This window comes from Sphingobacterium sp. UBA865, from assembly GCF_002295765.1.
In the GTDB taxonomy this organism is placed as follows: Bacteria; Bacteroidota; Bacteroidia; order Sphingobacteriales; family Sphingobacteriaceae; genus Sphingobacterium; species Sphingobacterium multivorum.
The window spans coordinates 1-57,671 of sequence record NZ_DBGB01000039.1; the positions used below are offsets into that span (position 1 = coordinate 1).

General features: G+C 42.4%; 53 protein-coding genes and 3 tRNA genes (1 of these 56 running past the window's edge). 33 read left to right on the forward strand and 23 right to left on the reverse strand.

Translation table 11 applies throughout. The features are described from left to right. Positions 1-48 precede the first annotated feature (48 nt). From B2O97_RS20950 to B2O97_RS20985, 8 genes are all read right to left on the reverse strand, one after another. The gene (locus B2O97_RS20950) at positions 49-639 is read right to left on the reverse strand and encodes a hypothetical protein (protein WP_112376352.1); all 591 of its coding nucleotides are present in this window, start codon (positions 637-639) and stop codon (positions 49-51) included. Positions 640-644: 5 nt separating this feature from the next. Next, positions 645-1,388: a hypothetical protein gene (locus tag B2O97_RS20955; RefSeq protein ID WP_115049607.1), complete on the reverse strand. Its 744-nt coding sequence runs from the start codon at positions 1,386-1,388 to the stop codon at positions 645-647. A gap of 350 nt (positions 1,389-1,738) precedes the next feature. After that, positions 1,739-2,002: a 50S ribosomal protein L27 gene (gene rpmA / locus B2O97_RS20960; protein WP_046672918.1), complete on the reverse strand. Its 264-nt coding sequence runs from the start codon at positions 2,000-2,002 to the stop codon at positions 1,739-1,741. Positions 2,003-2,046: 44 nt separating this feature from the next. Next, positions 2,047-2,358 (reverse strand): 50S ribosomal protein L21, encoded by a 312-nt coding sequence (gene rplU, locus B2O97_RS20965; protein ID WP_028068281.1) that lies wholly within the window; start codon positions 2,356-2,358, stop codon positions 2,047-2,049. Between the two features lie 159 nt (positions 2,359-2,517). Further along, positions 2,518-4,560, reverse strand: a complete 2,043-nt coding sequence (locus tag B2O97_RS20970) for a M13 family metallopeptidase (protein ID WP_159332955.1) — start codon at positions 4,558-4,560, stop codon at positions 2,518-2,520. 30 nt (positions 4,561-4,590) lie between these two features. Further along, positions 4,591-6,099 (reverse strand): bifunctional GNAT family N-acetyltransferase/carbon-nitrogen hydrolase family protein, encoded by a 1,509-nt coding sequence (locus B2O97_RS20975; protein WP_046672920.1) that lies wholly within the window; start codon positions 6,097-6,099, stop codon positions 4,591-4,593. 417 nt (positions 6,100-6,516) lie between these two features. Next, entirely contained in the window at positions 6,517-6,858 is a 342-nt protein-coding gene (locus tag B2O97_RS20980; protein ID WP_046672455.1) for a DUF3467 domain-containing protein, read from the reverse strand. Positions 6,859-6,894: 36 nt separating this feature from the next. Next, the gene (locus B2O97_RS20985; protein WP_070561144.1) at positions 6,895-8,013 is read right to left on the reverse strand and encodes a M42 family metallopeptidase; all 1,119 of its coding nucleotides are present in this window, start codon (positions 8,011-8,013) and stop codon (positions 6,895-6,897) included. Between the two features lie 272 nt (positions 8,014-8,285). Between B2O97_RS20985 and lgt the strand changes: the two genes are divergently transcribed. The 4 genes from lgt to B2O97_RS21005 all read left to right on the forward strand — a co-directional run bounded on the left by lgt (position 8,286) and on the right by B2O97_RS21005 (position 11,851). After that, complete coding sequence (gene lgt / locus B2O97_RS20990) at positions 8,286-9,101, forward strand: prolipoprotein diacylglyceryl transferase (RefSeq protein WP_159332956.1); 816 nt, start codon at positions 8,286-8,288, stop codon at positions 9,099-9,101. A gap of 152 nt (positions 9,102-9,253) precedes the next feature. Continuing rightward, positions 9,254-10,444, forward strand: a complete 1,191-nt coding sequence (gene trpB / locus B2O97_RS20995; protein WP_236560212.1) for a tryptophan synthase subunit beta — start codon at positions 9,254-9,256, stop codon at positions 10,442-10,444. Positions 10,445-10,538: 94 nt separating this feature from the next. Next, entirely contained in the window at positions 10,539-11,081 is a 543-nt protein-coding gene (locus B2O97_RS21000; RefSeq protein WP_070561146.1) for a L,D-transpeptidase family protein, read from the forward strand. A gap of 203 nt (positions 11,082-11,284) precedes the next feature. Continuing rightward, the gene (locus tag B2O97_RS21005; RefSeq protein ID WP_070561147.1) at positions 11,285-11,851 is read left to right on the forward strand and encodes an AraC family transcriptional regulator; all 567 of its coding nucleotides are present in this window, start codon (positions 11,285-11,287) and stop codon (positions 11,849-11,851) included. A 190-nt stretch (positions 11,852-12,041) separates the two neighbouring features. Here B2O97_RS21005 and B2O97_RS21010 read toward each other — a convergent pair whose 3' ends face one another. From B2O97_RS21010 to B2O97_RS21040, 7 genes are all read right to left on the reverse strand, one after another. Next, positions 12,042-14,222 carry a DUF4954 family protein gene (locus B2O97_RS21010; RefSeq protein ID WP_286768080.1) on the reverse strand — a complete coding sequence of 727 codons (2,181 nt, stop codon included), beginning with the start codon at positions 14,220-14,222 and terminating at the stop codon, positions 12,042-12,044. A gap of 8 nt (positions 14,223-14,230) precedes the next feature. Further along, positions 14,231-16,072, reverse strand: coding sequence for a glutamine--fructose-6-phosphate transaminase (isomerizing) (gene glmS / locus B2O97_RS21015; RefSeq protein ID WP_112376348.1), 1,842 nt, complete (start codon positions 16,070-16,072; stop codon positions 14,231-14,233). 150 nt (positions 16,073-16,222) lie between these two features. Next, positions 16,223-19,405, reverse strand: a complete 3,183-nt coding sequence (locus tag B2O97_RS21020; RefSeq protein WP_145326907.1) for an efflux RND transporter permease subunit — start codon at positions 19,403-19,405, stop codon at positions 16,223-16,225. Between the two features lie 64 nt (positions 19,406-19,469). Then, positions 19,470-20,525, reverse strand: a complete 1,056-nt coding sequence (locus B2O97_RS21025) for an efflux RND transporter periplasmic adaptor subunit (protein WP_070561150.1) — start codon at positions 20,523-20,525, stop codon at positions 19,470-19,472. Between the two features lie 14 nt (positions 20,526-20,539). Then, entirely contained in the window at positions 20,540-21,883 is a 1,344-nt protein-coding gene (locus B2O97_RS21030; protein ID WP_112376346.1) for a TolC family protein, read from the reverse strand. A 28-nt stretch (positions 21,884-21,911) separates the two neighbouring features. Next, on the reverse strand, positions 21,912-22,511 hold the full coding sequence (locus B2O97_RS21035; RefSeq protein ID WP_070561152.1) for a TetR/AcrR family transcriptional regulator: 600 nt from the start codon (positions 22,509-22,511) through the stop codon (positions 21,912-21,914). A gap of 254 nt (positions 22,512-22,765) precedes the next feature. Further along, entirely contained in the window at positions 22,766-23,437 is a 672-nt protein-coding gene (locus B2O97_RS21040; protein ID WP_075992906.1) for an NUDIX hydrolase, read from the reverse strand. Positions 23,438-23,622: 185 nt separating this feature from the next. On the opposite strand from B2O97_RS21040, the gene pfkA reads away from it, so the two are divergent. The 12 genes from pfkA (at position 23,623) to B2O97_RS21100 (ending at position 33,677) form a co-directional block, all read left to right on the forward strand. Further along, positions 23,623-24,600, forward strand: coding sequence for a 6-phosphofructokinase (gene pfkA, locus B2O97_RS21045; protein WP_075994837.1), 978 nt, complete (start codon positions 23,623-23,625; stop codon positions 24,598-24,600). Between the two features lie 17 nt (positions 24,601-24,617). After that, positions 24,618-25,469 (forward strand): hypothetical protein, encoded by an 852-nt coding sequence (locus B2O97_RS21050; protein WP_070561153.1) that lies wholly within the window; start codon positions 24,618-24,620, stop codon positions 25,467-25,469. A gap of 4 nt (positions 25,470-25,473) precedes the next feature. Further along, complete coding sequence (gene gap / locus B2O97_RS21055; RefSeq protein ID WP_070561154.1) at positions 25,474-26,472, forward strand: type I glyceraldehyde-3-phosphate dehydrogenase; 999 nt, start codon at positions 25,474-25,476, stop codon at positions 26,470-26,472. 175 nt (positions 26,473-26,647) lie between these two features. Then, positions 26,648-26,723: transfer RNA gene (locus B2O97_RS21060), tRNA-Phe, on the forward strand. Positions 26,724-26,773: 50 nt separating this feature from the next. Continuing rightward, a tRNA-Gly gene (locus B2O97_RS21065) sits at positions 26,774-26,846 on the forward strand. A gap of 5 nt (positions 26,847-26,851) precedes the next feature. Then, a tRNA-Leu gene (locus B2O97_RS21070) sits at positions 26,852-26,936 on the forward strand. Positions 26,937-27,126: 190 nt separating this feature from the next. Continuing rightward, positions 27,127-27,456 (forward strand): ArsR/SmtB family transcription factor, encoded by a 330-nt coding sequence (locus B2O97_RS21075; protein WP_112376344.1) that lies wholly within the window; start codon positions 27,127-27,129, stop codon positions 27,454-27,456. Between the two features lie 39 nt (positions 27,457-27,495). Further along, positions 27,496-28,065 (forward strand): DUF6428 family protein, encoded by a 570-nt coding sequence (locus B2O97_RS21080; protein ID WP_201639152.1) that lies wholly within the window; start codon positions 27,496-27,498, stop codon positions 28,063-28,065. Positions 28,066-28,080: 15 nt separating this feature from the next. After that, positions 28,081-28,500 (forward strand): arsenate reductase ArsC, encoded by a 420-nt coding sequence (locus B2O97_RS21085; protein ID WP_201639151.1) that lies wholly within the window; start codon positions 28,081-28,083, stop codon positions 28,498-28,500. 22 nt (positions 28,501-28,522) lie between these two features. Continuing rightward, on the forward strand, positions 28,523-29,596 hold the full coding sequence (arsB, locus tag B2O97_RS21090; RefSeq protein ID WP_204991108.1) for an ACR3 family arsenite efflux transporter: 1,074 nt from the start codon (positions 28,523-28,525) through the stop codon (positions 29,594-29,596). Between the two features lie 45 nt (positions 29,597-29,641). Beyond that, positions 29,642-30,550: an SMP-30/gluconolactonase/LRE family protein gene (locus tag B2O97_RS21095; RefSeq protein WP_204991107.1), complete on the forward strand. Its 909-nt coding sequence runs from the start codon at positions 29,642-29,644 to the stop codon at positions 30,548-30,550. Between the two features lie 601 nt (positions 30,551-31,151). Further along, positions 31,152-33,677: a GAF domain-containing protein gene (locus tag B2O97_RS21100; protein ID WP_204991106.1), complete on the forward strand. Its 2,526-nt coding sequence runs from the start codon at positions 31,152-31,154 to the stop codon at positions 33,675-33,677. Between the two features lie 40 nt (positions 33,678-33,717). Here B2O97_RS21100 and B2O97_RS21105 read toward each other — a convergent pair whose 3' ends face one another. The 7 genes from B2O97_RS21105 to B2O97_RS21135 all read right to left on the reverse strand — a co-directional run bounded on the left by B2O97_RS21105 (position 33,718) and on the right by B2O97_RS21135 (position 39,941). Next, the gene (locus B2O97_RS21105; protein WP_239468852.1) at positions 33,718-33,957 is read right to left on the reverse strand and encodes a hypothetical protein; all 240 of its coding nucleotides are present in this window, start codon (positions 33,955-33,957) and stop codon (positions 33,718-33,720) included. Positions 33,958-34,088: 131 nt separating this feature from the next. Further along, positions 34,089-34,292 carry a cyclic nucleotide-binding domain-containing protein gene (locus tag B2O97_RS21110; protein ID WP_236586045.1) on the reverse strand — a complete coding sequence of 68 codons (204 nt, stop codon included), beginning with the start codon at positions 34,290-34,292 and terminating at the stop codon, positions 34,089-34,091. A gap of 392 nt (positions 34,293-34,684) precedes the next feature. Next, positions 34,685-35,191, reverse strand: coding sequence for a helix-turn-helix domain-containing protein (locus B2O97_RS21115; RefSeq protein WP_112376341.1), 507 nt, complete (start codon positions 35,189-35,191; stop codon positions 34,685-34,687). Positions 35,192-35,612: 421 nt separating this feature from the next. Further along, a complete protein-coding gene (gene mdlD / locus B2O97_RS21120) occupies positions 35,613-36,932 on the reverse strand; it encodes an NAD(P)-dependent benzaldehyde dehydrogenase MdlD (protein ID WP_112376340.1) in 1,320 nt (439 codons plus the stop codon). Between the two features lie 507 nt (positions 36,933-37,439). Continuing rightward, positions 37,440-38,303, reverse strand: coding sequence for a helix-turn-helix domain-containing protein (locus B2O97_RS21125; RefSeq protein WP_286768081.1), 864 nt, complete (start codon positions 38,301-38,303; stop codon positions 37,440-37,442). 58 nt (positions 38,304-38,361) lie between these two features. Beyond that, the gene (locus B2O97_RS21130; protein ID WP_286768082.1) at positions 38,362-39,138 is read right to left on the reverse strand and encodes an SDR family NAD(P)-dependent oxidoreductase; all 777 of its coding nucleotides are present in this window, start codon (positions 39,136-39,138) and stop codon (positions 38,362-38,364) included. A gap of 152 nt (positions 39,139-39,290) precedes the next feature. Further along, positions 39,291-39,941 (reverse strand): transcriptional regulator, encoded by a 651-nt coding sequence (locus tag B2O97_RS21135; protein ID WP_201639145.1) that lies wholly within the window; start codon positions 39,939-39,941, stop codon positions 39,291-39,293. A 330-nt stretch (positions 39,942-40,271) separates the two neighbouring features. Here B2O97_RS21135 and B2O97_RS21140 point away from each other — a divergent pair, with 330 nt between their 5' ends. Together B2O97_RS21140 and B2O97_RS21145 are read left to right on the forward strand one after the other, a co-directional pair. Further along, on the forward strand, positions 40,272-41,267 hold the full coding sequence (locus B2O97_RS21140; RefSeq protein ID WP_286768083.1) for an aldo/keto reductase: 996 nt from the start codon (positions 40,272-40,274) through the stop codon (positions 41,265-41,267). A 78-nt stretch (positions 41,268-41,345) separates the two neighbouring features. Continuing rightward, positions 41,346-42,269, forward strand: coding sequence for a helix-turn-helix domain-containing protein (locus B2O97_RS21145; protein WP_201639143.1), 924 nt, complete (start codon positions 41,346-41,348; stop codon positions 42,267-42,269). A gap of 63 nt (positions 42,270-42,332) precedes the next feature. Here the strand turns inward: B2O97_RS21145 and B2O97_RS21150 are convergent, their stop codons facing one another. Continuing rightward, complete coding sequence (locus tag B2O97_RS21150; protein WP_112376336.1) at positions 42,333-42,593, reverse strand: hypothetical protein; 261 nt, start codon at positions 42,591-42,593, stop codon at positions 42,333-42,335. Between the two features lie 279 nt (positions 42,594-42,872). Here B2O97_RS21150 and B2O97_RS21155 point away from each other — a divergent pair, with 279 nt between their 5' ends. The 15 genes from B2O97_RS21155 to B2O97_RS21225 form a co-directional block, all read left to right on the forward strand. Beyond that, a complete protein-coding gene (locus B2O97_RS21155; RefSeq protein ID WP_286768084.1) occupies positions 42,873-43,676 on the forward strand; it encodes an SDR family oxidoreductase in 804 nt (267 codons plus the stop codon). A 64-nt stretch (positions 43,677-43,740) separates the two neighbouring features. Further along, positions 43,741-44,652 carry a helix-turn-helix domain-containing protein gene (locus B2O97_RS21160; protein WP_286768085.1) on the forward strand — a complete coding sequence of 304 codons (912 nt, stop codon included), beginning with the start codon at positions 43,741-43,743 and terminating at the stop codon, positions 44,650-44,652. Positions 44,653-44,961: 309 nt separating this feature from the next. Then, positions 44,962-46,023 (forward strand): fatty acid desaturase family protein, encoded by a 1,062-nt coding sequence (locus tag B2O97_RS21165; RefSeq protein ID WP_286768086.1) that lies wholly within the window; start codon positions 44,962-44,964, stop codon positions 46,021-46,023. Between the two features lie 373 nt (positions 46,024-46,396). Next, entirely contained in the window at positions 46,397-46,843 is a 447-nt protein-coding gene (locus B2O97_RS21170) for an Hsp20/alpha crystallin family protein (RefSeq protein ID WP_075992936.1), read from the forward strand. A gap of 77 nt (positions 46,844-46,920) precedes the next feature. Next, positions 46,921-47,211 carry a hypothetical protein gene (locus tag B2O97_RS21175; protein ID WP_120334036.1) on the forward strand — a complete coding sequence of 97 codons (291 nt, stop codon included), beginning with the start codon at positions 46,921-46,923 and terminating at the stop codon, positions 47,209-47,211. Between the two features lie 208 nt (positions 47,212-47,419). Continuing rightward, on the forward strand, positions 47,420-48,274 hold the full coding sequence (locus tag B2O97_RS21180; RefSeq protein WP_112376333.1) for an NEW3 domain-containing protein: 855 nt from the start codon (positions 47,420-47,422) through the stop codon (positions 48,272-48,274). Positions 48,275-48,295: 21 nt separating this feature from the next. Beyond that, a complete protein-coding gene (locus tag B2O97_RS21185; RefSeq protein ID WP_236560214.1) occupies positions 48,296-49,297 on the forward strand; it encodes an ABC transporter ATP-binding protein in 1,002 nt (333 codons plus the stop codon). After that, entirely contained in the window at positions 49,260-50,252 is a 993-nt protein-coding gene (locus B2O97_RS21190) for an ABC transporter permease (RefSeq protein ID WP_159332980.1), read from the forward strand. Before B2O97_RS21185 ends, B2O97_RS21190 begins: the two co-directional genes overlap by 38 nt. A gap of 285 nt (positions 50,253-50,537) precedes the next feature. Further along, positions 50,538-51,956 carry an SDR family oxidoreductase gene (locus tag B2O97_RS21195; RefSeq protein ID WP_112376331.1) on the forward strand — a complete coding sequence of 473 codons (1,419 nt, stop codon included), beginning with the start codon at positions 50,538-50,540 and terminating at the stop codon, positions 51,954-51,956. A 117-nt stretch (positions 51,957-52,073) separates the two neighbouring features. After that, positions 52,074-52,202, forward strand: a complete 129-nt coding sequence (locus B2O97_RS21200; RefSeq protein ID WP_256604660.1) for a hypothetical protein — start codon at positions 52,074-52,076, stop codon at positions 52,200-52,202. Between the two features lie 120 nt (positions 52,203-52,322). Further along, complete coding sequence (locus B2O97_RS21205) at positions 52,323-54,299, forward strand: PAS domain-containing sensor histidine kinase (RefSeq protein ID WP_204991104.1); 1,977 nt, start codon at positions 52,323-52,325, stop codon at positions 54,297-54,299. Positions 54,300-54,499: 200 nt separating this feature from the next. Further along, the gene (locus B2O97_RS21210) at positions 54,500-55,303 is read left to right on the forward strand and encodes an SDR family oxidoreductase (protein ID WP_286768087.1); all 804 of its coding nucleotides are present in this window, start codon (positions 54,500-54,502) and stop codon (positions 55,301-55,303) included. 64 nt (positions 55,304-55,367) lie between these two features. Further along, positions 55,368-56,279 carry a helix-turn-helix domain-containing protein gene (locus B2O97_RS21215; RefSeq protein ID WP_204991102.1) on the forward strand — a complete coding sequence of 304 codons (912 nt, stop codon included), beginning with the start codon at positions 55,368-55,370 and terminating at the stop codon, positions 56,277-56,279. A gap of 182 nt (positions 56,280-56,461) precedes the next feature. Then, complete coding sequence (locus B2O97_RS21220) at positions 56,462-57,523, forward strand: fatty acid desaturase family protein (protein WP_204991101.1); 1,062 nt, start codon at positions 56,462-56,464, stop codon at positions 57,521-57,523. A gap of 68 nt (positions 57,524-57,591) precedes the next feature. Then, positions 57,592-57,671 carry the 5' end (the start) of a DHA2 family efflux MFS transporter permease subunit gene (locus B2O97_RS21225; protein WP_204991100.1) on the forward strand. Its footprint extends 1,405 nt past the window's final position, so 80 of the gene's 1,485 nt are visible here — the first part of the coding sequence; it begins with the start codon at positions 57,592-57,594; its stop codon lies off the right edge, out of view.

The window sequence follows — 57,671 nt, forward strand, 5'->3', positions numbered from 1 at the left end:
AATAAATTTGAGACAGCTTCATAATATCTTATCACAGTATGCCCCTGTCTAAAGCAGAATCTTACGACTTACCGCTTTATCGATGGTAATATATCCCGGGTAGAATACCGACTGCCCTGCGATATTGATAGAAGGTTTCACTTTTAACGTAAATATTCCCTTTTTATTCTCATCGCTTGACATTAAAAAATCCTGCAGGTCCGAATTCTTTAATAAATCATAGATATTGGTCGCTATACGCACATTGGCCACAGTAGATTCTCCGGGCTCTATTTGTAATGATTGATTGACAATCCCTTCCACAAGCTGCTGTCCACCATAAAGAATGATATACTGAAACTTATTAATGGATGCCTTTTTGAGCGTCGGGTTGTCTATTTTAAGCCGGATAACTGCATTCAATGGAATATCTTTCCGCAAATAGGCCAACGCCAGGCTCGGCGCTGCTCCCAGGTCGATTTGATTATTCTTGATCAGTCGTTGCAATGATGTACCGGCCAACCGTATACTATCTACCGATTCCACATCGAACTTACATTTCGCCAAATTCTCGATCTGTGCCTTTTGTCGATTCACGCCGCAGCCGGAGATAAACAAACCCAGCAGAACCAAACATCCAAATAAAATTTTCTTGCTCATAATCCCTATTTTCCTCCAAATTTATATAAAACTCCCAGTGTAAACAATGGGTACCCTGCTTTTAAATAGGTATTACTTTTAAAACCAAATACCATACCGTTCGTATATTGCAGCTTCCATCCTTTCCCTAAGCCCATCCTTGTATAAAATACAGGTTCAATAAGCATATTGTCTTCTTTCTCTGCCGGAAGACCATCAATAGCGAAATTCTTCATCCGCATATTGCTCAACCGAATGATGGTACCGTAATCGATATCGTGCCGGTTGCCAAACAACTTTAGGGCATCCTTTTTCTCCGATGAAAAGTTTACCTGCACAAACACCTTTTCAAAATCCATATCCTTCGTTTCCACAATAGCTTGTCCCATCGTCGACGAACGCTTATCAACCACACTGGTATTGCCTAGCCCATACCCCCCGTAAACCTCAAACACACGATTGTTTTTCCGACCAAAACGTGTATAATAGCCAATCCCCGCTTCGCCCATCTTTTGCGCATAGTCTTTGATATTGGATTTATTATCCACATAGGAACCATTGGCGATGACAGCTACATGATCGGTTACGGCTACCCCCAGGTTGGCCGATACATTAGCCTTTGTATTGATATTACCGGAAACATATACCTCGCCAGCTTCTGTAAACATCGGCGCTGAAGGCACATTAGGCATGTAAATCGAACTACAGGAATAAAATGAACAGGCAAATAACCCCGCACACAAACCATATCCAAACTTGTTGTATTTCATATGTAAGTATTTATTCAATCGTGCTTGCATCCAATGGTATTCCGGAATGTTTCGCCTATTGTCTTAAAAACACCTATCCTTTATAAAAATTGTACCAAAGCTTTACATTTAACAGAAAATAACAATTTAAATAAAACCAAAACCTTAACGCACTCATTACCAACTCCGATAAATTGGCGGGGCAGCAACGCTGCGGGCCAACGATATTGCCAACAGTGGCTCTGTGCAACGAAAGTGCAGCAAGTAGCATCCGATTTCGTTCCTATTGCCCAAGGGTAGATCCATGGGAGAACAGACAAACAAAAAAAGGCATCAATTTCTTGATGCCTTTCCAATATTGTTGCAAAACCTTACGCTTGTTCTGTAGGAACTACAGATACATAAGATTTATTGTTAGCTTTTTTACGGAAAACTACTTTACCGTCTACTAAAGCGAACAATGTGTGGTCTTTACCAATACCAACGTTTGTGTCAGGATTGTGTTGTGTACCGCGTTGGCGTACGATGATGTTACCAGCGATTGCTTGTTGACCACCGAAGATTTTGATACCTAAACGCTTGCTATGTGACTCACGGCCGTTCTTAGAACTACCCGCACCTTTTTTGTGTGCCATTTCTTTATCTTAATTTAAGACTATTTGTCTGATTAAAAATTCAATTATAACGTAATACCAGTGATCTGGATTTTAGAAAATTGTTGACGGTGACCGTTTTTCTTTTTGTAGCCTTTACGACGTTTTTTCTTGAAAACGATAACTTTATCGCCTTTTAAATGAGACAAAATTTTAGCCGAAACTTTTGCACCAGCAACGCTAGGTGTACCAATGGTAAATTTACCACCGTCTTCTGCTAACAATACATTGTCAAATTCAATACTAGCGCCTTCATCTCCTTGTAAACGGTGTACAAAAAGGAACTGGTCTTTTGCAACCTTAAATTGCTGTCCTGCTATATTTACTATTGCGTACATTGTTAATTAATTAAATGTGTTATTAAATGAAGGGCAAAAGTAATCAGTTTTTATCATAATTCAAAGACAAATTTACTTTTTCGTTTCCATTTAAACGTTATCAGTTGAACAACATGACCTTAATCCGTATTAGGCAATGCTGTTCACGCCTGTTTCCGCTTACCAAACCAAAATTCTTTTCTCCGGTGCCACATACATTTTTGCTGTAGGCTGTACATTAAATGCTTTATAGAAAGCCTCCATATTGTATACGGGACCATTTACCCGAAATTGTTCGGGGCTATGTGGATCAACTTTTAAACGTAGCCGCATGCGCTCATCGCTGCTCTTTACGCGCCACACTTGCGCAAAACTCAGGAAGAAACGTTGATCTGGAGTAAAACCATCAATCTTGTCCTGCCCCTGCCCTTGTTTGGTTAATTTAAAGGCATCATAGGCAATATTTAAACCGCCGATATCCGCCAGGTTTTCACCTAAAGTAAGCTCACCGTTTACATGTTGATTGTCCAACAGTGTAAAACCACCATATAACTTCGCTACCTGATTAGCGCGTTCCGTAAACTGTTTCGCATCCACGGCAGTCCACCAATCGTTCAAGTTGCCGTCTTTATCATATTGGCGCCCCTGATCATCAAAACCATGAGTCATCTCGTGTCCGATAACGGCACCGATAGCGCCATAATTGATTGCATCGTCCGCGTTGGCATCAAAGAAGGGGAACTGCAAGATGCCGGCCGGAAATACAATCTCATTATACGGTGGATTGTAATAGGCATTCACCGTAGGTGTTGTCATCAGCCATTCTGCCTTGTCAACCGGTTTACCGATTTTACCCACCATTTCTTTATAAGCATGCTTTGCAGCAGACTGCAAGTTGGCATAGTAGGTATCTTTGGCTACCTCCACGTCACTATAATCTTTCCACTTCTCCGGGTAGCCGATTTTTTTGGTGAAGGCTTCCAATTTTTCAATCGCTTTCTTTTTGGTTTCAGGCGTCATCCAGTCCAATTTCTCAATGCGGTTCTTGTAGACTTTCTGCAAATTGTCGACCAATTCGAGCATTCGTTTTTTTGCTTCGGGCTTGAAGTATTCATCCACATACAACTTACCCACAATCTCGCCAAGATTCTCGTCCGCCGAACTCACCATCAGCTTCCACCGCTCTTTCTCCTGCTTCTGACCATTCAGGGTTTTCCCGAATAATTCAAACTTGGCCTCCCGGAAACCTTTGCTCAGTGCCGCCGCAGAAGCATTCGCTAAATCTGCTTTTAGCTTTGTTTTCCAGCTATCTAAGGACTGCGACTTCAACAAATTATTTAAAGCAAGGTAAAATTTTGGCTGCTGTACCAAAATCGTGTCGGTCTTCACATCCAAGCGTCGCAGAATATCTTTCCAGTTGAGGTTTGGCGTTTGCTTCTGAAATTCCTGTACCGCAAATTTGTGGTAGTTTTTAATGGGATCCCGCAATTCTACAGGTGTGGCATGCGATTTGGCAATTTCTGTTTCCAGGCTTAGCACTTCCTCAGCCGACTTTTGGGCATTTGCCCCTTCACCGATCAGTCCGAATAACTTGACCAGATACGCGACATAGGCCTCCCGGATCTTCTTCGCTTTCTCATCCTGATCTAAATAATAACTTGCTTCAGGCAGGTTGAGTCCCCCCTGAAAAAATTGCAATGCATTCTTAGTGCTGATCCGGTCATCCGCGGCGACATAAAAGGTAAAAAGATCACCATCGCCCTCCTTAAATCCATCTGCAGCATACGCAATCAATTCATCAATACTTTTCAATCCATTGATTTTTTGAATGGCCCCTTCGATCGGTTTCGCACCCAATTTATCGATCGTCACCGTATCCATACCACTCGCATAGAAATCGCCAGCCTTTTGCTGATCTGAACCTTTTTTGTTGTCGGACTTTGCGGCCCCTTCCAAAATAGATTTCAGGTTTGCCAGATTTTCGTCGGCGAGCACATAAAAGGAGCCCCATCCTGTTTCCGATGCCGGGATCTGCGTATTTTTCATCCAGCTTCCATTCGCATATTGGAAGAAATTATCTCCTGGATTCACCGTCGTATCCATACCTGAGACATCAAAAAAATTTGTGCGGACCTCCTGAGCAGTATCGCTTTTCTTATTTGACTGACATGACATCATCATTAAGACCATGGATAGCGTCCCCCATTTGACTTTTTGTATCATATTTTAAGAGATTAAAAGCGTATTTAAATTTTACTTCAAAAGTTTCACTTCGTACAGATCCTTCCGCCTATCCTTCTTCACTTTAACAGTACCATACTCATGTAGGTCGCGCAGCGCATACAGATCAACGTCGGCAATAAGCACCATCTCCGCATTCGGTGTCGCCTCGGCTTTGATGGCATTATTGGGAAAAGCAAAGTCTGAAGGAGTAAAAACGGCGGACTGCGAATATTGTATATCCATATTATTCACACGCGGCAAATTACCCACAGAGCCAGCAATAGCCACATAACATTCATTTTCTATCGCCCTGGCCTGCGCGCAGGTACGCACCCGGATGTACCCGTTTTGGGTATCCGTCATAAAGGGCACAAATAGAATCTGCATGCCCTGATCGGCCAAAATACGGCTCAGTTCAGGAAACTCGACATCGTAACAGATCAACAGCCCTACTTTACCACAATCGGTGTCAAATACTTTCACTTCACTACCACCCACCATACCATAGTATTTAAATTCATTTGGCGTGATATGAATTTTTTTAAACTCATCCAGCTTACCGTTGCGATGACAGAGGTAGGAAACATTGTAGAGTTTTTTGTTTTCCATCAATGGCATGGAACCCGCAATGATATTAACGTTGTAGGATACAGCAAACTGTTGAATGCGGTCGATAATCTCGGAGGTATGCTGCGCAAGCCTTTCCATCGCCAGGCGCTCGGGAAGATCGTTATAAGGGCTCATGAGCGGCGTATTGAAAAATTCCGGAAACATGATAAAATCTGTTCCATAATCACTCACGGTATCCACAAAAAACTCGATCTGATCATAAAATGCCTCCAGATTATCAAACAAGCGCATCTGCCATTGCACCAGCCCCAAACGGATCGTCTGCTTGGTGGTCGAAATGGACCGTGTCTCTGACTCATAATAAATATTATTCCATTCCAACAGGGTAGCAAACTCCATCGATTCAGCATCTTCAGGCAGATAATGCTTGAGTATTTTTTTGACATGAAAATCATTTGAAAGCTGAAAGGTCAGCGTCGGATCATAGATCTCCTTGCGTTTGACTTTCTCGATGTAAACCCGCGGACTCATTTTATCCGCATAGTTATGGTAATTGGGAATACGGCCCCCGGCAACAATACATTTGAGGTTCATCTGTTCACACAGCTCCTTACGCGCATCATAGAGACGCCGGCCGAGACGTAACGCCCGATGTGCCGGATGAACAAACACTTCTATCCCGTAAAGGGTGTCTCCATCATCACTATGCTTGGTAAACTTACCGTCATCGATAATCTCATAATAGCTATCGTAAATATTATTCTTTTTTGAATTCAGGATAATGGACAAGGCACAGGCAACGACATGTCCATCAATCTCCACACATAATTGCCCTTCGGGAAATATATCAATCAAATCCTGAATATTTTCCTTTGACCAGGTCTCACCTGCACCATCATAAGCCTGTTCCATCGATCGTTTCAAATCAACATAATCCTTCTTTGTCAAGTTCCGCACTTGAATATCCATATAAATCTCCTTTTTGAATTAGTTATCTAAATTTAGTAAAAGTAAATGCCAAGTCCAAAACTAACAATAGCCCACAGGCGAATATCAGATGGCATCCAACTTTATATTTTAGACAGTGCTTACTCAGTGATTGTTCAGTGCTCGTTCAGTGCTTGCTCAGTGTAGACTGAATATGCACTGACTTATTACTGTCTAAACATTGATTAAGAAATATTAATAGGCACTACCTGATATGCAGATGTTTCAATTTTAATTAGATCTTGATGATCTTATCCCTTAACAGGTAGTTAGGGCAATCGTTTTTTTCGTACATGAACCCAATTGGAGCATCGGAAAGACTTTGCTGAAATCAAGGACATAAAAAAAGCGCCAATGTTCAATTGGCGCTTTTGATATCTCAATGATAGCTGCAATCAACTATGCTTGACCTTGTGGCGTTCCAAAAGGGAATGCAACTGTAGGATCACCACCTTGTTGAGGTTGTTCAGCAACACCTAAGTCCATTTTAATTGGGCCATTTAATGCTTCGAAACGGTTCACGTTATCAACCAATGCACCTAACAAGCGTTTTGCATGCTCTGGAGTCAAAACGATTCTTGATTTCACTTTTGCTTTTGGCACTCCTGGCATCACACGGATAAAGTCAACCACAAATTCAGTATTAGAGTGAGTGATAATCGCAAGATTTGAGTAGGTTCCTTCTGCTACTTCTTCTGTCAACTCGATGCTCAATTCGTTTTGATTTTGGTTATTTTCCATAATAATTCTAATGATAAGTTAATATATTCTTAAATTCTACTTTGTAAATGTTCTAAAATCTTGTCCGTTCTCAATATTCAATAATGTTTCGTAGATCAACCGGATCACGTTATCCACATCTTCCTTGTGCACCATCTCCACTGTTGTGTGCATATAACGGAGTGGTAAAGAAATCAACGCAGACGGTACACCACCATTGCTATAGGCAAATGCATCCGTATCAGTTCCTGTAAAACGAGAAGAAGCCTGACGCTGGAAAGGAATATTATTCTTCTCAGCAACTTTAACCAACAGTTTATTCAGATTAATCTGAACCGCTGGAGCGTAGGACAATACCGGACCTTTCCCTGAAAATAGATCGCCCTGCGTGATCTTATTGATCATCGGAGTTTGCGTATCATGTGTCACATCAGTTACGATGGCGACATTCGGTTTGATACGATCTGCAATCATTTCGGCACCGCGTAAACCAATCTCTTCTTGCACCGAATTTACGATATATAATCCAAATGGCAATTTCTTTTTATTCTCTTTTAGCAAACGAGCAACCTCAGCGATCATAAAACCACCGGCACGATTGTCCATAGCCCGCCCAACATAATAACGGTCGTTAAGGATAGAGAATGTATCTTCGTATGTAATGACACAACCGACATGTATTCCCAAGGCTTCAACCTCTTCTTTGGTACTACAGCCACAGTCCAAAAAGATATTTTTCAGCGAAGGATTTTCTTCTTTCTCTCCCGAACGCGTATGAATTGCCGGCCAGCCGAATACAGCTTTGACAATGCCCTTTTCCGTATGAATATTCACGCGCTTAGACGGCGCAATCTGGTGATCTGAACCACCGTTACGTATTACATAGATCAGTCCGTCTTTGGTAATGTAATTGACAAACCAAGAAATCTCATCCGCATGAGCCTCTATAACGACCTTATACTCCGCTTTTGGATTGATTACCCCTACAGCTGTACCGTAGTTGTCAACGAATGTATCATCAACATAAGGCTTCAAATAATCCAACCACAGGCGCTGTCCTTCCCACTCAAATCCTGTAGGAGAAGCATTATTGATATATTTCTCAAAAAATGAAAGCGAATCTTTCGTCACAACCGCGTCGTGCTTCGGCTCTTTTTTCTTGTTTTTTTCTGCCATCTTTTCCTTTTCTATTTACTTTCGTCAAAATATGAAAATTTCAATGAAATGCAAAAGTAAAAATGTTTTTTGAAATATTGTTTGCGCAATTTATTTTAGGTTATACGCTCCTCTTTAAGTAAAAAGGATCCGCAAAAGACAATATTTTGTTCACGATGAATGAATTAGATCCGCAGCCCAATGATATTCTGCTTAAAAACAAATTGTAGGAATAAAAAAATGAGATTAAAGCTTATCTTTACTTCAAAGTAATTTAAAAAGCTATAAAATTTATGAATTCAATATTAAGTGCAATACATTGGAATATTGACCCCGAAATGTTCAACTTTGGCGCTTTTGCCCTTCGCTATTATGCCTTATGCTGGTTGTTAGCGTTTTTTGTTTCATACGTAATGATGTTACGTATATTCAAAAAGGAAGGCCGCACACAAGAACAGTTGGATCAGCTTTCAATTTATATTTTTCTGGGCACTTTGATCGGAGCACGATTAGGACACTGCCTATTTTACGATTTTGACTATTACAAAGATCATATACTTGAAATCTTTCTGCCATTCAAATGGGATAAAACAGGATTTCATATCACTGGTTTTGCAGGTTTGGCTTCTCACGGTGGCGCCATTGGAATTATCCTCGCACTCTATTTATTCTGCAGAAAAACAAAAACTGATTTTCTGTGGTTAGCGGACCGATTGGTCGTTGTAGTCCCTATTGCCGGTGCACTTATCCGTATCGGAAATTTCTTCAATTCCGAAATTATTGGCACACCTACAGATCTACCCTGGGCTATCGTGTTCGAACGTGTAGACAATGTACCACGCCACCCAGGGCAGCTTTATGAAGCAATCGCCTATATTTTGATCTTCATTATCATTGGCTCCCTATTCAAATCAAATCCCAATCGCCAAAAAGGCCAATTATTTGGCATATTCATGGTCCTATTATTTGGTGCACGCATGGTCTTGGAACATTTTAAAATTGACCAAGAACCTTTCGAGCAAAGTATGGCTTTAAATATGGGCCAATTACTGAGTATACCTTTTATTCTGGTAGGCTTCTACTTTATCTTCCGGAAAACCAAAGCTTAAAACAGGAGACATTGTTTTTGTTTGCTAATACAAGATTTTACAGGCATCTTTTCTACAAAAGATGCCTTGTTTTTTTTCTATACCTGCAAAGATTACTATATTAGGCTTCAATAAACAATATATCTTTTTACAACAAGAAACTTAAGCCTAAAATGAGTCTAACACAAGCTGCATCTGTCGAAGCAAATGAGAAGATGCTTCAATACAATGGTCAATATGGAGAATTTGGCGGATCTTACATCCCACCAGTATTGGAAGAGCAATTGAATAAACTGGCTGCTTTTTTCGATAGTCATGTCCAAAAAGAAGAATTCCAGAAAGAGTTTATTGCGATCTTAAAACATTATGTCGGTCGCCCCTCACCTTTATATTACGCGAAGAATTTAAGCGAACACGTAGGTTCCAAAATCTATTTGAAGCGGGAAGATTTAAACCATACAGGTTCCCACAAGATAAACAACTGTATCGGTCAAATTCTTTTGGCTAAACAAATGGGAGCTACAGAGATCATTGCCGAAACTGGCGCCGGTCAACATGGTGTTGCAACAGCAACAGCAGCAGCATTGTTAAACATCCCCTGTAAAGTATTTATGGGCGAAATCGATGCTGCGCGGCAGGCCCTGAACGTCAAACGCATGGAATTGTTGGGTGCCGAGGTTGTAACGACCAACTTAGGTAGCCGTACATTGAAGGATGCCGTAGACGCGGCCTTGATGTATTACGTCGAAAATCCCACATCCTATTATCTGCTGGGATCGCATGTTGGCCCACATCCCTATCCAAAAATGGTCGGCTATTTTCAAAGCGTTATCGGTAAAGAAGCACGCCAGCAGATCCTTGATCAGGAAGGGCGCCTTCCCGACAGCATCTTTGCCTGTGTGGGTGGCGGGTCAAATGCGATTGGCTTATTTTCGGGTTTTCTCGATGATCATGCCGTCGAAATTCATGGTGGTGAAGGTGGTGGCACCGGGACTTATCCAAAAACAGCAGCGACACTTTCTTTTGGTAAACCAACTGTATTCCAGGGGACATTTTCATACTGTCTGGTCGATGATGAAGGTAATCCGATCCCCTCAACCTCGGTATCTGCAGGCCTTGATTACCCGGGGATATCGCCGCAACATGCCCAGCTAAAAGATAGCAATCGTGCAAACTATCATCCCGTGACTGACACCGAGGCGATTGATGCCTACAAGTTGCTTTCCCGACTGGAAGGTATTATTCCGGCCATTGAATCGTCTCATGCTGTTGCCCTTGCGGTGAAATTGCTCAAAGACAAAAACCAAGTCGCTATTGTGAACCTTTCGGGACGTGGCGACAAGGATGTTGACCGCGAATTCTAGACGGTAACATCAAAATACATGAGTAGACCGAGTGCCGAGCCCTAGGTTATGCACTCGGTCTAAACATTTTATCCATTAGCTAACGATCGCCAAGATGAAACGACCTAGAAAACGTCGAATAGTTTTAAAAACAGTCATCAGCCTCCTCGTCTTACTTTGCCTGGGCCTGATAGGTTATAATCTTTATCCCGAACCAACGTTGGATCGGCATGCGAAAGTGGACAAACTGATTGTCTATAAATCTAAAAGGACACTATTGGCCTATAGCAAGGGAAAGCTCCTAAAATCATACCGTATTTCACTAGGCGGTCAACCTGTGGGCGACAAAGAATTTGAAGGTGATTTAAAAACACCCGAGGGTCTTTATACGATCAACGATAAAAATCCATATAGCGACTATCACAAAAACCTAGGTGTCTCCTATCCGAATGAACAAGATATCGCCCATGCCAAAAGTTTAGGAAAAGATGCCGGTGGCGACATCAAGATCCACGGACTCCGAAACGGACTAGGCTTTATTGGTAAACTGCAACGCCACATGGACTGGACTTTCGGTTGTATGGCACTTACAAACTCGGAGATTGACGAGCTTTTTGACGCTGTTCCAATAGGCACAACTATTGAAATAAAGCCCTAGCGGAAATAAAGCCTTGACTGAAATAAACGCTTAGCATCCGTTCCTTGACACTCATCTGTAGGCGATCTAACCCTTCCGTCCTATTTTTTCCCACAGCCTATTTTCAAAATACTACAAGATAAACCCTAAATATTACAACCCCATGTCTAATAAATTAGCGATTTTTGAGTTTACATGAGTAACTTGTATTTAAAATAATTCTTATGAAACTTGCAATAAAGAATATGGTATGCAATAGGTGCATAATGGTTGTTGAAAATGAACTGGCGAAGCTCAATCTCCATGTTAAGCATATTTCTTTGGGCCAGGTGGAAATTGAAGAAGAACTGACCAAAGCGGAGAGCAAGCAACTTGCTGAAAATTTTTCGGAACTTGGGTTTGAACTTATTGACGATAAAAGAACCGTCATCATCGAACAGGTAAAACATGTGGTGTTGGATCTCATCCGTAATCAACATAACGACACCAGCCTTAATCTTTCCGAAATCATCAGCAAGAAAGTGCACCATGATTACAACTACATCTCCAATCTATTTTCGGATGTTGAAGGGATCACCATCGAAAAATACTTCATCGGCCAGAAAATTGAATATGTCAAAGAGCTATTGGTTTACGATGAACTGACATTAAGTGAGATTGCCTATAAACTCAATTACTCCAGTGTTGCCTATTTAAGTAATCAATTCAAAAAAGTAACCGGATTGACGCCAAGCCACTTTAAACAGATCAAAGACAATAAACGTAAGCCGCTCGATAAAATCAACGAGTAAAGGCGTGGAACGACAAAAGCAAGCTTCATAGCAGCCTCGGCCGCCAGGATTAGAAAACAGACAAAAAACAGAAGCAACTGGTCAAAGAAAAGAAGCAGCAGGCCAAAGAAGAGCAGGTCAAAAAAGCAACTGGTCAACAAAAAGAACAGCAGGTCAAAAAAGAAAAGGCTTCCGAGCGGAAGCCTTTCTTTTAAAATTGCCCTTTCAAATTAGCAACCCTTATCTTGAATATCTCTAATTCTTTTTGTTGTTGATTGATAAAAGAATTGTCCTCCAGTTTTCCGACCACAATATCACGTTCTTCATCATTGGCATAGACCATGTTTTTGAACTGATTTTTGTAGTCTTTGGCCCGGGATTTATAAATCTGTTCACCAATCCAGATCCGGTGCCCAAGCGCCTGATCCAACAAAGATACAATTTTATCTGTTGATAAAACCATACCTTCCAAATTTAAGACTTCGATTAAAGACAAGAGTGCATGTTCACGTTTATCTAGGGGGTAATCTTTACTTTTATCATGATAGAATTCATGAATATCATCCCACGAATCTATCTTTTTTGATTTGATATCATCTAAGAAAGTGTGCAGGGCATTGCTTTCGATCAGCTGTCCACCGATATTCTCCCAGTTCGTACGCGATCGGCCCGTTAAGGAGGCCATAATACCCTGCAGTGACATACCTTCCTCGAGGGCATCCATCAGGTGCAGTACACCATAATACTTAATAAACGAACGATATAAGTGATAAGCCTCGCCAACCTTCTGAATAACAGTCGGTCTGCGTGAATTTTCGGCCCCTTGCAACACGATGGTCTTATCTTTTAGGTCCATGTTGTTGGCAAGCAGTGCCCGACCGGCAACAATACGTTCGCGCTCATCCTTCCCTGCTGCAGTGTGAAGGCTGTCTGCAACGGCCAAGGCCAGCATATCCATCCCTTCAAACATTTCATTCACCGTATCCGGTGCCAACATATCGTATTCAAAATATTGATTTTTGAAATGTCGATTGTCCCGCGCCGCATACTTATTCGCATTTCGTACCAATGCGTACATATTGTACATAAACCAATACCCCGGAATCAGGACCAGTTGATCATGTTGTACGTCATTGCTTACTAAGGTGAAAGGTAGCTTAATATCCAGTTCATGCAGAAAATCCCCTTTTACAATCAGGCAATACGATGCAAATCTGGAGTTGTGTTTTAGACTGACACAGAGTCCGGGCCAAAAACCACGTCCCGCGATAATTTCACCATCCGCAGCTCTGGAGTTGTGATTCGATCCTACAGTTGCTCCAGCAGCCATATTGCTTTGGCCCATCACCAATGCCGCACATAAAAACGAGTTGTTATGGTGCTGTTCATGGGCTGGAAAAATCAGGGAATTTAATACTTCACAACAGGAAATTGTCGAGTTGTCACCCAAATAAGAGTTGATCAAGCGCGCACCATATTTCAATTGCGAATAGGAAGCCAAGATAAAACGTACGGCTTTAACGCCATAAAATATACGACAGCCATAGCCAATAATTCCATTAACAAGCTCACAGCCTTCACCGATCTGCGTATACGATTCCTGCGAGGAATTGACGGTTACATTTTTCAGCTTGCTGACCCCTTTGATATAAACATCAGTCCCGATCTTGACATTCTTGATCGTTAACGTATTTTTGATGACACAACGGTCGCCAATTTGGCTGTAATAGCCGCGTTGACTTCCAAATTTTTGATCCGTCAGTTCTCCAAATCGCTGCTGTAAAGCATGATCATGCCGATTGCGGGTCCAAAGGTATACATCTGCAGCCTGCATGCCATCAAATGGGTAAACCGAGCGGGCACCATTTTCGTTGCAGAGCTCCAGCTCGATCCGTTTCTCCGACTCTTCACCGTCACGGAGGATGCCATTACCAAACTTGGCTGTACTACCGGTCTCCATTTCCTTGATCTGGCTCAACAGCACTTCATTGCCAACAATAAAGTAGGACAAGTAGCCCACATAATGAACAGCAACATCGTCACCAAAGTCCGAGCTGATGATCGTCGAATGGTACAGGCCAATGGGCAGCTGCAAATTGCGGTAATCCAGGTAACTCGGACTCAAATTGCCGATACGGACCAGACCATAGAACTTACAGTGCTGCACCTGATTCGGATCGAAGACTGCCGATACTTTGACCTTGGTCCAGTCGCTTGACCAGTTACCGTTATGAATCAACTGTTGAATCTCCGTTTCCGTCAGATCGCGGTAGTCATTACGCGGGTTTTGCTGAAAGCGCAGGGTATATTCATCTTGTCCTGCTGGAATAAATTCATCTGTGATAAATCCATAGCCCAGCTGTTCCAAAGGTTTTTTCTTCAATACACTCATAGGCCTCCTTACTCTACAGTTACCGACTTCGCCAGGTTACGTGGTTTGTCCACATCCAATCCGAGTTCTACACCAATATAATACGATAGCAGTTGCAATGGTACAACCGAAATCAATGGCGCAATAATCTCATCTGCCTCCGGAATTTCCATAAAATCATCCGATAGATTTTCAGAAACGGTATCGCCCTTGGTAACCACCGATATGATCTTTCCCTTACGTGCTTTGATCTCCTGAATATTTGAAACAATCTTCTCGTGATAAGCATCTTTTGTAGCGATAAAAACAACAGGCAAGTTCTCATCAACCAATGCGATCGGTCCATGTTTCATCTCTGCTGCAGGGTAACCTTCGGCATGGATATAGGAAATTTCCTTGAGTTTAAGCGCACCTTCCAGGGCAACCGGGAAATTATATCCCCTACCCAAGAAAAGAAAGTCGCGGGCATCTTTGTACTTTTTGGCAATGGTTTTAATTTTATCAACCTGCGTATCCAAAATCCACTCCACCTTTTCAGGCACTTCATTTAATTCCTTTGCGAGTTTTTGATAACGCTCTTCACTGATGGAGCCTCTTAAAGAAGCAATCTTTAAGGCAATCAGGTTCAATACAGTCAACTGTGCTGTAAATGCTTTCGTACTTGCTACGCCGATTTCTGGTCCAGCATGGGTATAGGCACCTGCATCCGAAAGTCGGGCGATAGAAGATCCAACAACATTGACCACACCCAATATAATAGCACCCTGTTTTTTTGCATTTTCCAACGCAACTAATGTATCAGCCGTTTCACCACTTTGGGAAATCGCCAGGATCACATCTCCCGGATGAATAACCGGATTACGGTAGCGGAATTCCGACGCATATTCAACTTCTACATTTATGCGGCACAATTCCTCAATAACATATTCTGCAATAAGCCCGGCATGCCAGCTGGTACCGCAGGCAACAATTACAATGCGATTGGTGTTGCTGATCTCACTGGCAAATTTTTCAATGCCGCTCAGTGTAATCTGATGGGATTGCAGATCCAAACGTCCACGCATCGAGTCAAAGATCGTTTGCGGTTGCTCAAAGATCTCTTTCAACATAAAGTGATCAAAGCCCCCTTTTTCAATAGCTGACAGTTCCAGATCCAATTTTTGGACATAAGGTGTGATGCGCTCATTACCCAGATTTTTAAGGATCAGCTCCTCTGGTGTGATAATGGCCAGTTCATAGTCATTGATGTAAACAACTTCTTTGGTATACGCTAACATCGGGGAAGCATCTGAACCCAAAAAATGCTCATTTTTACCGATACCAATTACCAAAGGACTTCCCTTACGTGCTGCAATAATACGATCCGGATGACCTGCTTCCAATACGAGGATTACATAGGCCCCGACGACCCGTTTCAAAGCAATACGGATCGCTTCTTCTAACGAGCATTCATTCTGCGATTGGATTTCTTCGATAAAGTTGACCAGAACCTCTGTATCAGTATCACTTTTAAACGTATAACCTTTATTTATTAATTCTGATTTTAAGGAAGCATAGTTTTCAATGATGCCATTATGAATCATCGCGATGCGTCCGCTATTGGAATAATGCGGATGTGCATTCCGATCAGAAGGTTCACCATGGGTAGCCCAACGGGTGTGGCCTATCCCTGTGGTCGACTGTAGATCTTTTCCGTACACAAACTCTTCCAAGTTTGCGACTTTACCTGTTTTTTTGTAAACATCGATCTGCTCACCTTTATGCAATGCCACTCCAGCACTGTCATAACCACGGTATTCTAACTTTTGTAATCCGTCAATGACGATACCATACGCCTGACGATAACCTGTGTATCCTACAATTCCACACATGTATGTCTCAATTTTAAGTGTATATTTTGTTAATGCGCCGCAATGTAATAAAAAATATTTACGCAATCGATTGATTAACCTAAAATTAACACAAAAAAGGCGGCTAATGTTTTATTAGCCGCCTTTTTCTATTGTAAAATGTATTATTTTTTAATGTTCTGCCACGTCGACATGGTCATAATCTTCCTTCATCAAGGCTTCATAATTTGTCTTTTCTTTCTTTCCAAAACGACGTTGAAGACTGTCAAATATGGAGTACACCACCGGTACAACAACCAAGGTTAAAAATAAAGAAGATAACAAACCACCAATGATAACGATCGCCAGACCTCTATTCATATCGGCACCGTCTCCAGTAGCGATTGCGATAGGAATCATACCAAATACCATGGCAATTGTCGTCATCAAAATCGGACGAAGACGCGCGTGATTGGCTGCCACCAACGCATCGTGTGTATTATCGCCAGCTTCCTTACGATGGTTGGCAAAGTCAACCAGCATGATCGCATTTTTGGCCACCAGACCAATTAACATGATGATACCCAAAATCGTAAATATATTCAAGGTCTGATTTCCCAGCGCCAAGAACAATAGGGCTCCGATAAACGACAATGGAATCGAGAACAAGACCACAAATGGTGTGATAAAACTATCGTATAAAGCAACCATTACCAAGTATACTAGGATAATAGATGCCAATAAGGCAATACCCAAAGTACCAAAACCTTCGGTTTGGTTTTCCATATTACCACCCCAGATAAAGACGATACCCGGTTTACGCGGCAGTTTTTCAAACTGTGCCTGCCACTCTTGTGCTACGGTACCCATTGGTCTACCGATTGCCTGTCCCTGAATGGATACTGCCGGCGACTTGTCGCGACGTTCCAACAACGTAGGTCCCGAACCAAAAGTTACATTGGCAAATTGATCCAAAGAAATAGAGGCACCCTGATTATTGATAAATTTCAGATCACGTACGTTGTCGATATTGGCACGACCATTTTCCGCATAGCGGATATTGATATCGTACTCGTTATCACCCGCTCTGTATTTGTTATCCGTATTTCCTGAAAATGCCGTCTGCATTGTCATCCCCACAGTAGAGACATTCAGTCCCAAAGAGGTCATTTTATCACGGTCGATCTTCACATTGATCTCAGGGTTACCCGCTTCAGAAGTCAATTTGACACCCGCAGCCCCAGGAATCTTACGTAATTGATCTGCCGCCTTCTCTGCAAATTCCTGTGCATCTTCGACAGAAGCACCGATAATGGTCAGCTTCAATGGTGCCTGCTCCGCTCCCATGATACCCACGTTGACGGTTTTGATTTTTGCACCGATCAGTTTATTTTCCAGTTCACGCTTCAGCGTCGCTGAATACACCTGTGAGTTACCCTCAAAATTTTCCTTGTCGAGGATCACGTGGATCTCCGATTTATAACGCGAACCCGTTGTTGAAGCCATACCGTCCGAAGACTGCCCCACTGTCGTAATAATTTCTTTGACATCAGGTTTCGATTTAATGTAAGCCTCCGCTTTTTGCGTCAACAAGTTGGTCTTCTCCAGGGAAGCATCTTTATCGAGTTCCAACTGGATGAAAAACTCCTTACGGTCGATACTCGGGAAGAAGTCCGAACCAATATACCCCATACCGACCAAAAAAAACGATGCAACAAGTAAACCGATTGCCAAAAACAACGTAGCCAATTTCGTACCGACGTTCTTTAAAGCCCAGGTCAACAATCCCGCAACCCAATGTGTAAAGCTGTTCAAACCGCTTTCAAAACCATGAATAATACGACCAAAGAAAGAAGTTTTGCTCAAGTGCTCCAATTTACCGAAACGCGAGTATAACCAAGGCACTACCGTAAATGACACCAATAAGGATAATAAAGTCGAGATGATTACCGTCACACAGAATTGTGCCAGGATATTGGCCACCAAACCCGTAGACATCGCGATCGGCAGGAACACTACCACGATAACCAAGGTGATCGCCGTTACGGTAAATCCGATTTCCGAAGCACCATCATAGGCCGCACGCACCTTGTTTTTACCCATCTCCATGTGGCGGTGAATATTCTCGATAACAACGATCGCGTCATCCACAAGAATACCTACTACCAGGGATAAACCGAGTAAAGACATCAAGTTTAAGGTATAGCCCATCAAAAGCAAGCCAATAAAGGTAGCGATCAAAGATAATGGAATCGCCACCATGGTAATCGCCGCATTACGTAAACTTTGTAAGAAGAACAACATGATAAAGCCCACCAATGCAATGGCAATCATTAAGTCATGGATCACGTTATCGGCTGCATTCAAGGTAAATTCTGAAGAGTCATTGGCAACCAGAATTTTAATATTCTGTGCAGCATAATCCTTCTCTACACCAGAAATTACTTTTCCGTCTTTATCGTGTACCGCAATGGTTTTCTTGACAGCTTCGGACACCGCTACCGCATTTGCATCAGACTGTTTAAAGACCTGCAATAAGATTGTATTCTGACGGTCCAGGCGGGCTACTTTTTCAATCTCTTTAATACCATCCCGCACATCGGCGATATCGCGCAGATAAATCTGCACCCCTGCCGGCGTTGTGATCGGGAGGTTACGCAGCTCCTCGATTGAAGTTACTTTACCCGAAAGACGGATGGTTGTCCGGTTATCACGAGTACTGACGTTACCTGTCGGGAAATCGAGATTGGATGATGCTACAATTTGCTGTACCTGCGAAATTGTCAGTCCATAACCTTCAATTTTCTTCGGGTCTACAGAGATCTGGATTTCACGTTCCTCACCTCCGATCAGGTCCACTTTGGCAACACCATTGATCCGCGCAAAGACCGGCTGGATTTTATTGTCCAAAAGATCGTAGAGTTCTTTTTCCGATAAATTGGACGTGACGGCCAAACTCATGATGGCCACATCATCCAGGGAGAATTTGGAGAGTGAAGGTGTCTTTACATCATCCGGCAGATCGTTGATCACGGCATTGATTTTCCGTTGAGCATCCGTAAGCAGGAAGTTGACATCCGCACCGTTGTTGAGGGTAATCATGACAATCGATACCCCTTCAAGGGAAGTCGACTCCACCTTTTTGATACTTTCCAAGGATGAAATGGCATCCTCTATTTTTTTGGTCACCGAACTCTCCACCTCTGCAGGTGAAGCTCCCGGATAGACCGTCTGTACCGTAATGACGTTAATTTCAAATTTAGGGACCAATTCATAGCCCAATCGCGTATAAGAAAACAACCCGCCTAATGTCAGTATTATAAATAATACGATAATTATACTGGGGCGTTTTATCGATATTTCGGTAATTTTCATTCGAATAATTTATTTTTAATAGCTATGCAACCGAGGTTCCATCTGCTACCGATTACAGTATGCTCTATTTAATAATCTCTACAGGGCTTTGGTCAAATAGATTGATCTGACCCGAAACAATCACTTGATCCCCATTTTGCAAACCACCTAAGATCTCGATGTAATCACCAAAGTTTCTACCTGATTTGACGTTTGTTTCGATGGCTTTACCGTTTTTCAGCACAAAGATCTTGTTGTCGCTCACACTACCCACAAAGGCATTACGAGGTACGATCAACGTATTGCTAGCAACACCTTCACCGAAGATGGCTGTACCGTACATACCAGCACGCAATTGGTTCGATGCATTATTTACCTCGATTTCCACCGGGAAGTTTAAGCTACCATCCGATTTAGGCGCAATAAAAGTTACTTTACCTATAAAGCGTTGGTCTGCATATACACTCGCTGTCACATCAACAGATTGACCGATCCTTAAGGTAGCCACATTCTTTTCGTCTACATTGACACGCAATTTCAAGGTGGCGACATTGACAATATCGAAGGCTGCAGCGCCCACATTTAGGTAAGTGCCCGGTTCGATTTTACGTGCATTGACGATACCCGATACCGAAGTTTTGATGGTCACATCGCCAGCATTCAATTTAGACGCTTTTAAGTTATTTTTCGCATTCTCAAATTGCAATTTCACCTGGTCTAACTGTTGTTTGGTTACACCACCTGTAGAGAAGGCACTTTCAAAGCGATGCAGATCGGCCTGCGCATTGGTAAATGCAGCCTGCGCATTCGCTACGTTCACATTCAGTTTATCGCCCTCGATGATCGCCAAAGTCTGTCCGGCGCTCACATGAGAACCTTCATCAACCAATACTTTCACCACTCTACCTGCAGTCTCAGCTGAAACAGTTACTTCTTGTTTCGGAGAAAATGTTCCGTTAGCCGTATAACGTAAGTCCATGGAAGATACTTTTGCCGTATCGATACGCACTGCAATAGCCACATTTTTCTTTGCTACCTCTGCAGTTTCGGCCTCATTTTTCTTTTTATTTTTATTTAACACAAAAAATATTCCTGCTAGACCAGCAGCAATAATAAGTAAGGTAATAATTCCGCGTTTCATATTGTATTAGTCAATTATTCTTTAATTAGTGATTTAAGATTTCCATTCGCTTTGATCAGCTGCACTTCAGCAATTTTATAATCGAGCAAAGAGGTATTTAAATTATTCTGGGCATCTGCATAGGCATTTTCCGCATCCAAAAGATCGGTCAATGTTGCCAGACCATTTTTGTAATTGTTGTTAGTATCTTCCAGCACTGATTTTGCCAAATCCACGTTCTTACGGTTTGACTCAATTGTTAACAAAGAATTTTTAATCTGAACCTTGGAGTTTTCTGCTGCCAGATTCAGTGCCAATTTTGTATCCGCGATATCAACCTGCAACTTATCGATATCGATCTGTGCCTGACGAACTTTAGAACGTGTGAGGAAACCATTGAAAATAGGAACCGTCAAATTAAGACCAATTCCTGAAAATCCCGACCAATTTACACCTTCAGCTTTCGAAAAGATTGGGAAAACAGGTCCCAAACCCTGACGACCGTAATTCGCAGTCAAAGATAAAGTGGGGTAGTATTTGGATGCTTCAGCTTTTTTGTTCAACTCTAGTAATTCATTTTGTTTAGTGAGCACCTGGATCTCCGTTCTACTGGACACATCAAGCGGGTCATATATGGCATCCAGAGCAACTGTTTCAAACGTTGACGCCGGCATAACAATCTGCTCCGACATCTGCATACCAATGACAAATTTTAGTGCATTCTCTTTTAATTCAACGGCATTAATCAGCTGCTGGCGAGAAGCTTTCAAATTTGTAACGGCTACATTTGTACGGTCAAGGTCAATTTTCTTCGCTAACCCATTCTTAAAAAGTCCTTCGATGACATCCCTAGTTTTGGTGGTACTTTCCAAGTTATTGTCAACCGTTTTTAACTGCAATTTGGATTGATAAACATCATAATAACTATTGGCCACCTTTTCGATCAATTGCTCATCGGTCAATGTTTTGTTGATCACATAAAATTCGCGTGTCGTCTTGGCAGCTTTCAGTCCAGTAAATACAGTTTGATTAAATAGCTGTTGGTTTAAGCTTATCGAATTTGTCGATTGCCATTTTTGTCCAAAAGCAGCCATTACTGTGGTTCCCGGTTGGCCCACAAGCTCTCCTGGTAAAGCGACCTTTTGAATCATTGGATTGTAAGTGATACCACCGTTAAAATTGACCTGTGGTAATGCACCCGATTTAACTTCCGCAATTTTATGTTCGGCATTTACGACATCGAGACCTGCCTTTTTCGCATCAGCCTTGTTCTGCAAAGCAAATTTAATCGCATCACTTAAGCTCAATTGTTGCTGTGCATGACTCTGGAAAACCATCGTACCTAATAAAAGGCTGGCTAGTATTCTGATTGTTTTCATTCCTAATTTATTTATCCTAATTTTATATCTACTTTTTATTTATACCATTAAAAAAAAGCTTGGTAGCCAGCTTTTGCTTTTGCAGCACTTCATCAAAACGATCCTGATTTGGAATTCCTGAAATGATATCGGAGATATTGCACATCAGGGATAAACTCTTCATCAATTCCACATAGATTTCGGCCGTTTCATAGAGATGCTCCCCATCGATTTCACCTTTTTCGGCACCGATCTCAAGGATCTCAAACAAGGCTTTCACATCACGGTCGTGTAGGCACTGGAAAAAATCCTGCATGGAAAGTCCCTTGATCCATTCCAGATTTTCATTCATGTGCAACATATAGTATTTCCGGACAAATGCATCGCGCAGTTCCAAAATTTTAATGATCAGCTCGTAGGTGGTGCCCACATGCACAGCCACCATCTTCTCCTCCTCTTCCCTATATTCATCCGTCAAACGCACAATCACATCCCTTATAAGTGCATTCTTTTCCGAATAATAGTAATACAAATTCGCTTTGGTAATTTTTATATCCTCCGCAATTTCATTCATCGTAGTCTTACTAAAACCGTAATGCATAAAGCGTCTTATCGCCGCATGAATGATTTGATCTTTTCTATCTTCCATTCTTCAAAAAACTCCTTTCTACTTTCTGACTTTTATCAAAAATTGTTCAAAAATATAAAAAGTAACATGTTGGACAAAATAAATTTTGAAATTGTAATAATTTTGATATTAACCTGACAACAAAACCTTCATGACTTCGCAGACACCAGCAGCAATGAAAGCAAACTGAAGGTTCTTTCTGGCCAATAAGATCAGACACTTTCAAAAAAAAAGGCAAACTCGAAAGTTTGCCTTTTATTATACGAACAGATCTATTAGAATGCGACCGTGTTCTGAAAATGTTTTAAAAACTTTCGTTTATCCAATTTATAGAGCCTTGCTGCACGATAGGCTACTCCAGTCTGCACTTCGTCGAGCTCTTTTAGAAAGCCATAATTCTGCATTTTCTTTCTAAAATTGCGTTTATCGAGTGGTTTATTCAAAATTCCCTCATACACCAGCTGTAGCTGGGTGAGTGTAAATTTTTCAGGCAGCAGCTCGAAAGCAATCGGCTTATAGGCGAGGCGGCGCTGCAACCGCTCCAGACAGAGGTCCAAAATCTGCTTATGGTCAAAGGCCAGTTCAGGTACATTCCGAACGGGGAACCATTTTGCCTGCTTCATATAGTTTGTAACAGGTTTGGTTTTCAATTTGGTATTATCCAGCTGCACGAGGGCGTAATACGCCACCGTCAGAATACGTCCCTTTGGATGCCGTTTTAATCCGGCAAAGGAATGCAGCTGATCCATAAATACATCTTTCAAACCTGTATTCTCATACAAAATTCGTTTTACGGCATCTTCCATCTCTTCGTCATTATCCACGAAAAAACCTGGCAATGCCCACCAATCCTTAAAAGGATATTCATTTCTTTCGGCCAAAAGAACTTTTAATTCTCCTTCGTGAAAGCCTAATATGACACAGTCAACGGTAAAATTACTATACAAAACTTCTAAATTTATTTATGTGCAATATACTGAGCTAAATTTAGCGGTTACTAATCATCGGGTTATCTGTAACAATTATACGCTTCCTAAACGTGATGCGCAAAAAAATATTGAAAAATTTATTCAAAGTGTAGAATATACACTATAAAAATCTTATATTCGTAAAACCTAAAATATAGCGTGTGATAAAAGAAATTAAAAAAATAGGTGTATTGACGTCGGGAGGTGATGCTCCTGGCATGAATGCCTGTATTCGTGCTGTCGTTCGAACAGCATTACATAAAGGATTGCAAGTAACGGGTATTTATCAAGGATACCAAGGTTTGATCGACGCAAATTTCATTGAAATGGATACGCGTTCGGTCAGCAATATTATACAACGTGGTGGTACAATATTAAAAACCGCGCGTTGCATGGAGTTTAAGACGCCTGAAGGCCGTCGAAAAGGCTATGACAATCTGATCGCTGCCGGTGTAGATGCCTTGGTGGTCATTGGTGGTGACGGTACCTTTACAGGTGCTAACTTCTTCTCCAAAGAATTTGAAATACCTATTATAGGTATTCCGGGTACGATAGACAACGACCTTTACGGTTCTGATTATACTATCGGCTACGATACAGCCAACAATACTGTCATCGAAGCGATTGATAAAATCAGAGATACTGCGGCGTCACATGAACGTCTTTTCTTTGTTGAAGTGATGGGCCGTGATTCAGGCTGTATCGCCTTAAATGCCGGTATTGCTGGCGGAGCCGAAGCCATTTTACTTCCAGAGAAAGAAACGGCCATTGACGATCTAATCCGTCATTTAGAAGACGGTGCCATTAAGAAGAAATCGTCATCTATAGTTATTGTTGCAGAGGGCGACCAAAATGGTGGTGCTTATTATGTCGCAAAAAAAGTAAAAGAAAAGTTTGATCATTACGACACGAAAGTTAGTATATTAGGGCATTTGCAACGGGGTGGTTCTCCGACGAGTTTCGACCGCGTGCTTGCGAGTAGATTGGGCTTTGCTGCGGTCAATGAATTATTGGCCGGAAACACACGAGTTACTGTTGGGCTTCGTGGTAATGAAATCAAGACAACTCCAATTGAAGAAGCAATCAGCAATAAGGAAATTAAACTTAGCCCTGATTTATTGGAAATGGCTGAGATTTTATAATCGTAATTTGAACAGACATGATAGCAGTAGTATATAGTGGATCTCGATTTTCAGACTGGCGGTTGGCCGACAAGGGGCGGATCACTACGGGGTTCCGCATGAACGGGATCAATCCTTATCTTCAGGATGAGCGCTCCATACTACAGCATTTGCATAAAAACACCAATTTGATCAACAATGCCGAAAAAATCAGACGGATCTATTTTTTCGGAGCGGGATCTTCCTCGAAGGAACGTAAAGATAAAATAAAAAACGTCCTCGAACGTTTTTTCGTCAATGCGCGCGTACGGGTTGATCATGATGTCATTGCTTCGGCAATTTCCACTTTCGGCGACGAAAGAGGAATTATTGGCATCATTGGCAGTGGATCAAATGCAGCTTACTATACAGGGAAAAAAATCATTGACAACAATTATGGTCTAGGTTATATTCTGGCCGATGAGGGGGCGACAAACTGGAATAGCCAGCAGCTGCTCAAACATTACATGACGGATACCTTACCTGTTGATCTGCGGGACAAACTGGAAAGAGAATTTAACATCGATAAGAAAACCATTTTGGAAAGGGTGTATATTTCCCCACAACCGACAAATTTTCTGAATTCATTTACAGACTTTGTCCTCGAAAATAAAGATCATCTATTCATTAGTCAATTGGTTAAAAATGGGCTTCGTACGTTTATAAAAACCTACATCAAGCCCTTAATGAAAGAATATCCGGACAGTGACGTAAACTTTACGGGTTCAGTAGCGTTTAATTATGAGCACTTGCTTCGGGAAGTTGCCACAGACGAATTTAATATCAGTATTGGTAATGTTGTAAAAGAACCGATACATAATTTAATTAAATATTATATCAATAAAAATTAAGAATATGAAAATTGGAATTAACGGATTTGGACGTATTGGTCGTTTAGCATTTAGAGCGGCTATCAATCGTCCAGAAATTGAAATTGTTGGTATCAATGACTTAGTTGAACCAGATTATATGGCTTATATGTTGAAATATGATTCAACACATGGCAAATTTGACGGTTCTGTAGAAGTAAAAGACGGTAACTTGGTTGTTAACGGAAAAACTATCCGTGTTACAGCTGAGAAAGATCCGGCAAACTTAAAATGGAATGAAGTAGGTGCTGAAGTAATCATCGAATCTACAGGTTTCTTCTTGACGCAAGAGTTGGCTCAAAAACACATCGATGCAGGTGCTAAAAAAGTGGTGATGTCTGCTCCAGCGAAAGACGACACCCCTACTTTCGTCATGGGTGTAAACCACAAAGAATTGAAAGCCGATCAACACATCGTTTCAAACGCTTCATGTACAACAAACTGTTTAGCGCCTATCGCTAAAGTATTAAACGATAAATTTGGTATCGTTGAAGGTTTGATGACAACAGTACACGCGGTTACAGCAACACAAAAAACTGTAGACGGTCCTTCAGTAAAAGACTGGAGAGGTGGTCGTGGTGCATACCAAAACATCATCCCTTCATCTACAGGTGCTGCTAAAGCAGTAGGTTTGGTTCTTCCAGAATTGAAAGGTAAATTGACCGGTATGTCATTACGCGTTCCTACAGCAGACGTTTCAGTTGTTGACTTAACAGTACGTTTGAACAAAGGTGCTTCATACGAAGAAATCAAAACTGCAATGAAAGAAGCTTCTGAAGGCGAATTGAAAGGTATCTTAGGTTATACTGAAGACGAAGTTGTTTCTTCAGATTTCTTAGGTGATGCACGTACATCAATCTTCGATGCAAAAGCAGGAATTTCATTGAATGATAACTTCGTTAAAGTTGTCTCTTGGTATGACAACGAATGGGGATATTCAAACAAAATCGTTGACTTGGTATTAGAAGTTGGTAAATTGTCTTAATCAACTCGACCAATATCCTATAGAGGGGCTATTCTACACGAATAGCCCCTTATTTTTTTTCCTTAAAAATCAGCAGGTTGGCGTTTAAACGCAAAAAAAAGCGCTTTTAGCTTTCGTAATTCAAATAATCCGTCTATATTTGCATCATCAATAAGGCAGACAGCTCAATTGAAAAGGTGCCATAGCTCAGTTGGTAGAGCAAAGGACTGAAAATCCTTGTGTCGCTGGTTCGAATCCAGCTGGCACCACCAAAAGGGAAGAACGCAAGGTTCTGACAGATTGAAAGAATAATAATTCCAATGCGAAAATAGCTCAGCTGGTAGAGCACAACCTTGCCAAGGTTGGGGTCGCGAGTTCGAATCTCGTTTTTCGCTCACCTGCCTAGGTGGTGGAACTGGTAGACACGCAGGACTTAAAATCCTGTTCCCGTTAAGGGAGTGCGGGTTCGATTCCCGCCCTAGGTACAAAAAGAGACGCCGAGTATCGGTTGTCTCTTTTTTTTTACACCAATATAACCCTTTGCTCCAAAAGTTGATATTAGGCCATTTCGAGTTCGATTTGAGCGCAATACTTCGATTAATATCATCGTAGCATAATTTTTATGTTTACAATTTGGGATTTTAGAAAAATTAATCGTAATATTGCAATAATATTATGGGACTTACTAAGACAGAAATATTCACAGAAGAGCAGAATCAGCTCGCCACAATGCTCAAAGCGTTGGGCCATCCTGCCCGTATTGCGATCCTTCAATCCATCATCCATGCAAATTCGTGTATCTGTGGTGATCTGGTTGAGGAACTAGGATTGGCACAGCCAACAATTTCCCAGCACCTTAAAGAATTGAAGAATGCGGGTATTATCCAGGGCACCATTGAGGGTGTACGGGTATGCTATTGCATTGAACCGAAAGCCTGGAAATTATTGAAAACAAACCTGGCAGCTTTCTTTGACTCTTATAAAGAGAACACAAACTGTTGCTAAAAAAATTTACATCAATTAATCGTTAAATTGCAATATAGCATGAACAACTCCGAATTTATCAACTGGGAAACGTTTAAAACGCAGCTCCAGCAAAACCCGAATCAAATTTTACAATTTGAATATGCAGCAGGTAAATGGGTAGATCCCTCCTACCATATCACAGAAATCAAACAGGCTCCGATCATATCCGTCGATTGTGGTGGCGTAATGAACTCCTGGACTGAAATCATTGTCCAACTATGGGAACCAAGGGAAACAGAAGAAGGCCGTGCAATGCAAGCAAGTAAAGCGATGTCTATCGTGGATATCGTTGAAAAGAAATTACCGCTTAATCCCAATGCTATTGTAAAAATTGAATTTGGCAACTCGCAGTTCGATACACGCCAAATGTATCCGGGTAATTTTACCGTATCCGGACAAGATTTAATCGTTAACCTTACTCCAGATTATACCCAGTGCAAAGCCATTAACCGCGGGGGAAGCTGTGGCACCACTTCAGATGGAGAAGAATGCTGCGCACCCGTTGCTAAAGCCGAACCTGTAAAGCTGGAAATGGTTAATCTGGCTGCTGATGGCCCCGTTTGTAAACCTGGTGGCGGCTGCTGCTAATCAAGACATTAAAAAATGGAAAAAATATTGGTACTCTGCACCGGCAACAGTTGCCGCAGCCAAATTGCAGAAGGATTTTTAAGACATTTCGCAGGTAGCCGAGCCGAGGTTTATAGCGCCGGCATAGAAACGCATGGCGTTAACCCTAAAGCCATTCAGGTTATGGCTGAAGCCGACATTGATATCTCATCCCACACCTCTAATCATGTCAATGAGTATGCGGCAATAGACTTTGACCATGTAATTACGGTCTGTGATAATGCCAAAGAGAGTTGTCCATATTTTCCTTCAAGGGCTAAAAAGCTACATTACAATTTCCCAGACCCGGCAAAAGCCACCGGAACGGAGGAAGAAGTTATGAATGAATTCAGAAGGGTACGTGATCTTATCAAAACATACAGTGCTGAATTTGTAGCGGAAAATCTCGATAAATAAACATACCCACTAACAAAAAAATATGTCAGCCAACAACTGCGCCCCAGCACATGAAAGGAAAAAATTGAGTTTCCTCGACCGATACCTTACCTTATGGATTTTCCTGGCGATGGCAGTCGGAGTATCTATTGGATTCCTTTTCCCGTCTTCGTCTGATTTTATCAATTCTTTCTCAAGCGGTATCACCAATATTCCACTTGCCATTGGCCTGATCCTGATGATGTATCCACCACTTGCCAAAGTGAAATATGAAAATATGGGCAACGTATTTAAGGACACAAAGATACTGGGGGCTTCCCTGCTCCTGAACTGGATCATAGGGCCTATTTTAATGTTTATCCTGGCTATTGTATTTCTTCGGGACTACCCCGAATATATGATCGGCCTTATTCTTATCGGGCTAGCTCGCTGCATTGCAATGGTCGTTGTATGGAATGAGCTGGCAGAAGGAAACCGCGAATACGCTGCTGGACTTATCGCCCTCAATAGCATTTTTCAGGTTGTATTGTACAGCGTCTACGCTTATATCTTTATCACTGTTCTGCCTCCAGTATTTGGCATGAAAGGTCTTGATGTTAATATTTCGATCGGTCAGATTGCGGAAAGTGTCGGAATTTATTTGGGTATTCCCTTTGCAATGGGCATAATCAGCCGTTATAGCCTGATTAAGTTAAAAGGAGAAGAATGGTTCCAAAGCAAATTTGTACCCATGATCTCTCCCATCACCTTAATCGCGTTATTATTTACAATTGTAGTCATGTTCAGCCTGAAAGGTGAACTGATCGTTCAGATTCCTATGGACGTTGTCAGAATTGGGGGTCCTTTGGTGATCTATTTTGCCATTATGTTCCTGGTGAGCTTTTTTATCGGTAAACGAATGGGCGCAGATTATTCCAAAAATGCAGCCATTTCCTTTACAGCTTCTGGTAATAATTTTGAGTTGGCTATTGCTGTTGCTATTGGCGTCTTCGGCATCAACAGTGGCCAGGCATTTGCCGGTGTTATCGGTCCACTCGTGGAAGTGCCCGCATTGATTGCCTTGGTCAATGTAGCTTTTTGGTTAAGAAAGAAATATTATAAAGGCCAGGTGATATAGCCCAAGAAAATTATTTATTGCCGGAAAATTGATAAATTAGTTGATATGTTCCATTCAGCTCATTCTCGCAGGCACTGGCCTACACTCTTGCTGTCCGTACTCTTCTCCTTAAATGGCTTAGATCTCAGCGCACAGTTGTTTCATCAGGACAGCCTAAAATTAATAGCCCGACAGTTTGCCTTTACCGAAGGGCCGGCAGTGGACAAGACCGGAGACATCTATTTTACCGACCAGCCCAATAACAAAATCTGGAAATATAGCACCAAAGGGCAACTTGCGCTTTTTAAAGATTCTGCAGGCCGCGCAAATGGACTTTACTTTAACCATCAGGGTCAGCTCCTTGCCTGTGCCGACGAAAAGAACGAAATCTGGTCAATCAGCAAAGATGGTCAGGTTACCGTCCTGCTGACCGCTATCGATGGAAAGAAACTGAATGGTCCAAATGATCTTTGGGCAGACAAGAAAGGTGGCATCTACTTTACAGACCCCTTTTATCTGCGCGATTATTGGCCCCGGAAAAAGCCAGAAATAGCGGGGCAGAAAGTCTACTACCTTCCGCCAGGAAAAGCGAAAAAACCCATCGTAGTAGCTGATGATGTCAGCAAACCGAACGGCATTGTCGGCTCGCCCGATGGAAGATACCTCTATGTCGCAGATATCGAACGGAATAAAACGTACAGGTATACCATTAAATCTGACGGCAAGCTCAGCGGACAGACAGCGCTTATCGATCAGGGATCTGACGGGATGACATTGGACCATTACGGAAATATTTATCTGACAGGCAAAGGCGTTTTTATTTATAGTCCGACGGGCCTGCTGATTGGCCATATTGAAGTAAATGAACCATGGACATCCAATGTCTGTTTTGGAGGTAAAGATCGTACGGATCTATTTATCACTGCTTCAACAGCCATCTATAGGATCGCCATGTATACCCGGGGAGTGGATTAATACCAACGAAAGAAAAAAACATTTTCTTGTCTCGTGTTCCGACCGTATTGAACAAGCTGGAATTTTTGAGCTGATGCTGATAGAAATTGAAAGTGTGTCGACAGCTGTCTTTATCACCTGATAAGTAACAGTCCAGTTTTAAAGGTAGATGATGAAACTATAAGCAATTTTATTTATCTTTATATTGAAATAAAGATTCGCTTAGCTATTCTGGCAAAAGCGATTAAAAATGACCATTTCATCTTTAAATCTAAAATCACTCCGACATGTATAAAACCGTATTAACGAGGCAATTTTACTTAAGCGTAATCGCCATCATAATCCTACCATTTACCACCTTGGGCCAAAGCCTTCCATTACAACTATTACCCCCGGTCATATTGTAGTAGAAGCTGAAATCGAAGGAAAGAAAGGAAACTTTATCTTCGATACAGGCGGGGGGATTAATCTTTTTTTTGAAGATTTTGCCAAAGACCTGAAAAAAAATGAAAGCTATAATTTTCTCACGGCATTTCGCGCAACAGGTGAAAAAATGACAATCCCTATTTACAGATCCTCTACCATTAAATTCAATGGTAAGTAATACGCATTACAAAAATATTTGAAACCGCATCGGTTCGTTCATGTTCTTACACTGCAGTTTTCGAAGCATACAACATTATTTGGAAACACAGTTCAATGGCGTCAATGTCATTGCAGTGTTTTTATCCAGCCGCTTTGGGTTTTCTTTTCGCCGATTATTTTATATTTTTGTACATCTTCCAGCAATAATCTAATTTATTCGGGAACAACCATTATGCAGTTTAACTTCGCCTTTGATTCCAGTCCGTTTAAAACCCTGATCGCTTTTCATAAGATTATACCATCCTTTGAAGCAGCGGCCCTATCGCCGGTTGGCTTTCAGGCCAGCTATGCCCGATCGCTGCTGGAAGAAATCAGCAAATACCCCGAACTTATCGATGGGGTCGAAAAAGCAGAAGACCTGCTGCGCTATGAGCCTATTATCAAGGTGCTGCTGGCCGACCTGTTCCCGAGCTCACTGACACATAATGAGATCAAGGCCATTACCATTCCCTTCCATCTCTATACGTTCAACCATACCGCAAGACTGGAAAAAATATTAGCGGATGCCGGCGATCACTATGAATTTAGCCTTCGTGATATCTCGCCCGATACCTATTACATTCTCAATTGCTGCGTTATCATCAGCCAGTATTATGGCTTTAAGGTGGATGCCATGGATGCCCCCCTCTTTTTGGATATTCCAGACAAGGACAATATCATCCATCATTACCGCGTCCTATTCAATGCCGATTTTATCGATGTCCTTCCGACAGAACGGGTACTCGATCTTACGGCTGAAGATATTACCGAACTGGTCGACAACTTTTCGGATATTGCCCTATGGAAGTCCAAATTCCCCGAGCAGAGCTGGATCCTGAAAGGCTTTTCCATTATGACACTTTTTGATGCGACCATTGAAAATGCGGTATCCAGCTTCAAGAGCAATCTGCTGCGCGAAAAAAGCGCTGTCCAGCTGGCAGAAATAGAAAGCATTTTCCGGTCGATTTATAAAATAAATGATCTGCGCATCGGATTGACCTCCTTTGAAAAGGTCAGGAACGAGTACAACTTACGGATTGTCGAAAAACAGCTGTACAGTCATCTGCTTTACGACTCGACGATCGAGGAATGTGAAAACATGCTCTGCAGCGAGACCTTGGAAAACCTGCTCACCAAGGACGAATATTTTGTTGTACCGGATATTGACAAGCTGCCGCTGGGTGATCCAAAGCAGGCCTATTTTATCAACAAGCTCAAGCAGCAACAGGTGAAGAGCTTTATTTTTGTTCCCCTCGTCGAAGGCGACAAAGTGCTGGGCTTACTGGAAATGTCCTCATCCAAAGTGCGGGAGCTCAATTCGGTCAATGCCAACAAGCTCAACTTCATTTTACCCTTTATCAAAGATAAAGTCTCGAAAGCATTTGCCGAAACTGAAAATCAGGTCGAAGCGGTGATCCAAAAGGAATATACCGCCATACACCCTAGTGTCAAATGGCGGTTTCAGGAGGAAGCCATCCATTTCCTCAACGACCGCGCCTTTGGAAAAGACTATGCCCTGCAGGAAATCGTCTTTGACCATGTTTATCCGCTCTATGGGCAGATCGACGTACAGGGCTCCTCAGAATCCCGCAATCAGGCCATCCGTCAGGACCTCATCAATCAGAGCAAGGAACTGATCGCATTGTTCACGGCGATCAACCAAACGCAGCGATTACCGCTCTTTGAGCAAAAGGTCTTCGATCTGGAAAGAAACCTGACTACGCTGCAGCAAGCGCTGCTGACCGATACGGAACAGCTTATGCTCGATTATTTTAACCAGGATATTCACCCTATTCTAGAAAATTTCAGGAAAAACAACAAAAATAGCGTCGCCACCGAAGCCATCGACCGCTATTTTGAGCGAATCAACCTCTCTATCGGCGGTTTTTATGAGGCCCGACAGGATTATGACAACTCCATCACGCTGATCAATAAAAAGCTGGTGGCCATCCTCGACGAAAAGCAGGTGGAAGCCCAAGAATACTTTCCACATTACTACGAGCGCTACAAGACAGACGGTATCGAGCACAACATGTATATCGGGGCCTCCATCGCTCCCGGTCGGAATTTTGAGCTCTACTACCTACGCAATTTACGGCTGTGGCAGCTGCAGGTGATGTGCGCGATGGAACGCGAGTTTAGGCAGCTCCAGCCCGCCCTTCCGCATCAGCTGGAAGTGACCTCATTGGTACTGGTCTTTGCCACCCCCATTTCCATCCGCTTTCGCATGGACGAGAAGCAGTTTGATATCGATGGATCCTATAATGTACGCTACGAGATTGCCAAGAAACGCATTGATAAAGCCAAGATCAAGGGCTCGACGGAGCGCATCACACAAAAAGGCAAACTGGTTGTTGTCTACTCCAATGTACATGAAGAAACAGAATATATGGGATACATCAACCTACTACAGCACAAAGGATTACTCGACGAAAATATCGAGCAGTTTGAGGTGGAAGATCTGCAGGGACTGGTTGGCCTGAAAGCGATCCGTGTGGGATTCTATTTTCAAGATTTGCACTAAAGTAATTCCTGGTGTTCCATCAGGTAGGCCAAGAAGAGTATCATCTAATGATCTGTTTGCGGATACAGCTCAAACTTTTGGGGTTCATGCCGAGGAACGATGCGATATATTGCATGGGTACGTTGTGCAGCAGATCTGGCTGTTCGGCCATGAGCTTGAGGTAGCGTTTTTCGGCCGTAAGCGTGGCTAGCTCTTTCGATCTCTTCTCATTATAACTCAAGGCTTGCTGAAACACATACACACTAAAGTCTTTAAATGCAGGCGATGGTGCAGTTAGCATATCGAGGTTTGCTTTAGTGATACGCAGCAGTTCGCAGTCGGTGATGCTTTCCAGGTTTTCTTCGGAACGCGTCTGATTGCTAAAATTCTGGTAAGAGCATATAAATCCCGGGGGACAGTTGATATGTGTCGTCAGTTCGTCGCCTTTATCGTTATAATGAAAAGACGTACAAAGCCCGATACAACGAAATAGAGGTAAGCCGGTACTTTTCCCTCCTCTTCGATGATCTGATGTTTGGCATAGCGCACTGGCTCCATATAGTTCTTACACAGATCAATTTCTGCCTCCGATAACTGGCAGTGTTGTTTGATAAGCTGAATAAACTTTGCGTGCATTGTATCTATTTTATTCGTGCCCCTCACCCTTGCGCTATGTACATTCCTCATGCTTTGAGCGTGATATTGCATCCGGGGAAACGTTTCGTTGACTAAACAAATATACTAAAAGCGATTGACATACTAATAAAATTAGTAAACAAATATCAATTTATTGAAATAAATACTTGATTTGAATCAGGATTTGAAAAAGCAAAGTCACGCTTTGCGAGAGCCTTTTATGAAGCAGTGGATATTGCTTCATAACAAATGAAGCAGCCCGGGGGCTGCGTCATTGAAAAAATAGTCTTTGCGAAATGCCATTTAGGGTTTGCGGTTGCTTGCCCTCACCGGTCTGTCTGGTTTATACTCATCCCTGCCTTTAGACCGCAAATGATATACGTTATCCAAAATTAATTATCTCTTTCGTTACGGTGCAAATGGGGCTGTTTGCCGGTATGTTTCTTGATGAAACTTCTGAAATTTGCGACATTACTAAAACCTATTTCGAAAGAAATCTGCGAAATGGATAGATTCGAATGTCTGATCAAGCGGATAGCCTCCCGGACTACAATTCCAGAAATGAATGCTTTTGCAGATTTCCCGCTATTCGCTGCGCAGAGCTCGGAAAGCCTTCTACTTGTAAGTTTTAATTTATTAGCATAAAAACTGACGGACGTACTTTCACGATAATACTTGTATACCAGAATGTTAAAGCTATTAAAGACGATCTGTTCCGATGAACTGCACAGCTTTGATAGGATCCCCTGAAGAGAGAGCCTGTAATGCCCTTCAAGCAAAATTGACTCGACACAGTGATGAGCGACCAGATCCAATATTTCCGGTCCCTGTACCCGCGCCATTTTTATGCGTTCAATAATAGCCGTATCAAAATAGGCCTGATTTCCCATATTTGCCATAAATTTGAAAATTTGAATCCATCAGCCACTGATTTGCCGTGGACGTGCTGGATTACAGGTTTAGATTCTATCAGCGCTTATTCTGGCCTCTCAAAGCCATTTTACCCCGCTAGAATCTCTCAAACCAAATATCAATAATTGAGCTGCCAATCAAAAAAAACAGGGTTTCACAATTGCTATCACACTTATCAAAATAGCAGGTAGTCCCGTGGTTATCAATCCATATGCTTCGATAGCTAGAAAGAGTAGCTAGGTCGAAGTGATTTTAATTAAACAGTTAACTAACCCGATCTGAGGATTCAACAGTTAACTAACCCGATCTGAGGTTGAAACGGAAATATAAGATCCGGAAATACCAAAAAAAAGGACCACCTTAACGGGTGGTCCTGATTATTTGATGAATTGTATGCGTGAGTTATCGCTATTTTACCTGCAGGATCGAACGCTGGTGACTAAAGTTTTCCAGACTAAATCTGCCGTGATATTTTCCCATTCCCGAAGCACCTACGCCACCGAAAGGAAGATAATGCGATCCGACGTGGATCAATGTACTATTGATCTCCGCATCGCCGCTGGTGGTTCTTGCGATCACGTCATCGGCAAATTGCTGACTTTCAGAAAACACATAAAGCGCCAATGGCTTGGGTCTGCTATTGATCTCTTTCAGCACTTCATCGATATTGCTGTAAGTTAAAATAGGAAGGATCGGACCAAAAATTTCCTGCTGCATCACCGCGTCATTCCAGTTGACATCGTCCATCAAGGTTGCTTCAAAATGGCGTGTTTCCAGATCATATTTTCCCCCATAAATAACTTTTTCGGGAGCGGCATCCAGGTATCCCGCTAAATTCCCGATCTGATGCTGACTTACAATCTTACCGATTTTCCCTAAAGATTCATCGTTGTACGTAGCTTTAAGATAAGATTTCAACTGATCGATAAAGGCGCCCTTCACAGATTCATGCACATACACATAATCCGGAGCAACACAGGTCTGTCCGCAATTGATCCATTTGCCGGCAGAAATGCGCTGAACGGCTTTTTCGATATCCGCATCATGGTGTACGATCGTTGGGGATTTTCCGCCCAGTTCCAAAGTAAGCGGAATCAGTTGTTCGGCAGCTGCCTTCATGACAATTTTGCCAACATTAGGGCTTCCCGTAAAAAAGATGTAATCAAAAGCAAGGCTCAATAAATAGGTGTTTTCTTCAATAGCGCCCTGAAAAACGGCAACATATTGTTCATCAAAAGCTTCGCTAACAATATCTTCAATCACCTGGGCAACATGGGGCGTGTTTTCAGAAGGTTTGATGATAGCCGTATTTCCGGCCATCAGGGCACCGATCAGCGGACTGAAAGTCAACTGCACCGGGTAATTGAAGGGACCTATAATATAGTTTACACCGTAGGGCTCATAAATGTACTTACTGATGACTTCCGCTCCCGAAGCATGCGGTTTTGATTTGACATAGGTTGGTTTTGCCCATTCTTCCATATTTTCGATCATATCGTCGAGTTCATCGAGAACAATCTGAACTTCGACGTATTCTGCTTCTGCCCTGCTTTTTCCAAGATCGATATTCACTGCTTCACAGACCGCATCCGTGTAACTCGCAAAAACTTTACGGAAATTTTGCAACTGTCTTTTACGGAATGTGATTTCCTTCGTTGCTTGCGTGCCGAAAAAGTCTTTCTGTTTTTCGAATACTTCTTTTATTCTGTTTTTAATTTCTGTAGTCATTTGTTCGTGATTTTATGCATTTTAAAACACACCTAGCGCATAAACTGTTTGTTTTAATAAAGTAAAAGTGTCTAGTGTGTTTTATATCTTGTAGAACAAGATTAAGATGCTTTGATACAAAACAAAGGTAAAATAATTTTATATTGCGCAAAACATAATATTGTCATATATATTAGCTGAAACCTGTATTCATACCGCAGTTTAACGTTATTATTACCCTTGCAGAGTACGTAATTTTGCCCATTCAAAACTGGACTGTAACACCTATTTTAGGCTCATGAATAAAATTTTCTATCTGAAAGATCTATGGCGGACATCAATACCTTTGAAGGGTTACAACAATACAACCTCCCTATCCCTGCATTGGGTCAACAGCGAAGGGGTTATAATCTGGGCCAATCAGACAGAACTTGATCTGCTCGGTTATACTCCGAACATATATTTTTACTTTGATTTAAACATCCCTCTAAATTCCAGTGGCGTCTGAGCGGTTTTCTTTTTAAACAGTTAGCTGAAACTTTGTGCATGCTCAAAACCCAGTTCGTAAGCAATTTCATTTACGGTAAGTTGTGTCGTTGATAATTTCTCTTTTGCCCGCTCAATAAGTTTATGGTGGATATACTGCTGCGTGCTCTGGCCAATGAGCGAGCGTAGCATATCGCTTAGATAACCCGCAGACACATTCAACCGCTCCGAAAGAAAATGGACCGTTGGCACTCCCAGAATTACCGAATGATCATGATCCAGATAATCATCCAACAGCGCTTCTGCCTTCAGTAGAATATCATTGTTTATATTTCTTCGCGTAATGAACTGCCGCTTGTAAAACCGATTGACGTAGCTCAGCATTAACTCCACCTGCGAAATAATGACTTCTTGGCTAAATTCGTCTATCCGGTTGTCAAGTTCATTTTTCATGAAATTCAAGATCGCTATCATCGTTTCTCTTTCCTGATCAGATAAATGTAACGCTTCATTCACAGAATAGGAGAAATAGCCGTACTTCCTAATTTTATGGGCTAAAGGGGAACCCAGGAAAAAGTCAGGATGAATCAGCAGCAGATAAGCATAGGTATCCCTATTATATTCTGTGCTGCCCACCAATTGATTGGGCGCAAAGAAAAGCATACTTCCTTCATTAAAATCATAGTACCCCCTGCCGTACTTGAGTTTTCCGCTGTTTTTTGTTATAAAAGTGATCTTGTAGAAACTCAGGACATCGTATATTGGAGCCATAGCGGTATTGAATGGATTATCCTGATTGAAATGGACCAAGCTAATCAGGGGATGCTGCGGTTTTGGTAGGCCAAAAGCTTCGTGACTCTCTGATATGGATATAAAGCGTTTTAACTTATCCTCTTTCTTTTTCATACAATAAATTTATAAAAAAACCTGTAGCTTATAGCTACAGGTCTTCCTTTGTGTAATTCTACCACGGCACTTGACCCCCTTGTTCTGTGCGATAGGTAGCCGGTCCCGTAAAGCTTCCATTGGGTATATCTTCCGCCAGTGCCACGCGTATCGGCTCAAGTGAGCCTTCCTCCACCGTATCTGTACCTTCAAAGTTATTCAGGGCTGTCGCTGTAAAACCCGGACTTACCAGATGCACCTTAACATTTGTATTTTCCAATTCATTTGCAAGAGAAAGGAAAACACCATTTAAAGCGGTTTTCGAAGCGCCATATACGGCATCAAATCCACTACGGAATGCATTGTCCGGATCTGCATTCAGGGTCAGTGAGCCTAGAGAACTTGAAACGGTTACGATCCTAGATTGTTTTGCATTCCGGAGGAAGGGCAATAAGGGCTGTGTTATGGCAAGCGTGCCAAATACATTGGTTTCCCAAACCTGGCGCATTTCAGCTATGGATGTGACGCTTGCCTTCTGGGCACTAAGAATTTCCCACATTGTACGGCCGGGGATCCCTGCGTTTGAAATTGCCGCATTATTGACCAGCAGAGTAAGGTACCCAAACTCATTTTCTATTTTACTGACAGCATTCCTGATTGAATTATTGTCGGTAATATCCAGCTGAATGGCATGCGCTTCACCTTCTATCTGATTGGCGGCATCCTTTCCTTTTTCTAAATCTCGTGATCCAACAAACACATGATATCCATTTTCAGCAAGAGCTTTGGCAATCTGAAAACCAACACCTGTATTGGCACCTGTAACTAGGGCTACTTTTATTTCATTTGTCTGCATGTTAAACTTATTTAAATGTAACAGGACAAAGTTCCGCAACTATGGGCGGTCAATTGTAGCTGAATTGAGGATATTTCTAACCAAAATAAGGGTAGATTCAGATTCAGATTCAACGGTTGGGCGACTGTACTTTATTTATTAATGTGGAATAATTAATTGCGCGCGGGATACGTTGGCGCTGGATAATCCCTATCGACATGCATCTGATTGATCAAAATCTCCTTGATCAGGTGATTCATTCTCTTATCATTGACGTCGATTTTTACGATTTTGTGGCTATAATAGGTGTCGCTTTCAAACTCACTTTCGATTTTCTCGGCGAATGCAGGCGATAGTGATTTGTAGTTAAGTACAACTTCGGTTTCCTTTTCGGCTATTTTTTTTAACGTCAAAGTCCAGATTACCCCATACTCCGGAGAGAAAAAGACTTTTCTCGGCGGCGGTACTTTCAATTTTTTATTCTTTAACGAATACGTATACAGCATATGAATACTTGGTTTGGAAACATCTTTTGCCGCAGCAGTGACCAATTTATGATACTCTTTTTCGTTATCCACAACCGTTTCAATGCTTATCCCCTGCTCCTCGATTTCAAATCGGGCAGTCGAATCTGTACTTCTCAGGGCTGTGATTTTCATCTTGCTGTCGACAAACTGGCCGGACATATCGGGGATGCCCTCTTTTACGCGGTCAAAACTTGCAGCTAAACGCATCGGTACCAATTTAGTCGTCAGCGTTTGCGCATGTAGGCTACCCGCTGCAGCAATAAAAAAGAGTATTATACCAACATATTTTCTCATCATAATTGTTTTAATTTAGCGATTTCAAAACGATTAAAATCTGATCTTGAGACCTGATATTAATGTAAATTACACTTTTTGTCAGTTGTTTTCTCCTGTTGTTCGAAATTTGGCTAATCGCATTTACAATCCGCTGGATATTAATTCATATTCGCAACAGTTGGCTAATCAGATTCAAATCGTTTAAAAAAGCTTCAGAAGATGCCTATAAAGAAAAATTCAGGGTAGCTTAATTAGCGATTAGATCCGTAATTCAGTTACAAGTTTCCGTAATTGGGGTAAACATGCTGCAGACTCTGCTTTGTAATTTTGGGTAACAAAAATAAGAAGCAGATGAAAACAAGAAAATTAGGCACGCAGGGACTTGAAATTCCAATGATCGGCTTAGGCTGTATGGGGATGAGCAGTTTTGCGTCCACTGGCGATATCTACGGCAAGGCCGACGAAAAAGAATCCATAGCTACCATCCACCGGTCCTTGGAACTGGGTGGCAACTTTTTGGATACGGCCGATCTGTATGGACCCTTTGAAAACGAAAGGTTGATCTCTAGGGCCATAAGCGGCAAGCGGAACGATTACATCCTCGCCAGCAAGTTCGGCTTTGAGATTGATGATAAGGACCAGGTGACCTGGCGTATCAATGGTCGGCCAGATTATATCCGAAAGTCTATCGAGCGCTCGCTGAAAAACCTCGATACCGATGTGATTGACCTCTATTATATGCACCGCCCCGACCCGAATGTACCCATTGAGGAAACCGTAGGTGCCATGGGCGAGCTGGTCACAGCGGGCAAGGTCAGGTACCTGGGCATTTCGGAAGTTAGTGCCGAGCAGATCCGCAAGGCACATGCGACCTTCCCGATCACGGCTGTGCAGAATGAAATCTCCCTGTTCGGACGCGAAGTAGAGACCAATGGCGTATACGATCTGACACAGGAGCTGGGTATAGGCCTGGTCGCCTACTCCCCTTTGGGCCGTGGATTTATCACGGGTGAGATCAAGTCGCCGGACGATATTCCCGAAGATGATTTCCGCAGACTTATCCCGAGGTTTCAGGGCGAACAGTTTTATAAAAACCTCGATCTGGTGCGTGAACTCGAACAGATTGGAAAAGAAAAAGACGTTACCTCGTCCCAGCTGGCCCTTGCCTGGCTGATCCAAAAAGGAATCGTGCCGATACCGGGGACAAAAAGAGTGCGCTATGTGGAGCAGAATATCGCCGCTACAGACATCCTATTGACCGCCGAAGAGCTGCAACGCATTGAGGCTATTCTGCCGATCGGACTGGATACCGGATCCCGCGATGTAAGTATTCCGCTGCAATCTTAAAAAATATAAATGCCATGCGAGCAGAAAGCGCATGGCATTTTACTTAAATTAGTCTATTATTTAACAGGCAAAAAGAGCATGTCAAAGAAAGAACCCGTACTGATCAGGATCAATAGTATCGCTGACTATCATGAAGCGCTGCAGTTGCCCAAACCGCAGCATCCGCTTTTTAGCATCACCGATTTCTCCAAAAACAAGCATATACATCCAACGGTCGAGACCACCTTTCAGCTCAACCTGTACTGCATTTCCATCAAAGAAGATGCACAATGCGTATTGGGTTATGGCCCACATCAGTACGACTTCCGGGAAGGCCTGATGACCTTCTTTAAACCCGGGCAGACGATCAGTGTTGATCCCGATACTGCCCATGCCGAAGTAGGTTATTCCCTTGTTTTCCATCCCGATTTTATCCGCACCTATGACCTGGCACACAAAATCGGCAGCTACAGTTTTTTCGATTACGAAGTCAACGAAGCACTTTTTCTGTCCGACCGGGAAAAAGAGCAGATCCGAAACATCGGAAAAGGGATCTTAAGCGAATATGACAGTCCGATCGACAGCTATAGCCAGGATGCCATTGTCAGTTTCATCGAACTGCTGCTGGTGTATTCGCAGCGGTTTTATAACCGGCAGTTTATTACGCGTAAGGTACACAATGTACCCTTGGTGAGCCGGTTTGAACAATTGCTGGATCAGTATTTTGAAGCCGAAACCGAACACAAGGGTTTACCCCAAGTGGGTTACTTTGCTGAGCGGCTGAATATGTCGAAAAACTATTTAAGCGATTTATTACGGTTGCAGACCGGTGAAAGTGCGCAGAACCATATCCAACATAAACTTATTGAAAAAGCGAAAGATCTGCTGTCCAGGTCGGAACTTTCCGTTGCCGAAATTGCCTATCAGCTGGGTTTTGAACAGCCACAGTCACTCAATCGTTTATTCAAAAAGAAAACGGAGCTCTCACCGCTGGAGTTTAGACGGAAGATGGCCTCAAGCTAATATAACATCCTTAAAATCTGCTGTATATTGAGCTGCGGGCCACCATACAGTAGAATTTTTACCTTAAAGGCGATATCGAAGCGATAAATTGCGCCAGATTTCTGTCGCAAAATGCTGATCGGAGTGTCTATTTTCAAAAAACCAGTGGTCGCCTTTTTTTACGATTTTTTGATCAATTCCATCAAGCGAAATTGGCAATTCCGTATCGAGCTTTGATAAAGACTTTTTCAACAACACCAGTTGATAATCCTGTCCTTTGTAAGTTAAACGGAACACCTGTGAACGATGTGGTTCCCCGCTTATCCCGTCAATTGTGCCTTGCATAAATATAGATCTTCTAAAATTTTTAAAATACAGCAATTACGCCAATACGAATACGCCAAAAAGTATAAAATTGAGCAAAAATCAGCTTAACATTGCATCGTTTTTATAACGAATATCAACAAATAATCGTGCCAAAGTCGATGAATTTCCTGCTCCATTGGCGATGATTTTTTTCACACATTTTGATTTCGTCATTTTGGCTACAATCAAGCTCAATTTGGCAACAGTTACCCGATGCCTTCTTTAGACATTTGTGGTATGGAATCAAACAATAACAGCATGCAAAAGACAATTTTCATTACAGGAGCTTCTTCCGGTTTGGGAAAAGCAACTGCCAAATTATTTCAACAGGCGGGTTGGAATGTGATCGCAACCATGCGAAATCCTGAAAATGAAACCGAACTTACCGGGATCGAAAACATCAGGCTATTAAAATTGGATGTTACCGATCCGGCCCAGATCAAAGAAACTGTAGCAAAAGCGATCGCTATAAGTAACATTGATGTCGTTTTCAATAATGCAGGTTATGGTTTAATGGGTGCCTTTGAAACGTTGAGCGACGAAAAGATACTTCGCCAAATCAACACGAATCTGTTGGGTGTATTGCGGGTTACACAAGCCTTTATCCCCCATTTTAGAGCACAGAAAAGTGGTTTATTTATTTCAACCACATCAATTGGTGGATTTATGGGGTTCCCGTTACATTCGATGTATCATGCCACAAAATTCGCCTTGGAGGGCTGGAGCGAAAGCATGTCCTTTGAACTGAAAAAATTTGGAATAGCCATCAAAACAGTTGCTCCGGGAGGAATAGCGACAGATTTTGCAGGTCGTTCTTTGGATCTAAACCGAGCTTCGGACTATCAGGACATTGAAGACAAACTGTTCGAACAAATGGGTCTGATGATGCAAAATGCATCCACAGCCGAGCAAATTGCCCAAGTGGTGTATGAAGCCGCCACAGACAATAAAGATCAGGTACGTTATCTGGCAGGCGAAGATGCACACGCACTCTATGAAAGACGATTACAAATCGGAAAAGAAGCGTTCAGACAGGAAATTGCAAAACAATTTGAGGCCTAATTTTTAAATCAGCAACTGCCTTGCGAGGCAGTTGTTTTTTGTAAATTTGTATAACAAAAACAGGATGCATAGTATCAATTCCATATCCGAATTTCATCGGCAATTGTCCTTGCCGGCCCCATTACATCCGCTCGTCAGTGTAATTGATGTAGCTGGAATTAAACCCGATGAAAGCGACATCTGGGAGCAGTTCTACGTGAATTTTTACAGTATTTCGCTCAAAAAAGATGTTACTGCAAAAATAAAGTACGGCCAACAGTATTACGATTTCGACAAAGGAACAATGAATTTTATTGCGCCCAAGCAGATTCAATCGTTAACGATTGCCGAAATCAGAAAGATGAATGTCGAATGCGGAAAAGGTTACATGCTGCTATTCCACCCTGATTTTTTGTATACCCATCCCCTGACCACCAAAATAAAAAACTACAATTTCTTTTCGTATGCGCTTAACGAAGCGTTACATCTCTCCGAACGGGAAGAAAAAGACATTATAGAAATTTTTCTTAAAATCGAACAAGAATATCAGCATATCGACAAGCATACCCAAGACATTATTTTGTCGCAAATAGATATGCTCTTGCAATACAGCAACCGTTTCTATGAGCGTCAATTCATTACTCGAAAAGCGGTTAACCATGCGCTGCTGACCCAATTGGAAAAATTGCTGGACGATTATTTCGACAGCGAAGAAACCTTAAAACAGGGGCTTCCAACCGTAGAGTATTTAGCCGAAAGCCTCCATGTATCAGCACGATATTTAAGCGATTTGCTACGTTCCGTTACCGGTAAAAACACACAGCAGCACATTCACGATAAGTTAATTGAAGAAGCCAAGGAACAACTTACGGCGACAAGCCTTTCCGTGGCCGAAATTGCCTATAAGCTCGGTTTTGAACATCCGCAATCGTTCAACAAACTGTTTAAGAAAAAAACCAATGTTTCACCTTTAGCATTCAGGCAATCGTTTAACTGACAGAACAGTGTAAAAAAATTTTAGTGCGAGTTTTGTGTTACATTTAAAAAAACCTTCGCTCCGGCAAATTGATATGGAATAGTTAATTAGGAAGCAGGATACGTCGGCGCGGGATAAATACCGGCGGCTTCAAAAATTCAAAAGGTATATCTTCCGGACCATGGGAAATCAAGGATGGCAGAATGACCTTTAACAATCTTTAACTTTACTACCGGGATCTTTCAAATTTTATAGCGTATATTTACATTGTTCTATCGCTCAAGATCGAACGTTATAAAAATTAAGCATATCTCTCGAGTAAAAATCCAAATGTCCCAGTCTGTAAAATTCAGCAATGTAAATACATTGTTCTCTAAAACGTTAAAACAAAAAATCAATAACTATTTTCAAAATTCACTTCAGCCAAGAACCGGGAATCGTAAAATCTATCTGAAAGCCGCTATCCTCCTGATCAGCTTTGCGGTATTGTATCTCCTTCTGGTATTCGCACCTTTGCATTGGAGTGTTGCAATAGCATTATGTATCATTTTCGGAGCTAACCTCGCTGCGATTGGTTTTAACATTATGCACGATGCTGGGCACAATTCTTTTTCGGACAATAAAAACCTGAACACTGTGCTCTCCTACTCGCTCAATCTACTGGGCGGCAATATCTACTTTTGGAAGCTCAAACATAATATTGCACACCACACCTATACAAATATCGATGGCGAAGATCACGATATCGAAGTAAAGTTTATGCGTATACACCACGACCAGAAACTTCGGAAACACCATCGCTATCAGCGTTTTTATTTTCCGTTGCTCTATGGAATCTCCTATTTAGCGTGGATCTTTTATCAGGATTATGAGAAATATTTCCGTGGGCGCATGGGACATAAAACTGAGCAATTTCATTTTCCGGTCAAAGAGCGTATTATTTTTTGGGTCAGTAAGCTAATTCACTTCAGCTTATTTGTCATTGTTCCGATCATTTTCGTCGGGTGGCTGCCCACACTTATCGGTTTGCTGATTGCTGGTACTGTATGTGGTATGAGTCTGGCCACAGTATTCCAGCTGGCCCATGTGGTGGAAGAAACCGAATTCAAAACCATTGACCAGTCAAAGGTCGAAGAAGAATGGATGATTCATCAGATTCAGTCCACCGCAAATTTTGCTACGGGCAGCAAGGTACTTACCTGGTTGCTTGGCGGTCTCAATTTTCAGGTTGAACATCACCTTTTTCCAAAGATCAGCCATGTTCATTATCCTGCGCTCAATAGGATTGTGAAGCAGACCTGCAAGGAATATAAAATACAATACAACGAGTTTCGGAGCTTCTGGACAGCATTTAGATCGCATTTAAAAGTGCTGGAGGCCTTGTCAAAATAACCTAGTTATTAGCAAGTCGCTTCATTTCCTTTGTCCCTTCCCTATGGCCTTTATGTGCCATAGAAGTTGGTAGCTTTCAGCAAAAAGAAAAGACCAGAAATCGCTAAGAAGCCCGGTCTTTTCTAACTAAGTTATCCATCAAATGGGTTATTATAAGGATAAGATTGAGCTGAACATCGTTTGAAACAAATTCAATTTTCGGTTTGTTGTAGGTAGATCTTATCATTTCTGTCAATTTATCAGGTAAAATTTGACAGTTTTGCTGCAAAAATTTCAGTTTTTTAAGCTCGGTACCTTTTTTGTGAGATTTTTAATACAGTCGGCCGACTGATAGATTTAAATTATTGTTATACTTCATTAAAAGGAGGTTACTATGAAACTTGCAAAAAGAAACTGGAACAATTTTTCACTTTTTTCGCCCATGTTTGATAATTTTAACCGCGAGCTTTTAAACTGGGACAACAAAAATTATTCATCAACAAGTACCACCGTTCCTGCGGTCAACATCAAGGAAAACGCAGACAGCTTCGAAGTGGAGGTCGCCGCTCCCGGCATGGCCAAAGGCGATTTCAAGGTGACCCTCGACGGCAATCTCTTAACCATATCCTCGGCTAAGGAAGAACAAAACGAGGAGCATAAGGACAACTACACCCGCCGGGAGTTCAGTTACCAATCTTTCCAACGCAGCTTCGAACTTCAGAAGGAGGTTGTCGATCAGGACAATATTCAGGCACACTATGAGAATGGTATGCTCCGATTGACAATACCGAAGAAAGAAGAAGCCAAACAGAAAGAACCGCGGATGATCGAAATATCCTAAAGATCCAGATAGCAAATTTTAATGGTTAGCCTCCCACGGAGGCTAACCTATTTTTTTCAGTCTTTAAAACGAAGATTATGAAAACGTCGAATTACTATATTGAATTACAGATGTACAGCCACGGACATTATATCACTATCGCCAGTTTTGACCAAAAAAGCTGCGAAAAGATTATTCATGAATTGTTTGATGAACTGCGCGGTGAGCCTGAAGCCTCAGACAGCAGACGTCTTCGCATCAATCTTCTTCTGAACGACGCTACAATTCAGAGGACACAATTACGATCCATCCACTGTACACTGGATGAGTTGGCCGAGAACACCAAGATTATCATCAAGAAAACCTTCCGCTCAGTAAACTTTGACTGACGGAAGTGCATTGCAGCATACAACACAAGCTATCAGCCTATAGACCATTTAAACACATTCTTTTTACACTATTTTTTTATTTCAATCTTGATTTTTATCAAATTGATTTTTAATTTGGGTGCGGTTTTTCAAAAAGGTAGCTGATACCCAAACCGACATTTTTTAAAAGCTAATATTCTATTTAAATATAAATTTTAGTTATTGGATCATGTTAACAGAATTACTAATTACAAACACAGACCGACGTTTTTCTTTCAGGCCATTTCTTATCGCACTTATTGTGCTGGCTAACAGTTTCTATCTATCGGGGCAGGCCTTGAAGCCCCTCAAATCCGGTTTCGAAGCGAGGCTTGTCAATATTGAGGCCCCCAGCAACGAACCTTTTCGTTATACGACGACCTTGACCAACGGATCTGCTCAATTGGTTAACTATAACCTGAATGCCCAGCTACCCGATGGATGGCAGATTAGCTACCGCGTAGAAGGCTCCCAAGTGACTTCCCTTCAGATGCAGCCCAATAAGACACAGGAAATCAGCATTGAAATCAGCTGTCCGATCACGGCCAAGCCCGATAAATATAAAATTCCGGTACGGGCGATCTCCCCGACCGATACCTTAAAGCTTGAGCTCGAAGCAGTCGTCAAAGGCTCCTATGCCCTGGAGTTGACCACCCCCAGCGGGCGGCTGAGCGACGAAGTCGTATCCGGCAGCAGCAAGGAAATTCTACTTAAAGTCAAAAACACGGGCACCCTGCCACTCAATACCTTGGAACTGACGTCCCAATTACCCAGCCGATGGGAGGCAAGCTTCGATCCGTCGAACATCAAACAGCTCGAAGCAGGGAAATCTATTGACGTCAAAGTCAACCTAAAAGTTCCCGACAAAACTATTGCCGGTGACTATGCTTCCAAATTTGAGATCAAATCATCCAATAGTAGCGCCGACATTTCATTCCGTATGATTGTGAAAACTTCTTTGCTTTCTGGCTGGATCGGTATGCTTGTCATTGTATTGGCCATTGGTTTGGTGTATTTTCTCATCCGCAAATACGGCCGCAGATAAGGGCGCTACAAAAAGATTATCATGATGAAGGATCCTATCATTCAATTGACAGGCCTGACAAAAAGCTACGGCAAAGTAACCGCTGTAGATCAGTTGGACCTGCACATTTATCCCGGAGAGATCTTTGGCCTGCTCGGCCCCAATGGTGCCGGCAAGACAACCAGCATCCTCATGATGCTGGGCCTGACCGAACCCACTTCCGGCACAGCCTATGTCTGTGGCCATAATGCCACGCGCAATCCGATCGCCGTGAAACGAAAAGTCGGCTACCTGCCCGACAACGTAGGTTTCTACCCGGATATGACAGCGCTGGAAAACCTAAGCTTTATTGCCAGATTAAATGGTCTTTCGGAATCCTATGCACAAGCTTCTGCAAAAGACATGTTACATATCGTGGGACTCGAACGGGAAATGCATAAAAAAACGAGCGCTTTTTCCCGCGGTATGAAACAACGTCTAGGCTTGGCCGAAGTGCTGATCAAGGCTCCCGAGATTGCCATCCTTGATGAGCCTACACTGGGCATTGATCCCAAGGGTGTTGACGAATTCCTTGAGCTCATCAAGCAGCTCAGCAGGGAGCATAACCTAACGGTACTGCTTTCTTCACACCACCTCCACCAGGTGCAGCGTGTATGCGATCGGGTGGGTATTTTTGTTGGCGGAAAATTACTGGTTGAAGGATCGCTCGAAAGCCTTGCCCATAACCTGCAGCAGCAGAAAGGTATCAGTACCGTCATTACCCTTGACCATGCCCAAGGTGATTCCAAACGGTTTGAAGAAGCATTAAAGACCCTGCCCGGACTCCGTGATCTTAAAGTGAACGGATTTACGATCGAATTAAAGACAGACAGCGATATGACAGCACTAGCGGTACGCATGCTGGTAAACAATGGCGCTGATATCGTTTCCGTGAACCGCAACGACTACCAGCTCGACGATATTTATAATACATATTTTGAGAACAGCATAACTACAGATAATGCCTATGAAAAATCCAAGGGTTTCTTCAAAAGATACCAATAAACGGCCATCCTTTCCGATGCAGGTGCTGGTCCGCAAAGAAATTGCGGCACATATCCGCAGCTGGCGTTTTATTATACTGATCCTGCTCATCGTACTGACTTTCGGCGCATCCCTCTACGTTTCATCCATGGGGCTCAAGGACGCTGTCAGCAATATGCGCGATCCTGATCAGTCATTTCTTTATCTCAAGCTACTGACCACAACGGATAATTCCATTCCGCCATTTCATGTTTTTTTAAACTTTCTAGCGCCACTACTGGGCATAGCCCTCGGTTTTGACGCCGTCAATGCAGAATACAACAACGGAACACTCACCCGTTTGCTGGCGCAGCCGATTTACCGAGACAACCTGCTTTTCGCCAAATTTCTGGCGCCACTGGCCGTGGTGGGTACATTATTTGTTGCGCTGGTCATGCTGATGATCGGCGGCGGTCTCCTGGGTACAGGTGTCCGGATAGAACCCCAGGAGTTGCTGCGTATCTTCGGTTTTACCTTGATCAGTGTGCTCTATGTTGCCTTCTGGCTGAGCCTTTCCATTCTGTTGTCGATACGCTTTCGCCAGCCGGCCACCTCAGCACTTACCGCGATCGGCATCTGGTTGTTTTTTACGGTATTCTTTCCTATCCTGGTCAATCTGGCAATACGTCCCTTTTTGCCCAATCCCAATTATATTTCGGAGCAGGAGTACATCGGCTATAATGAGCTCATCTTAAATCTGCTCCGCTTATCACCGAGCCAGCTCTATACCGATGCCACCACTACCCTATTGATGCCCTCGGTACGCAGCTTAGGTCCCATTTCCATGGAACAGATGGTCGGTGCCATCCCCGCACCGCTTTCCTTTCGGGATAGTTTTCTGATGGTCTGGCCACAGGTCAGTGGACTCTGCGCAGCCATGATGATCTGTTTTGCCTGGTCCTATTACATTTTTATGCGAAGGGAAATCAGAAGTTAAGTGTTTCCACCAAAGCAGCTTGTTAAAAACTGCATTCATAAACTATAAGGCGCACGCTCTTGTGCGCCTTTATTATCCCTCACTGAAACTGGCCGAAGCCGGGGCAGCGCCAAAAACGCAGTACACAGGATGTTGCAATTAATGTTTTGCTTACTGAAAAAAGAAAAGATCAATAGCGTGCGCCTTGCTACATTAGAATAAAAACACACGAAATAAAAACAATTTAGGTGGTATTTTGGTATATTTATATACAGTTAATAACAGCTGAACTTAACAAATCAGGCTATGAAAATTCTATTGACCGGAGTGACGGGGTATATTGGAAAACGTCTTTTGCCTGTGTTGTTAGAACAGGGGCATGAAATTATTTGTTGTGTAAGAGATAAGAATCGTTTTGATACCTCGGCAATTCCGGGGCATGTTCAAGTTGTTGAAGTCGATTTCCTGGATAACGAAAGTCTGAAAGAAATTCCACTTAAAATTGATATTGCTTATTTCCTGATCCATTCCATGGCGACGCAGTCAGGTGATTTCCAGCAAATGGAAGCGCAATGTGCGACCAACTTCCGCAACTTTATGGAAAAAACCAGCGCGCAACAGATCATTTATCTGAGTGGAATAATTAATTCAGATCACTTATCGAAGCATCTCGACTCGAGAAGAAACGTAGAAAACATCCTGGCAAGCGGACGGATTCCGATCACCACCTTGCGGGCCGGCATCATTGTTGGCTCGGGAAGCGCATCTTTCGAGATTATTCGGGATCTTGTGGAAAAACTCCCGGTTATGATTACGCCAAAATGGCTGCAGACGAAATGTCAGCCCATCGCCATACGCAACGTGATCGAATTTATGATCGGTGTTATCGCCAACCCGCATACCTTTAACAAAAGCTATGATATCGGGGGGCCAGACATCCTTAGCTACAAAGAGATGCTGCTGCAATATGCTGCCGAACGAAAACTTAGGCGACAGATCTTTGTTATCCCGCTCATGACGCCGCGGCTTTCCTCCTACTGGCTCTATTTTGTTACCTCGACGTCTTATAACCTGGCCAAAAACCTAGTCGATAGCATGAAAGTAGAAGTGATCTGTAAACCCAATAATCTGGCGGAAGAACTCAGTATTACGTTGATCAATTACAGGCAATCCATCCAATTAGCTTTTCAAAAAATTGAAAGCGACAATGTGGTTTCCAGCTGGAAAGACGCACAGACCAGTCACATTTTATCGGGCGGCCTCAGCAGGCTACTGGAAGTGCCCAGTTATGGTTGCTTTAGGGATGTTCGCTCGGTTCCCCTCCACAATAGTGAAGCATCATTGACCAAAATCTGGTCCATTGGAGGAAATTCTGGCTGGTATTATGGCAACTGGCTCTGGAAAATCCGTGGATTCATGGATCAATTGGTCGGCGGAGTGGGTATACGGAGAGGGCGAAAAAATAAAAGCGATCTGGCTGCAGGTGATGCACTTGATTTTTGGCGCGTACTGATCGCCGATAGAACCACGAAAAGATTACTCCTTTATGCCGAAATGAAACTTCCTGGAGAAGCATGGCTAGAATTTAAAATCGAAGATAATATCCTGCTGCAGACCGCGACCTTTAGACCCCTGGGCCTTGCCGGAAGGCTCTATTGGTATGCCGTATGGCCTTTTCACGGCTTCATATTTAGGGGCATGATAAATAGAATAGCTAAACCTTAAAAATAAGAATTCATAAACGATGATTTATAATGAGAACGCAATTGCGGCATTTGAAAGAAGATACAGAACAAATTTTATCAACTCGCTGGGCGACTTTAAAAGTTACAAACAGCTTTCGTGCCCGATAACTGCTTAAAAGAGGATGGTTATATCGCTATCGAAGAAGCCGGGACAGTTACCTCTAGCGGTCTTGACACCTATCATACCACAGGCCGGATTGAACGATTACCTTATGCGAAGCCTTAGGTAACTTTTCGCTAGGATTTTTATAAAGAAAGCACACAGTTCGACTTTCTTCAAGACTTTACTTCCCAGAGCGGAAAATAATGTGTTACGCTATAAAATGTATTCTTTATCTTTGGGCTAATGGACATCAAGAAAAAATTTGGTAGTGCCTCATTTGGCGAAGACTTTATCTTACAGGCACTGAGTTGTTCTCCCGAGCCTACATCAATCTATACTGGAACAGAGATGACCATCCAGTTTGCCAATGCGGGCATGCTTTCCCTTTGGGGCAAAGACGCATCCGTTATCGGCAAAGCGCTGATCAGTGCTATTCCCGAACTGGAAGATCAGCCGTTCTTAGCTATTCTGCAAGAGGTTTGGCGTACGGGGAAATCCTATTCCGTTACCGAGGCACCAGCCCGGCTCATCAAGAATGGTGTTCCGGTGACTGATTATTTCGATTATGAATACAGAGCACTATTAGACGAAAACCATAAAACATGGTGTATTTTAAACACCGCCCGCAACGTTACTTTAAGAAGGCAGCATCAGCAACAGATACAGGAAAAAGAAAAAAAGGAACAAGGGCTGATGGAGGAAATGGCGGCAACGCTCGAAGAATTGACCGCTACAAACGATGAGCTCAACAGTTCCTTACAACTTCTGGCAGAAAGCCGTGAGCAAGTACGGACAATTATTGAGCAGGCACCGGTCGGCATAGCCATGCTGAAGGGACCGGAACTTATTATTGACATAGCCAATCCGACCATATTAAAAATCTGGGGCCATCAGTTAGCGGATGTGCAGGGCCGGCCCCACGAAATCGCAAGGCCCGAACTGCAAGGCCAGCCAGTGAATCAGTGGCTCCGGGAAGCGTTCGAAAAAGGCGAACGGAAAACAAACAATGAACTTTCCATATTGCTGCGTCACAGTGACGGACTGCGGGAGGCTATTGTAAACTCGATCTATCAACCTATTTTTTCAACTGACAACAAAGTCACTGGAATTCTGATTATCCTTGAAGAAATTACCGACCAAGTCCTTGAACGGCGGAAAAGTGAAAAAGATCAACACATGCTGTCCATGGCTATTGATGCCGGCGAGCTTGCGACGTTCTATTATGAGCCCAAAAATAATCAGTTCTCCGGAAATGCGCTGTTAAAATCATGGTTTGGTTTAGCCGATAAGGATCAATTGGATTTATCCGCCGCTATTTCTTCCATCATAGAAGAGGATCGGCAACGTGTAATGGCTGCCATAACGGATGCACTTAGCGAAGAGTCGGATGGCAATTACTTTATTGAATACCGTATCCTAAATCCACAAGACCCGAACGACAGACTCGTGCAGGCACGGGGTAAAGTGTTTTATGATGCCAAGGGAAACGCTGCCAGCCTCAATGGTACTTTACGGGATATTACCGAACAGAAAGCTGAGGAACAGCGGAAAAATGATTTTATAAGCATCGTTAGCCATGAATTGAAGACACCGCTGACCTCCATAAACGCCTATCTTCAATTAATGCAACGTCAGGCAATCCTTACAGCAAACACGAATTACCAAAACATTACAATGAAATCCCTTCGACAAGTTCGCAATATGAAGAACTTAATCAATGGATTCTTGAACATCTCGCGATTCGACTCCGGCAGAATGATGATCGAAAGAGAAGTGTTTGATCTGAAGGAATTATTTGCTGAACTTGAAGATGAATTTAAATTGAGGATCAACACCCATCAGATTGCCGCTGACCTGACGCAAAGTTTATCCATTGACGCTGATCCGAACAAGATTTCGCAGGTAGTACAAAACCTGTTGGAAAATGCAGCCAAATATTCGCCGATAGGAACCCAAATTACATTTGGTTATTCGCCCAAGGCAAATAACGTTATCGAAATTTTCGTCAGCGACCAAGGTATGGGCATTGCCGAAGAAGACCGGGATAAGATATTCGATCGATTTTACAGGGCAGGAAAAGATCGGGTCGGAACAATCTCGGGATTTGGCATAGGACTGTATCTCTGCCGTGAAATTGTAGAACTGCATAACGGACAGATCGCTGTAGAGAGCAACTCGGCCGGAGGAACCACCTTTAAGGTGCGGCTTCCAGCCCAGTAATCCCCACCTTGATTTCGCCAATGGCATTCGACAAGATCTGATCACTCCTGTTCTGATCACTCCTGTTTAGCCTTTCCAAAACTTGGGTAGAATCATGCATACTACCAAGAAGTCATTTTGGATACAATCAAGCTCAATTTGGCAACAGATACCCTATGCTTTCTTTAGACATTTGTGTTATGGAATCAAACAATAACACAATGCAAAAGACAATTTTCATTACAGGAGCTTCTTCCGGATTGGGAAAAGCAACTGCCAAATTATTCCAACAAGCGGATTGGAATGTGATCGCAACCATGCGAAATCCCGAAAATGAAACCGAACTTACCGAGATCGAAAACATAACGCTTTTAAAATTAGATGTAACCAATCCCGCCCAAACCAAAGAAACTGTAGAAAAAGCCATCTCTTTAAGCAACATTGATGTCGTTTTCAATAATGCAGGTTACGGGTTAATGGGTGCTTTTGAAAGCTTGAGCGACGAAAAAATACTTCGTCAAATCAACACCAATCTATTGGGCGTACTGCGCGTTACACAAGCATTTATCCCTTATTTTAGAGCGAAGAAAGGTGGTTTATTTATTTCGACCACATCCATTGGTGGCTTTATGGGATTTCCGCTACATTCCATGTATCATGCGACAAAATTCGCTTTGGAGGGCTGGAGCGAAAGCATGTCCTTTGAATTGAAAAAATTTGGAATAGCCATCAAAACAGTTGCTCCGGGCGGAATAGCGACAGATTTTGCAGGTCGCTCCTTGGATATGAACCGAACTTCCGATTATCAGGACATTGAAGACAAACTGTTCGAACAAATGGGGTTGATGATGCAAAATGCATCCACGGCAGAGCAGATTGCCCAAGTGGTATACGAAGCTGCAACGGACCATAAAGATCAAGTACGCTATCTGGCAGGCGACGACGCACATGCACTCTATGAAAGACGACTACAAATCGGAAAAGAAGCGTTCAGGCAAGAAATCGCAAAACAATTTGGAGCCTGATTTTTTAATTAAGCAACTGCCGCTAAGGCAGTTGTTTTTTGTAAATTTGTACAATAGAAACAGGATGCATACGATCAATTCCATATCCGAATTTCACCGGCAATTGTCCTTGCCGGCACCGTTACACCCACTCATCAGTGTAATTGATGTCGCTGGAATAAAACCTGCTGAAAGCGACATCTGGGAGCAGTTCTGCGTAAATTTCTATAGTATTTCGCTTAAAAAAGACGTTACTGCAACATTAAAGTACGGCCAACACTATTATGATTTCGACAAAGGAACGATGAATTTCATCGCGCCCAAGCAGATCCAATCGTTAACGATTGCTGAAATCAGAAAGATGAATACCGAATGCGGAAAAGGTTACATGCTGCTATTTCACCCCGATTTTTTGTATACCCACCCCCTGGCCAGCAAAATAAAAAGCTACAATTTCTTTTCGTACGCGCTTAACGAAGCATTACATCTCTCCGAACGCGAAGAAAAAGACATTATAGAAATCTTTCTTAAAATCGAAAGCGAATATCAGCATATCGACAAACATACCCAAGGAATCATTTTGTCGCAAATTGACATGCTCTTGCAGTACAGCAACCGGTTCTATGAGCGTCAATTCATTACCCGGAAAGCCGTTAACCACGCATTGCTAACTCAATTGGAAAAATTGCTGGATGATTATTTCGGCAACGAGGAAACCTTAAAACAAGGGCTTCCGACGGTAGAGTATTTGGCAGAAAGCCTTCATGTATCGGCTCGTTATCTAAGCGATTTACTCCGTTCCGTTACCGGTAAAAACACACAGCAGCACATCCACGACAAGTTAATTGAAGAAGCCAAGGAAAAGCTCACGGCAACAAGCCTTTCCGTAGCGGAGATCGCCTACAAACTCGGTTTTGAACATCCACAATCGTTCAACAAACTGTTTAAGAAAAAAACCAATGTTTCACCTTTAGCATTCAGGCAATCGTTTAATTGACAGAACAGTAATAAATAAATTTTAGTGTTAATCCCGCTGACCTGTTCTCCGGTAAATTGACCTTTAACAATCTTTAACTTTACGACCGCGATATTTCAAATTTTATATGGTACATTTACATTGTTCTATCGCTCAAGATCGAACGTAATAAAAATTAAGAATATTTCTCGAGTAAAAACCCAATGTCCCAGTCAGTAAAATTCAGCAATGTCAATACATTGTTCTCTAAAACGTTAAAACAAAAAATTAATAACTATTTTCAAAATTCACTTCAGCCAAGAACCGGGAATGGTAAGATCTATCTTAAAGCCTCTATCCTCCTGATCAGCTTTGCGGTATTGTATCTCCTTCTGGTATTCGCACCTTTGCATTGGAGTATTTCAATAGCATTATGTATCATTTTCGGAGCTAATCTCGCTGCGATTGGTTTTAACATTATGCACGATGCTGGTCACAATTCTTTTTCAGACAATAAAAACCTTAACACTGTGCTGTCCTACTCGCTCAATCTACTGGGCGGCAATATCTACTTTTGGAAGCTCAAACATAATATTGCACACCATACCTATACAAATATCGATGGCGAAGATCACGATATCGAAGTCAAGTTTATGCGTATACACCACGACCAAAAACTTCGGAAACACCATCGCTATCAGCGTTTTTATTTTCCGCTTCTCTATGGAATCTCCTATTTAGCGTGGATCTTTTATCAAGATTATGAGAAATATTTCCGTGGACGCATGGGACATAAAACCGAGCAATTTCATTTTCCGGTCAAAGAGCGTATTATTTTTGGGGTCAGTAAGCTCATTCACTTCAGCTTATTTGTCATCCTTCCGATCATTTTCGTCGGGTGGCTGCCCACACTTATCGGTTTGCTGATTTCTGGTATTGTGTGTGGTATGAGTCTGGCCACCGTATTCCAGCTGGCCCATGTGGTGGAAGAAACCGAATTCAAAACCATTGACCAGTCAAAGGTCGAGGAAGAATGGATGATTCATCAGATTCAGTCCACCGCAAATTTTGCTACGGGCAGCAAAGCACTTACCTGGTTGCTTGGCGGCCTCAATTTTCAGGTTGAACATCACCTTTTTCCAAAGATCAGCCATGTTCATTATCCTGCGCTCAATCGGATTGTGAAGCAGACCTGCAAGGAATATAAAATACAATACAACGAGTTTCGAAGCTTCTGGACAGCATTTAGATCGCATTTAAAAGTGCTGGAGGCCATGTCAAAATAACCTCGTTATTAGCGAGTCCATTTCCTTTGTCCCTTGCCGATACATGTTGGTCATTTAATTGCCTTTAAATGACTTTTCTTTTTTCCGATAGGCTTACTTTTGTCGCACATGTATCCCGTTCGGGATTGAAGAAGAGCAAAATGAAGAA

What these genes read in the sequence shown, in the direction of transcription:
- B2O97_RS21180 (WP_112376333.1), top strand. Translation starts at nt 47,420, where the DNA reads ATGTTAACAGAATTACTAATTACAAACACAGACCGACGTTTTTCTTTC.
- B2O97_RS21160 (WP_286768085.1), top strand. Translation starts at nt 43,741, where the DNA reads ATGCATAGTATCAATTCCATATCCGAATTTCATCGGCAATTGTCCTTG.
- B2O97_RS21130 (WP_286768082.1), bottom strand. Translation starts at nt 39,138, where the DNA reads ATGCAGACAAATGAAATAAAAGTAGCCCTAGTTACAGGTGCCAATACA.
- trpB (WP_236560212.1), top strand. Translation starts at nt 9,254, where the DNA reads ATGAGTCTAACACAAGCTGCATCTGTCGAAGCAAATGAGAAGATGCTT.
- B2O97_RS21085 (WP_201639151.1), top strand. Translation starts at nt 28,081, where the DNA reads ATGGAAAAAATATTGGTACTCTGCACCGGCAACAGTTGCCGCAGCCAA.
- B2O97_RS20975 (WP_046672920.1), bottom strand. Translation starts at nt 6,099, where the DNA reads ATGGATATTCAAGTGCGGAACTTGACAAAGAAGGATTATGTTGATTTG.
- B2O97_RS21155 (WP_286768084.1), top strand. Translation starts at nt 42,873, where the DNA reads ATGCAAAAGACAATTTTCATTACAGGAGCTTCTTCCGGTTTGGGAAAA.
- B2O97_RS21030 (WP_112376346.1), bottom strand. Translation starts at nt 21,883, where the DNA reads ATGAAAACAATCAGAATACTAGCCAGCCTTTTATTAGGTACGATGGTT.
- B2O97_RS21010 (WP_286768080.1), bottom strand. Translation starts at nt 14,222, where the DNA reads ATGAGTGTATTGAAGAAAAAACCTTTGGAACAGCTGGGCTATGGATTT.
- B2O97_RS21190 (WP_159332980.1), top strand. Translation starts at nt 49,260, where the DNA reads ATGAAAAATCCAAGGGTTTCTTCAAAAGATACCAATAAACGGCCATCC.
- B2O97_RS21025 (WP_070561150.1), bottom strand. Translation starts at nt 20,525, where the DNA reads ATGAAACGCGGAATTATTACCTTACTTATTATTGCTGCTGGTCTAGCA.
- B2O97_RS21210 (WP_286768087.1), top strand. Translation starts at nt 54,500, where the DNA reads ATGCAAAAGACAATTTTCATTACAGGAGCTTCTTCCGGATTGGGAAAA.
- B2O97_RS21220 (WP_204991101.1), top strand. Translation starts at nt 56,462, where the DNA reads ATGTCCCAGTCAGTAAAATTCAGCAATGTCAATACATTGTTCTCTAAA.
- B2O97_RS21175 (WP_120334036.1), top strand. Translation starts at nt 46,921, where the DNA reads ATGAAAACGTCGAATTACTATATTGAATTACAGATGTACAGCCACGGA.
- B2O97_RS21000 (WP_070561146.1), top strand. Translation starts at nt 10,539, where the DNA reads ATGAAACGACCTAGAAAACGTCGAATAGTTTTAAAAACAGTCATCAGC.
- B2O97_RS20970 (WP_159332955.1), bottom strand. Translation starts at nt 4,560, where the DNA reads ATGATACAAAAAGTCAAATGGGGGACGCTATCCATGGTCTTAATGATG.
- gap (WP_070561154.1), top strand. Translation starts at nt 25,474, where the DNA reads ATGAAAATTGGAATTAACGGATTTGGACGTATTGGTCGTTTAGCATTT.
- B2O97_RS21145 (WP_201639143.1), top strand. Translation starts at nt 41,346, where the DNA reads ATGTCAAAGAAAGAACCCGTACTGATCAGGATCAATAGTATCGCTGAC.
- B2O97_RS21150 (WP_112376336.1), bottom strand. Translation starts at nt 42,593, where the DNA reads ATGCAAGGCACAATTGACGGGATAAGCGGGGAACCACATCGTTCACAG.
- rplU (WP_028068281.1), bottom strand. Translation starts at nt 2,358, where the DNA reads ATGTACGCAATAGTAAATATAGCAGGACAGCAATTTAAGGTTGCAAAA.
- rpmA (WP_046672918.1), bottom strand. Translation starts at nt 2,002, where the DNA reads ATGGCACACAAAAAAGGTGCGGGTAGTTCTAAGAACGGCCGTGAGTCA.
- B2O97_RS21125 (WP_286768081.1), bottom strand. Translation starts at nt 38,303, where the DNA reads ATGAAAAAGAAAGAGGATAAGTTAAAACGCTTTATATCCATATCAGAG.
- arsB (WP_204991108.1), top strand. Translation starts at nt 28,523, where the DNA reads ATGTCAGCCAACAACTGCGCCCCAGCACATGAAAGGAAAAAATTGAGT.
- mdlD (WP_112376340.1), bottom strand. Translation starts at nt 36,932, where the DNA reads ATGACTACAGAAATTAAAAACAGAATAAAAGAAGTATTCGAAAAACAG.
- B2O97_RS20985 (WP_070561144.1), bottom strand. Translation starts at nt 8,013, where the DNA reads ATGGCAGAAAAAAACAAGAAAAAAGAGCCGAAGCACGACGCGGTTGTG.
- B2O97_RS20980 (WP_046672455.1), bottom strand. Translation starts at nt 6,858, where the DNA reads ATGGAAAATAACCAAAATCAAAACGAATTGAGCATCGAGTTGACAGAA.
- B2O97_RS21215 (WP_204991102.1), top strand. Translation starts at nt 55,368, where the DNA reads ATGCATACGATCAATTCCATATCCGAATTTCACCGGCAATTGTCCTTG.
- B2O97_RS21050 (WP_070561153.1), top strand. Translation starts at nt 24,618, where the DNA reads ATGATAGCAGTAGTATATAGTGGATCTCGATTTTCAGACTGGCGGTTG.
- B2O97_RS21185 (WP_236560214.1), top strand. Translation starts at nt 48,296, where the DNA reads ATGATGAAGGATCCTATCATTCAATTGACAGGCCTGACAAAAAGCTAC.
- B2O97_RS21135 (WP_201639145.1), bottom strand. Translation starts at nt 39,941, where the DNA reads ATGATGAGAAAATATGTTGGTATAATACTCTTTTTTATTGCTGCAGCG.
- glmS (WP_112376348.1), bottom strand. Translation starts at nt 16,072, where the DNA reads ATGTGTGGAATTGTAGGATACACAGGTTATCGTCAGGCGTATGGTATC.
- B2O97_RS21075 (WP_112376344.1), top strand. Translation starts at nt 27,127, where the DNA reads ATGGGACTTACTAAGACAGAAATATTCACAGAAGAGCAGAATCAGCTC.
- B2O97_RS21020 (WP_145326907.1), bottom strand. Translation starts at nt 19,405, where the DNA reads ATGAAAATTACCGAAATATCGATAAAACGCCCCAGTATAATTATCGTA.
- B2O97_RS21080 (WP_201639152.1), top strand. Translation starts at nt 27,496, where the DNA reads ATGAACAACTCCGAATTTATCAACTGGGAAACGTTTAAAACGCAGCTC.
- lgt (WP_159332956.1), top strand. Translation starts at nt 8,286, where the DNA reads ATGAATTCAATATTAAGTGCAATACATTGGAATATTGACCCCGAAATG.
- B2O97_RS21095 (WP_204991107.1), top strand. Translation starts at nt 29,642, where the DNA reads ATGTTCCATTCAGCTCATTCTCGCAGGCACTGGCCTACACTCTTGCTG.
- B2O97_RS21110 (WP_236586045.1), bottom strand. Translation starts at nt 34,292, where the DNA reads ATGCACGCAAAGTTTATTCAGCTTATCAAACAACACTGCCAGTTATCG.
- B2O97_RS20955 (WP_115049607.1), bottom strand. Translation starts at nt 1,388, where the DNA reads ATGAAATACAACAAGTTTGGATATGGTTTGTGTGCGGGGTTATTTGCC.
- B2O97_RS21140 (WP_286768083.1), top strand. Translation starts at nt 40,272, where the DNA reads ATGAAAACAAGAAAATTAGGCACGCAGGGACTTGAAATTCCAATGATC.
- B2O97_RS21170 (WP_075992936.1), top strand. Translation starts at nt 46,397, where the DNA reads ATGAAACTTGCAAAAAGAAACTGGAACAATTTTTCACTTTTTTCGCCC.
- B2O97_RS21105 (WP_239468852.1), bottom strand. Translation starts at nt 33,957, where the DNA reads ATGCTAACTGCACCATCGCCTGCATTTAAAGACTTTAGTGTGTATGTG.
- B2O97_RS21205 (WP_204991104.1), top strand. Translation starts at nt 52,323, where the DNA reads ATGGACATCAAGAAAAAATTTGGTAGTGCCTCATTTGGCGAAGACTTT.
- B2O97_RS21115 (WP_112376341.1), bottom strand. Translation starts at nt 35,191, where the DNA reads ATGGCAAATATGGGAAATCAGGCCTATTTTGATACGGCTATTATTGAA.
- B2O97_RS21005 (WP_070561147.1), top strand. Translation starts at nt 11,285, where the DNA reads ATGAAACTTGCAATAAAGAATATGGTATGCAATAGGTGCATAATGGTT.
- B2O97_RS21195 (WP_112376331.1), top strand. Translation starts at nt 50,538, where the DNA reads ATGAAAATTCTATTGACCGGAGTGACGGGGTATATTGGAAAACGTCTT.
- B2O97_RS21165 (WP_286768086.1), top strand. Translation starts at nt 44,962, where the DNA reads ATGTCCCAGTCTGTAAAATTCAGCAATGTAAATACATTGTTCTCTAAA.
- B2O97_RS20950 (WP_112376352.1), bottom strand. Translation starts at nt 639, where the DNA reads ATGAGCAAGAAAATTTTATTTGGATGTTTGGTTCTGCTGGGTTTGTTT.
- B2O97_RS21035 (WP_070561152.1), bottom strand. Translation starts at nt 22,511, where the DNA reads ATGGAAGATAGAAAAGATCAAATCATTCATGCGGCGATAAGACGCTTT.